This window comes from Streptosporangium vulgare (genome assembly GCF_042428775.1).
In the GTDB taxonomy this organism is placed as follows: domain Bacteria; phylum Actinomycetota; class Actinomycetes; order Streptosporangiales; family Streptosporangiaceae; genus Streptosporangium; species Streptosporangium vulgare.
This window is the reverse complement of record NZ_JBHMBS010000003.1, coordinates 165,770-223,440: the sequence shown is the minus strand read 5'-3', so window position 1 is coordinate 223,440 and position 57,671 is coordinate 165,770. Positions and strand designations below refer to the sequence as shown.

45 protein-coding genes and 1 other RNA gene are annotated in these 57,671 nt (G+C 71.2%); 17 read left to right on the top strand and 29 right to left on the bottom strand.

The window, feature by feature from the left end; genetic code table 11:
- Positions 1-78: 78 nt before the first annotated feature.
- The 3 genes from ACFFRH_RS07835 to pgfA (ACFFRH_RS07825) all read right to left on the bottom strand — a co-directional run bounded on the left by ACFFRH_RS07835 (position 79) and on the right by pgfA (ACFFRH_RS07825) (position 4,198).
- Complete coding sequence (locus ACFFRH_RS07835) at positions 79-1,812, bottom strand: hypothetical protein (RefSeq protein WP_386155298.1); 1,734 nt, start codon at positions 1,810-1,812, stop codon at positions 79-81.
- A gap of 138 nt (positions 1,813-1,950) precedes the next feature.
- A complete protein-coding gene (locus ACFFRH_RS07830) occupies positions 1,951-3,066 on the bottom strand; it encodes an NAD(P)H-dependent flavin oxidoreductase (protein WP_344745263.1) in 1,116 nt (371 codons plus the stop codon).
- 238 nt (positions 3,067-3,304) lie between these two features.
- A complete protein-coding gene (gene pgfA / locus ACFFRH_RS07825) occupies positions 3,305-4,198 on the bottom strand; it encodes a cell envelope lipid trafficking protein PgfA (RefSeq protein WP_386155296.1) in 894 nt (297 codons plus the stop codon).
- Between the two features lie 150 nt (positions 4,199-4,348).
- On the opposite strand from pgfA (ACFFRH_RS07825), the gene ACFFRH_RS07820 reads away from it, so the two are divergent.
- Positions 4,349-5,581, top strand: a complete 1,233-nt coding sequence (locus ACFFRH_RS07820; RefSeq protein ID WP_344745261.1) for an acyltransferase family protein — start codon at positions 4,349-4,351, stop codon at positions 5,579-5,581.
- On the opposite strand, the gene pgfA (ACFFRH_RS07815) is transcribed toward ACFFRH_RS07820, so the two are convergent.
- The 8 genes from pgfA (ACFFRH_RS07815) to ACFFRH_RS07780 all read right to left on the bottom strand — a co-directional run bounded on the left by pgfA (ACFFRH_RS07815) (position 5,523) and on the right by ACFFRH_RS07780 (position 19,184).
- On the bottom strand, positions 5,523-6,749 hold the full coding sequence (gene pgfA / locus ACFFRH_RS07815; RefSeq protein ID WP_344745260.1) for a cell envelope lipid trafficking protein PgfA: 1,227 nt from the start codon (positions 6,747-6,749) through the stop codon (positions 5,523-5,525). The two genes, ACFFRH_RS07820 and pgfA (ACFFRH_RS07815), sit on opposite strands and share 59 nt — an antisense overlap.
- A complete protein-coding gene (locus tag ACFFRH_RS07810) occupies positions 6,746-11,026 on the bottom strand; it encodes an alpha-(1->3)-arabinofuranosyltransferase domain-containing protein (RefSeq protein ID WP_386155293.1) in 4,281 nt (1,426 codons plus the stop codon). The genes pgfA (ACFFRH_RS07815) and ACFFRH_RS07810 overlap by 4 nt, the downstream gene beginning before the upstream one ends.
- Positions 11,027-12,301, bottom strand: coding sequence for a glycosyltransferase family 4 protein (locus ACFFRH_RS07805; RefSeq protein ID WP_386155291.1), 1,275 nt, complete (start codon positions 12,299-12,301; stop codon positions 11,027-11,029).
- 257 nt (positions 12,302-12,558) lie between these two features.
- On the bottom strand, positions 12,559-12,690 hold the full coding sequence (locus ACFFRH_RS07800; RefSeq protein ID WP_344745256.1) for a hypothetical protein: 132 nt from the start codon (positions 12,688-12,690) through the stop codon (positions 12,559-12,561).
- Between the two features lie 140 nt (positions 12,691-12,830).
- Positions 12,831-14,453: an MmpA family trehalose lipid delivery protein gene (locus ACFFRH_RS07795; protein ID WP_344745255.1), complete on the bottom strand. Its 1,623-nt coding sequence runs from the start codon at positions 14,451-14,453 to the stop codon at positions 12,831-12,833.
- A gap of 109 nt (positions 14,454-14,562) precedes the next feature.
- A complete protein-coding gene (locus ACFFRH_RS07790; protein WP_344745254.1) occupies positions 14,563-15,333 on the bottom strand; it encodes an FkbM family methyltransferase in 771 nt (256 codons plus the stop codon).
- Positions 15,334-15,524: 191 nt separating this feature from the next.
- Positions 15,525-17,753, bottom strand: a complete 2,229-nt coding sequence (locus tag ACFFRH_RS07785; protein ID WP_344745253.1) for an acyl-CoA dehydrogenase family protein — start codon at positions 17,751-17,753, stop codon at positions 15,525-15,527.
- Between the two features lie 165 nt (positions 17,754-17,918).
- Complete coding sequence (locus tag ACFFRH_RS07780; protein WP_344745252.1) at positions 17,919-19,184, bottom strand: hypothetical protein; 1,266 nt, start codon at positions 19,182-19,184, stop codon at positions 17,919-17,921.
- A gap of 134 nt (positions 19,185-19,318) precedes the next feature.
- Here ACFFRH_RS07780 and ACFFRH_RS07775 point away from each other — a divergent pair, with 134 nt between their 5' ends.
- Together ACFFRH_RS07775 and ACFFRH_RS07770 are read left to right on the top strand one after the other, a co-directional pair.
- A complete protein-coding gene (locus ACFFRH_RS07775) occupies positions 19,319-20,887 on the top strand; it encodes an AMP-binding protein (protein ID WP_344745251.1) in 1,569 nt (522 codons plus the stop codon).
- 19 nt (positions 20,888-20,906) lie between these two features.
- Positions 20,907-22,034, top strand: coding sequence for a S1C family serine protease (locus ACFFRH_RS07770; RefSeq protein ID WP_344745250.1), 1,128 nt, complete (start codon positions 20,907-20,909; stop codon positions 22,032-22,034).
- A 220-nt stretch (positions 22,035-22,254) separates the two neighbouring features.
- On the opposite strand, the gene ACFFRH_RS07765 is transcribed toward ACFFRH_RS07770, so the two are convergent.
- The gene (locus tag ACFFRH_RS07765; protein WP_344745249.1) at positions 22,255-23,325 is read right to left on the bottom strand and encodes a polysaccharide deacetylase family protein; all 1,071 of its coding nucleotides are present in this window, start codon (positions 23,323-23,325) and stop codon (positions 22,255-22,257) included.
- Between the two features lie 338 nt (positions 23,326-23,663).
- Here ACFFRH_RS07765 and ACFFRH_RS07760 point away from each other — a divergent pair, with 338 nt between their 5' ends.
- Together ACFFRH_RS07760 and glpK are read left to right on the top strand one after the other, a co-directional pair.
- Positions 23,664-24,494: an MIP/aquaporin family protein gene (locus ACFFRH_RS07760; RefSeq protein ID WP_344745248.1), complete on the top strand. Its 831-nt coding sequence runs from the start codon at positions 23,664-23,666 to the stop codon at positions 24,492-24,494.
- A 97-nt stretch (positions 24,495-24,591) separates the two neighbouring features.
- Complete coding sequence (gene glpK, locus ACFFRH_RS07755; RefSeq protein ID WP_344745247.1) at positions 24,592-26,109, top strand: glycerol kinase GlpK; 1,518 nt, start codon at positions 24,592-24,594, stop codon at positions 26,107-26,109.
- A gap of 168 nt (positions 26,110-26,277) precedes the next feature.
- Here the strand turns inward: glpK and ACFFRH_RS07750 are convergent, their stop codons facing one another.
- Positions 26,278-26,646: a roadblock/LC7 domain-containing protein gene (locus ACFFRH_RS07750; protein ID WP_344745246.1), complete on the bottom strand. Its 369-nt coding sequence runs from the start codon at positions 26,644-26,646 to the stop codon at positions 26,278-26,280.
- A 204-nt stretch (positions 26,647-26,850) separates the two neighbouring features.
- Entirely contained in the window at positions 26,851-27,762 is a 912-nt protein-coding gene (locus tag ACFFRH_RS07745; RefSeq protein ID WP_344745245.1) for a hypothetical protein, read from the bottom strand.
- 310 nt (positions 27,763-28,072) lie between these two features.
- Here ACFFRH_RS07745 and ACFFRH_RS07740 point away from each other — a divergent pair, with 310 nt between their 5' ends.
- The 3 genes from ACFFRH_RS07740 to ACFFRH_RS07730 all read left to right on the top strand — a co-directional run bounded on the left by ACFFRH_RS07740 (position 28,073) and on the right by ACFFRH_RS07730 (position 29,131).
- A complete protein-coding gene (locus ACFFRH_RS07740) occupies positions 28,073-28,438 on the top strand; it encodes a hypothetical protein (RefSeq protein ID WP_344745244.1) in 366 nt (121 codons plus the stop codon).
- A gap of 121 nt (positions 28,439-28,559) precedes the next feature.
- Positions 28,560-28,760 (top strand): Arc family DNA-binding protein, encoded by a 201-nt coding sequence (locus ACFFRH_RS07735; RefSeq protein WP_344745243.1) that lies wholly within the window; start codon positions 28,560-28,562, stop codon positions 28,758-28,760.
- Positions 28,757-29,131: a type II toxin-antitoxin system death-on-curing family toxin gene (locus ACFFRH_RS07730; protein ID WP_344745242.1), complete on the top strand. Its 375-nt coding sequence runs from the start codon at positions 28,757-28,759 to the stop codon at positions 29,129-29,131. Before ACFFRH_RS07735 ends, ACFFRH_RS07730 begins: the two co-directional genes overlap by 4 nt.
- 162 nt (positions 29,132-29,293) lie before the next feature.
- On the opposite strand, the gene ssrA is transcribed toward ACFFRH_RS07730, so the two are convergent.
- From ssrA to ftsE, 5 genes are all read right to left on the bottom strand, one after another.
- Positions 29,294-29,678, bottom strand: a transfer-messenger RNA (tmRNA) gene (gene ssrA, locus ACFFRH_RS07725).
- A 318-nt stretch (positions 29,679-29,996) separates the two neighbouring features.
- The gene (locus ACFFRH_RS07720) at positions 29,997-31,883 is read right to left on the bottom strand and encodes a penicillin-binding transpeptidase domain-containing protein (protein ID WP_344745241.1); all 1,887 of its coding nucleotides are present in this window, start codon (positions 31,881-31,883) and stop codon (positions 29,997-29,999) included.
- 2 nt (positions 31,884-31,885) lie between these two features.
- The gene (smpB, locus tag ACFFRH_RS07715) at positions 31,886-32,353 is read right to left on the bottom strand and encodes an SsrA-binding protein SmpB (protein ID WP_344745240.1); all 468 of its coding nucleotides are present in this window, start codon (positions 32,351-32,353) and stop codon (positions 31,886-31,888) included.
- Positions 32,354-32,474: 121 nt separating this feature from the next.
- Entirely contained in the window at positions 32,475-33,383 is a 909-nt protein-coding gene (gene ftsX, locus ACFFRH_RS07710) for a permease-like cell division protein FtsX (protein ID WP_344745239.1), read from the bottom strand.
- 31 nt (positions 33,384-33,414) lie between these two features.
- Positions 33,415-34,104, bottom strand: coding sequence for a cell division ATP-binding protein FtsE (gene ftsE, locus ACFFRH_RS07705; RefSeq protein WP_012888192.1), 690 nt, complete (start codon positions 34,102-34,104; stop codon positions 33,415-33,417).
- A gap of 236 nt (positions 34,105-34,340) precedes the next feature.
- Between ftsE and ACFFRH_RS07700 the strand changes: the two genes are divergently transcribed.
- On the top strand, positions 34,341-34,532 hold the full coding sequence (locus ACFFRH_RS07700) for a hypothetical protein (RefSeq protein WP_344745238.1): 192 nt from the start codon (positions 34,341-34,343) through the stop codon (positions 34,530-34,532).
- An 80-nt stretch (positions 34,533-34,612) separates the two neighbouring features.
- Here ACFFRH_RS07700 and prfB read toward each other — a convergent pair whose 3' ends face one another.
- Positions 34,613-35,731 carry a peptide chain release factor 2 gene (gene prfB / locus ACFFRH_RS07695; protein WP_344745237.1) on the bottom strand — a complete coding sequence of 373 codons (1,119 nt, stop codon included), beginning with the start codon at positions 35,729-35,731 and terminating at the stop codon, positions 34,613-34,615.
- Between the two features lie 99 nt (positions 35,732-35,830).
- Between prfB and ACFFRH_RS07690 the strand changes: the two genes are divergently transcribed.
- A complete protein-coding gene (locus ACFFRH_RS07690; RefSeq protein ID WP_512701127.1) occupies positions 35,831-36,892 on the top strand; it encodes a DUF8094 domain-containing protein in 1,062 nt (353 codons plus the stop codon).
- Between the two features lie 227 nt (positions 36,893-37,119).
- Here ACFFRH_RS07690 and ACFFRH_RS07685 read toward each other — a convergent pair whose 3' ends face one another.
- The 3 genes from ACFFRH_RS07685 to ACFFRH_RS07675 form a co-directional block, all read right to left on the bottom strand.
- On the bottom strand, positions 37,120-42,000 hold the full coding sequence (locus ACFFRH_RS07685; RefSeq protein ID WP_386155280.1) for an NAD-glutamate dehydrogenase: 4,881 nt from the start codon (positions 41,998-42,000) through the stop codon (positions 37,120-37,122).
- Positions 42,001-42,548: 548 nt separating this feature from the next.
- A complete protein-coding gene (locus ACFFRH_RS07680; RefSeq protein WP_386155278.1) occupies positions 42,549-42,728 on the bottom strand; it encodes a zf-HC2 domain-containing protein in 180 nt (59 codons plus the stop codon).
- A gap of 23 nt (positions 42,729-42,751) precedes the next feature.
- Complete coding sequence (locus tag ACFFRH_RS07675; RefSeq protein WP_344745233.1) at positions 42,752-43,291, bottom strand: sigma-70 family RNA polymerase sigma factor; 540 nt, start codon at positions 43,289-43,291, stop codon at positions 42,752-42,754.
- A 159-nt stretch (positions 43,292-43,450) separates the two neighbouring features.
- Here ACFFRH_RS07675 and ACFFRH_RS07670 point away from each other — a divergent pair, with 159 nt between their 5' ends.
- From ACFFRH_RS07670 to ACFFRH_RS07645, 6 genes are all read left to right on the top strand, one after another.
- Entirely contained in the window at positions 43,451-43,582 is a 132-nt protein-coding gene (locus tag ACFFRH_RS07670; RefSeq protein WP_344745232.1) for a hypothetical protein, read from the top strand.
- Between the two features lie 15 nt (positions 43,583-43,597).
- The gene (locus ACFFRH_RS07665) at positions 43,598-44,266 is read left to right on the top strand and encodes a DUF4142 domain-containing protein (RefSeq protein WP_344745231.1); all 669 of its coding nucleotides are present in this window, start codon (positions 43,598-43,600) and stop codon (positions 44,264-44,266) included.
- A 5-nt stretch (positions 44,267-44,271) separates the two neighbouring features.
- Positions 44,272-45,756 (top strand): DUF1996 domain-containing protein, encoded by a 1,485-nt coding sequence (locus tag ACFFRH_RS07660; RefSeq protein ID WP_344745287.1) that lies wholly within the window; start codon positions 44,272-44,274, stop codon positions 45,754-45,756.
- A 144-nt stretch (positions 45,757-45,900) separates the two neighbouring features.
- Entirely contained in the window at positions 45,901-46,740 is an 840-nt protein-coding gene (locus ACFFRH_RS07655) for a ferric reductase-like transmembrane domain-containing protein (RefSeq protein WP_386155275.1), read from the top strand.
- Complete coding sequence (locus ACFFRH_RS07650; protein WP_386155273.1) at positions 46,737-48,194, top strand: NADH-ubiquinone oxidoreductase-F iron-sulfur binding region domain-containing protein; 1,458 nt, start codon at positions 46,737-46,739, stop codon at positions 48,192-48,194. Before ACFFRH_RS07655 ends, ACFFRH_RS07650 begins: the two co-directional genes overlap by 4 nt.
- A 134-nt stretch (positions 48,195-48,328) precedes the next feature.
- Positions 48,329-49,861 carry an FAD-binding oxidoreductase gene (locus ACFFRH_RS07645; RefSeq protein ID WP_386155271.1) on the top strand — a complete coding sequence of 511 codons (1,533 nt, stop codon included), beginning with the start codon at positions 48,329-48,331 and terminating at the stop codon, positions 49,859-49,861.
- Between the two features lie 6 nt (positions 49,862-49,867).
- Here the strand turns inward: ACFFRH_RS07645 and ACFFRH_RS07640 are convergent, their stop codons facing one another.
- The 5 genes from ACFFRH_RS07640 to ACFFRH_RS07620 all read right to left on the bottom strand — a co-directional run bounded on the left by ACFFRH_RS07640 (position 49,868) and on the right by ACFFRH_RS07620 (position 55,521).
- Positions 49,868-51,961 (bottom strand): acetoacetate--CoA ligase, encoded by a 2,094-nt coding sequence (locus ACFFRH_RS07640; RefSeq protein ID WP_344746452.1) that lies wholly within the window; start codon positions 51,959-51,961, stop codon positions 49,868-49,870.
- 285 nt (positions 51,962-52,246) lie between these two features.
- Positions 52,247-52,981, bottom strand: a complete 735-nt coding sequence (locus tag ACFFRH_RS07635) for an HAD family hydrolase (RefSeq protein WP_344746464.1) — start codon at positions 52,979-52,981, stop codon at positions 52,247-52,249.
- 265 nt (positions 52,982-53,246) lie between these two features.
- The gene (locus ACFFRH_RS07630; protein WP_344746453.1) at positions 53,247-53,879 is read right to left on the bottom strand and encodes an HAD family hydrolase; all 633 of its coding nucleotides are present in this window, start codon (positions 53,877-53,879) and stop codon (positions 53,247-53,249) included.
- Between the two features lie 218 nt (positions 53,880-54,097).
- Complete coding sequence (locus ACFFRH_RS07625) at positions 54,098-54,604, bottom strand: DUF6912 family protein (RefSeq protein ID WP_344746465.1); 507 nt, start codon at positions 54,602-54,604, stop codon at positions 54,098-54,100.
- Positions 54,605-54,876: 272 nt separating this feature from the next.
- Positions 54,877-55,521 (bottom strand): HAD family hydrolase, encoded by a 645-nt coding sequence (locus ACFFRH_RS07620; RefSeq protein ID WP_344746454.1) that lies wholly within the window; start codon positions 55,519-55,521, stop codon positions 54,877-54,879.
- Positions 55,522-55,603: 82 nt separating this feature from the next.
- On the opposite strand from ACFFRH_RS07620, the gene ACFFRH_RS07615 reads away from it, so the two are divergent.
- Positions 55,604-56,806: an acyl-CoA dehydrogenase family protein gene (locus tag ACFFRH_RS07615; RefSeq protein ID WP_344746466.1), complete on the top strand. Its 1,203-nt coding sequence runs from the start codon at positions 55,604-55,606 to the stop codon at positions 56,804-56,806.
- Between the two features lie 447 nt (positions 56,807-57,253).
- On the opposite strand, the gene ACFFRH_RS07610 is transcribed toward ACFFRH_RS07615, so the two are convergent.
- The coding region (locus ACFFRH_RS07610) for a hypothetical protein (RefSeq protein WP_386155268.1) at positions 57,254-57,671 on the bottom strand (418 nt) is incomplete at its 5' end.

Here is a 57,671-nt window from a genome sequence, read left to right as displayed (position 1 = left end):
TCACCGATCGCCCATGACCACCGACCGGACTCCGGGCCTGCTCCTCCAACGCCCCTCCGGCGCTCCTCCGTCGCTCCCCTAGCGCGGGACCGGGCCGCCGAAGAGGCCGCCGATGACGCAGACCTGGGTGTCGGCCGAGAGGATCTCCATCCGCACGGAGGCGCCGGGGGCGGTGAAGGGGATGTGGATCCTGCCGGTTCCCTGTTCGAAGACGACCTCGGTCTCCTGCTCCCCGACGCGCACGTAGGCCGCCGTCCGGGCGGTGGAGCGGTAGTCCAGGCCGAGCACGACCATGCCGCCCTTGTGCGTGAGGGGGACCGAGATCATGCCGCCCCGCTGGGGGAAGCAGCCGCCGGGGGCGGCGACGTAAGGGCCGGTGAGGCGGGCGGGGACGAGACGGCGGCCGGTGCGGTCGAGCACGAGCGGGGCGGCGGCCGGCCGGGGGTTGCGCATGAGGGCGGCAAGCTCGGGCGGGGCCAGCGGGCTGAGGGTGAGGTTGCTGAGCCCCTCGTCCCCGTACCCGAAGCCGAACTGGTCGTAGGGGGTCTGCTGGGGGTAGACGTCGCTGCCCGGCGGGGCGGCGGCCAGCGTGGTCCGCACCGAGGCGAGGTAGGAGCGGATCTCGGCCCGCCCCGGCTCCGTCCCGGTCACGTATCTGTGCGCGGAGTAGACGGAGCAGGCGGCGACCCCGGCCGCCAGCAGCGCGCAGGCGGTCCTGACGGCGGCGCGGGCCGGGATCCGCCTGCGGTACGGGCGCGTCTCGCCCAGCAGCGGGAGCATCGCGAGCGCCAGGCAGAGGGCGATCACCGGGGTCACGTCCGCGAGGTAGCGGGCCTCCTCGCCCAGGGCGCGGTCCAGGGAGCGTCCGGCCAGGATCGGCACCATGAGGAGGGGCGGATAGACGGTGAGGATCAGCCACGCCTTCCACGCCCCGCGCCGGAAGAACAGGGTGACGGCGACGACCACCGCGACGAGCAGCCAGGCCGCGCCGATCATCAGCTGGGGCGGGACCGCGTAGAACTTGTACCACCAGGGTCCCGGGCCCCCGGCCGCGAGCACGGGGAGGGTGACGCCCAGCATCCGCGCCATCGCCCGGCCCGCCACCTCGGACGCGGGCGCCCCGACGGTCTGGCCGTGCAGGCGGTCGAGCTGCAGGAGGAACAGGATCGAGTAGGCGCCCGCCATGACCGCGTACGCGCCGAACACGACCGCCAGGGAACGCAGGCGCTCGCGGACCGGGAAGTACAGGACCGTTACCAGGACGAGCAGCAGGGGGATGGCGAAGACGGCCTTGAGGTGGAAGGAGCCGAGCCCGAACAGGAACCACAGTCCCGTCACGACCGCGTCCACGCCCCGCCCCGACCGCAGGAACGTCACGTGGGAGGCGACCGCCATCGCGATGGCGATCTGCAGCGGCAGGGCCTGGACCGCCGCCGCCCACCAGTAGAAGGCGGGCAGGGCGAGCGGCGTGAACAGGTAGAGGGAGAACGGCACCAGGATCGCCCAGCGGGCCCCGAACAGCACGCGCAGCATGCGGTACACGGCGAGCGAGGCGGCGAGCTGGAAGAGCAGCAGCGCCGCCGCGGTCACCGTCCAGTTGTACGCGCCGAGCGAGGTGACGACCTTGTTGGCGATCATCCCGACCGGCATCACGTGCGCGGAGTAGACCCCGAACAGGTAGTCGAGTCCGAACGGCTCGGCCGCGGCCCGGCCCACCATGTTGAGGTCGTCGCCGAAGAAGCCGCCCCGGTGCAGGACCACGCCCCGCCAGACCAGCTGGGCCGCGACGAGGACGAGCGCGACGCCGAACACCCGCCGGCTCCCCGGGAGGGGCCGGGAAACCCTCACCAGAGGATCGGGGGCGCGGTCGGTGACCTGGGGCGACGCCATCGTTCTCCAAACTCATCGGCTCTGATGAGTTCTTAGCCCATTCGTCCAGGTATGAGCTACCTACTCGTTGGTAATGCGGCCCAATCGTTCCATTGCCTCGACGTACTGCTCGATCATGCCGAAGACGACGTCCCTGGTGGACCTGACCTGGTTCATCGTGCCGATGATCTGCCCGGCGGGGAAGGTCGCCAGCTCGGTCGCGTCGGAGCGGCCGATCCGGCGGAGCGCCTCGGAGATCAGCATGAACTGCAGCGGCATCGGGAGCGTGCCGGGCGACTCCTGGGACTCCCAGGCGTCGGTCCACTCGTTCTTGAGCAGCCGCGCGGGCTTGCCGGTCCACGACCGCGAGCGCACGGTGTCGCGCGAGGTGGCCGCCAGGATGCGCTGCTTGACCACCTCGGAGGTGTCGGCCTCCTCCACGGCGAGCCAGATCGACCCCGTCCACACCCCTTCGGCGCCGAGCGCGAGCCCGGCCGCCATCTGGCGGCCGTCGCCGATGCCGCCCGCGGCGAGTACGGGGACGTCGACGGCGTCCACGACCTGCGGGATGAGGACCATCGTGGAGATCTCCCCGGTGTGCCCGCCCGCCTCGGTGCCCTGGGCCACCACGATGTCCACGCCGACCTCGACCTGCTTGATCGCGTGCCGGGGGGTGGAGGCGAGCGCGGCGACCTTCACCCCCTTGGCGTGGGCCTGCTCGACCACGTCGGCGGGGGGCGGGCCCAGCGCGTTGGCGAGCAGCGCGATCGGGTGCCGCAGGGCCACCTCGACCTGCGGGCGGGCGGTGGCGTCGGTCCAGCCGAGCAGCACCTTCCCCGCGTCCGCGTCGGCCGAGAGCGGCGGCACGCCGTGGGAGGCGAGCAGGCCGTCGACGAACTCCCGGTGCCCCTGGGGGATCATCCCCTGGAGCCGCCCCACGAGGTCCTCTGGGGAGTCGACGCCGAGGTCGGAGCCCGCGTACGAGGCGGGCATGACCACGTCGACGCCGTACGGCCTGCCGTCGACGTGGTCGTCGATCCACTTGAGCTCCATCTCGAGCTCCTCGGGGGTGAAGTAGAGGGCGCCGAGCACGCCCATCCCCCCCGCGCGACTGACCTCGGCGACGACGTCACGGCAGTGACTGAACGCGAAGATCGGCAACTCTATCCCGAGCATGTCGGTAACACGTGTCCGCATACCACGACTTTACGACCGGCCGGGAACAAACTGCAACGTGTTCTATTCCCGAATATTTCCGTTTGCCGCAACCCTAAGCTACTCGCGAGTAATGAAGCAGGGAAAAGGTGGAACACGTTCCAGTGGTATCGCGCCGGGGAACGCGAAAGAGGGAGGCCGCGGGCGTGTGCCCGCGGCCTCCCTCCGTGGTTCCGTCAGAGGCTCGGCCGACTCTCGGACGTCCCCAAGGCGACGCCTCTCAGACGTCCCTGCGGCGCCTCATGAGGAGGAAGCCGACGACGACCAGGATCAGGCCGCCCGCCAGGAGCGCCACCGGGATCGTGGTCTTGAGCAGCGTGATGGTGTTCCTGCCGTCGACCGCGTTCTTGACCAGGTCGTCCTGGGTCTGCTGGGTCATCTTCGCGGTGGCGACGAAGGCGAGCGAGCGCTCGACCCCGTCCTGGGTCTTGAGCACGTCGTGGCGCTGCTGCTCCTGCCGCACCGGCGAGCCGGTGACCGGCTCGATCCAGTAGGTGTTGACGCCGTCGTAGATCCGGTCCACCTGCACGTCGCCGGGGTCGTCCATGCCGAGGACGGAGGCCGGGGCGGTGATGGTGTCGATCTTGGTCGCCGGGACGGACTGCTCGAACCGGTAGACCGTGAGCCCCCCGACCTGCTCCTCGCCGACGAACTTGGCGTCGAACGCCTTGCCGGTGGTCGAGTTGAACACGCTGTACGTCTTCTTCTCGACGTCGAAGGGCCACTTGTAGATCTGGCCCTGGAGCCGCACGGGGGTCTTGTCGATGTTGACGTTGCAGCAGTTGACGCCCTCGCCGGTGTACTTGTTGAAGGCGCTGCGGCGCTCGGTGAAGTTGATGAGGGGGTTCTGGTTGGTGACGTCGTTGACCGCCATCGCCTCCTCCCAGACGACCCGGTCGCCCTCGGCCGCGGCGACGTCGCCCCTGGTGGTGACGGTGATGTCGAGGTCGCCCGTCATCACCTTCAGGTCCCCGGGACTGAAGTACTGGGCGTCGACGGCCTCCAGCTTGCTGATGCCGTACTGGTCGGCGGGGGCGGCGATGAGACTGGGCGCCACCTGGAACCGCACGAGCGGTGCGAGAACAATGAGGAATGCCCCGATTCCGATCAACACCAAACCGATGACGCGACGCATCGCTCCTCCAGGGGCCGTGCGCTGTATAGGTGTCCGGATCGCCCTATAACATGTTCCATTTCGCGATATGTTAGTGCCGGGAATCATCTACGTCACCAGGGATGCCAAAAAGTGACCGAAACAGGTTCTATGCCGGTTCACCGGGGTCCGGCGGCCGGGGACGTACGGGATCTCCCGGCGGTCGGCGGGCATCTCGACGCCATGGACGGCGTCCGCGCGGTCGCCTCCTTCGGCGTCCTGGTATACCACGTGGCGAGCACGACGGGCGCCTCCCTGCGGGAGGGGTTCCTGCCCGCCCTGCTCTCCCGGGGCGACATCGCGGTGCCGATCTTCTTCCTGCTCTCCGGCTTCCTCCTCTACCGGCCCTGGGCCAGGGAGGCCATGGAGGGCACGGAGGGCACGGAGGGCACGACTCCCCCTCGCGTCGGCGACTACCTGTGGAAGCGGGCGCTGCGCATCCTGCCCGCGTACTGGCTCGTGGTCGCCGTCGCGCTGTCGCTGTGGTCGTGGCCGCGGGCGGCCGACCCGGTCAGCTGGCTGCCCTTCCTGCTGCTGGTGCAGAACTACGTCCCCGACCCGTGGTGGGCCGGGGCGAGCCCGCCGGGGCTCGGGCAGATGTGGAGCCTCTCGGTCGAGATGACCTTCTACCTCGCCCTCCCGCTGATCGCCGTCGCGCTGCGCGCCCTGGCCCGGCGCGGCGCGGACCCGGTGGCGAGGGCCCGGCTGCTGCTCACCGGCGTCTGCGCGCTCGCCCTGGTCTCCCCCCTCTGGGCGATCTTCAGCCACCTCCCGGTGCACCGGCCCGAACTCGGGCTCTGGCTCCCCCGGTCGATGCTCTACTTCGCGACGGGCATGGCGCTGGCGGTCGTCTCGCTCTGGGCGCACGCCGAGACCGACCCGGACGCCCCGGTCCGGCGGCTGACCCGGGGGCTGCGCGAGTCGTGGGTGACCTGCTGGATCATCGCCGCCCTCGTCTACGCCGTCGCGGCCAGCCCCGTCGCGGGGGGCCGCCTCTTCGAGATCCAGGACCTGTGGACGGACATCTTCGAGATGACCCTCTACACGGTCTTCGTGCTGGCCCTGCTGGCCCCGGTGGCCCTGCAGACCTCCGAGCCCTCGCCGCTGCGCTCGCTGCTCGGCAACCGGGCGATGCGCTATCTCGGCCGCATCTCCTACGGCGTCTTCCTGTGGCAGTTCGTGGTGATCGTGGGCTGGTACGAGCTGACCGGCCAGCAGAGTTTCACCGGCGGCCTGCTGACGACGCTGGTGGTGTGCACCGCGTTCACCGTGCTGCTCGCCGACCTCAGCCACCGGCTGGTCGAGGCTCCGTCGCTGCGGCTCCACCGCCTCCGCCGCCGCTGACCCGCTCCCCGCCCTCATCCCCGTCGCCCTCCTTCTCACGGGGGCCGTCCTTCTCACGGGGGCCGTCCTTCTCACGAGGGCCGTCCACGTCCCCGCCGTCCTTCTCGGGAGAGCCGTCCGGGTTTCCGCCCTCCTGGCCGGAACCATCCGTACCGTCTGCGTCCTCGCCGTCCTCGCCGTCCTCGCTGAGGCCGTCCTCGCCGTCCTTGCCAAGACCGTCACCGTCCTCGGCGTTCGCGGGAGCGGGGACAGGGGCGCGGGCCTGCACCCGCAGGCCCGCCACCAGCAGCAGCGCGCCGAGTACGGCGCACGACAGCGGGACCACCCGGTTGACGAGCGTCGTCCAGCGGCCGAACTGCTCCGCCTCCCCGGCGTTCCACCGCTCGTCCCCGGCGCTGGTACGCATGTCGGCGGCGAGCGCGACCAGCCGCCCCCGGCCGTCGGGGGTGCGCAGGGTCTTGACCAGGTTCTCCCTGAACCCGATCACCATGCCGCTCTCCGGCTCCACCCAGAAGGTGCGGGTCCCTTCGAGGTAGGCGTTGACGGGGAACGCCCTCCCGCCGCCCAGGCCGAGGACCGACCCGGGCAGCTCCATGGGCTGCTGGACGAGCCGCTCGTTGACCAGGCGCTGCGCGTAGCGGTTGACCCGGACGCCGTACAGGGTCTCGATCCCCTCGAAGCGGGCGGCCACCGGGCGCCGGACGAGCGGGTCGTAGACCTGGTAGGCGATCGGCCGGGCGTCGAAGGGCCAGCGGAACACCAGCCCGCGCGGGGCGGGGTTCGCGTTCTCGTCGACGTAGTTCTCGCAGCAGTTGACCGCCAGCCCCGTGCGGCGGTCGAAGGCGGCGCGCCGCTCGTGGTAGTCGACGCGCTGTCCGTCGCGGGTGGCGAGGGAGACGAACTCGGTCCACACGGCGACGTCGGGCGTGGACCTGACCGTGTCCCCGTACCTGGCCACGACCGTCTCCAGGGGGACGCCCCGGTGCGTGCGCAGCGTGGCGGTGTCGAAGTAGGAGCCGGACTCGGTGGTCAGCTTGGTGATCCGGTCCTGCTCGGCGGGCAGCAGCAGGCCGCTGGGATAGACGTAGAGGCGGACCAGCGCGGCCATCGTGATCAGGAAGGCACCGGCGACCAGGAGCAGCACGCCGCGCGTCCTCTGGTCGTTCATCGTCGCTCCGCGGGTTGGAGGGGACCGTCCTGTCGGAGGGGACCGTCCTGCGCCCGTGCCCGGGCCGGCAGCCACGAGCGGGGCGGCGGCGGCACGCGCGCCGCGGCGAGCAGCAGGCCGAGCGCGACCAGGCACAGGTACTGCGCCGCCACCGCTCCGGCGTCCCCGCCGTAGCCGAGCGCGAGACCGGCCGCGCCGAGCGCCGCCGCCACCGGGAACGGCGTGAGCAGCACCCGGCCGATCCGGTACGGCGGGCCGCCCGCGCTGTGCCCGGCCCCGGCGACGCCCCGCAGCCACAGGGCGAGCGCCGCCACCAGACCGGTCAGCACGGCACCGGCCCAGCCCTCGGCCAGGAGGCCCAGCGCGGGGGCGAGCGGCCACAGCCAGGCCGCCCGCACCGTCGCGGGCGGCGACGCGGGAAGCCTCCCAGCCGGGCGGGGGCGGGCCAGGGCGAGCACGACGACCAGCGCGACCAGCGCCCAGCCCGCGATCAGCGACGTCCGGTAGAGGCCGTCGGGGGCGTACGTCATCACGACGGTCCCGCTCCCTGGGGGCAGCAGCCACGCCTGCCGCCAGCCGTCCAGCCGGGCCGGCTCCAGCACGCGCCCGCCGAGCGACGCCTGCCAGCCCCGGTTGAAGTTCTCGCCGAGCGCCAGGTAGGAGGGCTCCGTCGTGGAGACCCTGACCCGGCGCTCCCCGGCGTCCCACCTCTCGACGGCCACCGGCCGCAGGGTCACCGCCGCCGCGTCCCCGGCGCTCCCGGCCCTCCCGGTGCTCCCGGCGGCTCCGGTGCTCGTGGCGCCCCCATCGCTCCCGCTCCCGGTGCTACCGGTGCTCTTGGCGCTCCCGATCCCGCCTCCGGTGGCGCGCAGGACCATCGAATCCACCCGGAAGCCCTGGAGCGCGGCGGCGCGCACCCGCAGCGTGCCGCCCTGGGACCACACCGCCTCGCAGGCCCGGTAGCCGACCGGGCGGCCGTTGAGCAGGTCGCCCAGGGTCCCGCTGTGGATCTCGGTGGGCGTCTCGACCCCGTTCACGGTGAGCGTCGGGCCGAACCCGCAGGGCATCCTCACCGGCTGCGTGTCCAGGGCGGGCAGCGGCGCGACGCCCGGAACGGCCACCCCGAGCACCTCCATCCGCCAGGAGCCGAGGGCCGCGAAGGTGAGCTTCACCCGGCTCGCCCTCATCGGCGCGAAGCGGATCCACCCGTCCTTCGAGGCCCAGGCGTACCGGACGCCGCCGTCGGTCTCGATGGTGACCCGGACCGGCGGGGCGCCCAGCCTGGTGTCGGGGAAGTCGACGCGCAGCCGCGACAGGGTCACCTTCCTGCCCAGTTCGGCGGAGAGCGAGGGCGCCAGGTCCTTGTCCCCGGCGTACCAGATGGTCCTGCGGTCGTCGTCGAAGGCCGCGTAGGCGCCGGTGGCCGGGATGTCGCCCGCGGTGGAGGAGGCGGTGGCGCGCGGGAAGCTCCCGGTGGGCATGAGCAGGGCCTCCGCCACCCGCTGGTCGGTGAGCACGGCCCTGCCCTCCAGCACCCGCCTTCCGGTGGCGACGGGGACCGACCTGTCGAAGGCGTATCCGTCCTCGCCCACGAAGCGCAGCCTGTCCGAGCAGGTCCAGGCGTAGGAGCCGAGCATGCAGCCGGGGGCGGTGTCCGTCCGGCTGGTCACGACCGTCCGCCCCGGTTCCGAGGTGCCCGCCGAGGAGGCCGGCCCCTCGGCGGGCACCACGAGCGTGCGCCCGGGGCGGACCCCGGGGATGGACAGCTCGGTGATGCCGACCCGGGGGTTGGGGTCGCGGAGGACGCCGGTGACCCGGATCCGGAGCCGGGACGTCCTGCCCTGCGGGACGTTCAGCTTCTCCCACAGCGAGGTGAGGCCGAGCCTGGTGCGCACCCTGCCGGTGTCGGTCTCCACCATGACCTCGGAGACCGTCACCGCGTTCTCCGAGCGTTCGAAGACGGCCTGCATCGAGGGCACCGAGATCGGCTCGGTGAACCGGACCTCCAGCCACTGCTCGGTGGGCGGCTTCCAGCCGGTGGAGCGCCAGCCGGTGCGCAGGTCGAAGTCCACCGCGGCGTACGGCTGCTGCCCGCCGTCGCGGGTTCCGGGGGTCACGCCGAGCCTGGACTGCGAGGAGGAGGCGGTGACGCCCTTGATCCCGGTGAAGACGGCGACCGTCTTGGGGTCGGCCCACGCCGGATCGGTGAGGTCGTAGGCGGGCCCCCGGCCCTCGTAGGGCTCGTCGGGCGTCATCGTCTCGCCGTACGGCCTGCGCAGGTCGCTCACCACCAGCTCGCGCCGCCGCATGGTGTCGGTGAGGACGGTGTCGGCGGCGGGGATCGCGTCCGCGCCGGGGTCGTCGCCGAGGATCACCGGCCGGTCGTCGTCGAGGACGCCCTCCTCGGCCATGGTGAGCAGCGCCTCGGGGCCGCCGGAGACCCGCAGCGGCCGTTCCGCGGCGACCGTGCCGACCACGGGACGGGCCCCGGCGACCTCGTAGATCTCCAGGGACGTGTACGGCTGGTCGAGCCAGCCCGCGCCGGTCGAGGAGTCCTCGAAGCCGACCGTGGGCCCGAAGCCGCGCACCCGGTTCAGGCCGGGAGAACGGTCCAGCGCCTCGTGCACGCGGGCGGGCCACGCGTCGCCGAAGGCGACCCTGTCGAGGTCGTTGCGGATCAGCAGGTAGCGCACGCCCATCCGGCGCAGCGCCTGGGTGAGCCCCTCCGACCCCTGCCCGTTGGCGAAGCGGTCGTCGATCGCCTTGACGAGCCGGTTGGAGCCGGCCGTGCCCCACGGCACGATCGTGTTGCTCACCCAGCGGGCCTTCTTCAGCAGCGGCTGGAACGGCTCGTCGAGCGGCCGTCCCCAGGTGTACTCGCCGCGCCGGGCTCCCGGCAGGACCAGCACGGTGCCCTGGTCGGCCCGGTCGTCCAGCCAGGAGGCCGCCTGCCGCCAGTGCTCGGGGACGTCGGCGAACGCGCCGCTCGGCGCGATGCCCGCGGCGGCGACGGGGACGAGGGTGAGCCCGACCAGCCCGGCCCCCGCCACCGCGACGGGGAGGCGGACGACGGCCCTGCGCGCCCCCACGTACGAGACGAGCGCGGCGAGCCCGAGCACCAGCGGCAGCCGTACCAGCGCGTTGAACTTGTGCAGGTTGCGGAACGGCGCGAGCGGGCCGTCCAGCAGCGCCCTGAGGGGTTCGGCGAGCGGCCCGGCGTGTCCCGCGACGAGGATGGCGACGCCCACGAGCGTGGTGAGCAGCAGGAAGGCCCGCTCGGGCGTGCGCGCGAGGGTGAGCCCGGCCAGTCCCAGCCCGGCGACGAGCGCGGTGACCAGCACGAGCCAGGGGGTGGTGGCGTGCTCGTAGGCGGCGGGCAGGAAGGGACGGCCGTCCACCGGCAGGAAGGCCACCCAGCTGTTCATGCCGCGCAGCACGTTGGTCAGCGAGCCCACGACCGTGGTCGTCCACGCGTTCTCGGTGAAAGGCATGAAGGAGAAGACGTACCGGCCGAGCATCACCAGGGGGACGAGCCACCAGAACGACACCGCGGCGATCGCGGCGAGCCACCAGGCGATCAGCCGCCGCTTGCGCGGGCCGCGCGCCCGGGTCAGCAGGTAGATCATCGGTACGACGAGCACGGCCAGCTCGGCGGCGGCGTTGATGCCGCCCGCGCACAGGAACGCCAGCGCCGACAGGCAGGCGGCCCTGCGCGGGCTCGTCTCGCCCCGCGCTCCCCGGATGAGGAAGAGCAGTACCCAGGGCAGGACGGCGCTGGGGGCGAACTCCACCGAGTTGAACCCCATGAGCGCCTGCGCGTGCGGGGCGAGCGCGTAGGCGAGACCGGCCAGCACCCCGGCGAGCTGCCCGCCGATCCGCAGCGCCCTCGCCACCTGGGCGACGCCGACGAAGGCCACGCACAGGATCAGCGTCACCCAGAGCCGCTGCACCACCCACGGGGGCATGCCCGCGTTGATCAGCAGGGTGTAGAAGGGGCCCATCGGGAAGATGTAGCCGTACGCCTGGTTCTGCAGGTGTCCCAGATAGTCCTGGTCCCACATGTTCAGCGCCTGGGACAGGAAGCCGATCGGGTTGATCGGCATGTCCAGCTTCGTCTCGGCGATGAGCATGCCCGGCGCCATGTTGAAGGCGACGGCCGCGAGGAAGAGGCATCCCGCGAGCAACCTGAGCCTGCGGCGCAGCCCGGTGTCGGAGGCTCCGAACGTGGCGGGAGGCGCGGTCAGGCGGGTGATCCACGCCTCAGAGATCACGGACACTTATGGCGGGTCGGTCTCACCCGTGGCGAGACAGGGATCGGATACATGGAGGTGACGACCGTTTTTAGATAGTTCCGTGGTGATTAGTCCGGTCATCGTAGCGCCCGTTCTCCCCCAGGTGAACTCGGCGGCCCAGAGCCTGCACGCCTGCTGGATCTCCTCGCGCCTGGCCGGGTCCGACAGTTCCCGCAGCGCGCGGTCCACCACGTCGGCGAGCGCCTCCCCCTCCCTGACCAGCCAGCCCGTGACACCGTCGCGTACCGAGTCGCGCAGTCCCGCGACGTCGAAGGCGACCGTCGGGACGCCGAGCGCGGCGGCCTCGATCACGGTCAGCCCCCAGCCCTCGAACTCCGAGGCGGTGACGTTGACCCGCGCCGCCCCCAGGATCGCGTTCTTGGCGGCCTCGGGCAGGAAGCCGTGCAGGTGGACCCGGTCCTCCAGTCCTCGGCGGGCCGCGTGGGCGGCGAGCCGCTCCCGCTCGCCGCCGCGCCCGATCACGTGCACGTGGATGCCGGGCCAGGCCCCCGCGAGGTCACCGGCGAGGTCCACCACCCGCTCGACGCGCTTGTGGCCCACGAGCCTGCCGAGGTAGACCACGGCGGGATCTCCCGTCGTGTCCCCGACGTTCGCGACCGGGCGGGCCACCGGGCTGCCGTTCGGGATGACCTGGATCGGCGCGAGCCAGCCGAGCCGCTCGCGCAGCTCGTTCCTGGAGGACTCCGAGACCGTGACGGTCGCGCGGCGCCGGTAGACGAGCCGGGCGACCGGCCCCTCCACGAAGCAGCCGATCCGGGCCAGCCAGCGCGGGAAGAAGGCGTGGAACTGGCGGTCGTGCACGTGGTGCACCAGGGAGACGACCGCCGTACGCCGTCTCACGACCAGGGGGGCGAAGAAGGGGATGCCGTTCATGCAGTCGATGACGGCGTCGAAGCTCCGGCGCCGCCACAGCAGCCAGAGCGGGACCAGCAGGTAGACGAGGAAGGGGTTGCCCATCCGCCGCAGCGCGATGCCGTCGCGCTCCTCGGCCGCGGACTGCCCGGCCTCCCTGGAGGTGACGAAGGTGACCGACGCTCCCTGCCCGATCAGGTAGCGGCTGACCTGCCAGGCGTACTCCTCGGCGCCGCCCGCCACCGACTGCAGCGGCTCGCGGAAGTTCAGGACGGCGACGCGCACCCCGCGCATGGACTGCCGCTGCCGCGCCGTCGCGGCCACCAGGCCCGCGGCGGGCGGCGGGCCCGAGGCCCGGGGGGTCGCCCTGGCGCCCTGTCCGGCCACGACCACTCCTATCTCCTGCGTCTCCTGTGACTCCGTTGACTTCGTTGACTCCGTACGGCGCGCCCTCGCACGACGGGTCCGGATGTCGGGTGTCCGGGTGAACCGCCGCCGCACGACATGCGAGAACGGCGCCGGGGGGATTTCGCGCATGCGGCGGCCAGGCCCTGTCGCGTCGACGTGACCCGGAACGGGTTTCCCTCGCGTCGGGGATACCGGCGCTCAGGCGGCTGCCGGGGCCGGCAGGCGGCCCCGGGCCGTCACCTGGTGCCGTAGTTGTAGAGCGGTCTGTTGGGCGGCTCGGGGGTGGGCGCCGCGACGTTCGTGACGGCCACGGATGCTCCGACCGCCAGCACCGCCCCTACCGCCAGAGCGGCAATCACTCGCAACACTCGAGTTCTCCCTCCAACGCGTGGTCGTGCGGTCTGCCCGACAGTAGAACCTGATACAGGTCTTCAGCTAGTCAATCGGTAAAAATGTGATAAATAATGTTACCAGCTGGTAAATCGCGACATAGTTGCATCTCAGCGAATCAGAGGCGGAAGAGAAGCAGGTCCTGACCAGCGAAGACCAGCCTTGCGCCGGGGAGCCTGGCACGGAACAGGTTCTCGTTCGATCTCTGGATCAGCACGTGGCTGATCCCCTCCGCGGCGAGCGGCCCGGTCAGCGGGCCTGACCCCGCGAGGAGCGCGCCGACCCTGCGCGCCAGCGGGTCCTCGGTGGCGAGGGTGAGCGTGCGGCCGTCTCCCAGCCCGACCGGCAGGCCGTCGTTCCAGACGACCCTCCGCCGGAAGAGCTTGACCGCCGGGTCGAGCACCACCCGGCCCCCGTTCCAGCCGAACGCCCGGTAGGCCCCCCACGGCAGCGTCAGCAGCGCCCCCGGCGCGGGATCCGCGTCCGCGACCTCCCGCACCCTGGACCAGTCCGGCGGGTAGTCGGCCGCGCCCAGCCGGCCGAACGCCCCCAGCGCGAAGGTGGGCAGCACCAGCAGGGGCAGCACGAGCATGCCGGGACGGACCGCCGGGGACAGTCGCGCGGTCACCGCGGCCAGGCCGACCGCCTGCAGCAGGACGAAGGGGGCGAGGTAGAGCTGCCCGTCGCGGAGCGGCCCGAAGCCGGGCCACAGCCCGACCATCGCCTCCACCACCTCCGGCAGGAACGCTCCGGCGCACCCCACCGCGAGCCCCGCCGCCGACGCGACCGCCAGCCCGCCCCAGTACGCGGGCCGCCTGCCGTTCCCCCCGTCACCTTCACCGGAGTCCCGCCCGCGTCCCTCTTCCGGGTCTCCTCCCGTCTCAGGGTCCTGACCGCGATGGCCGCGGTGACCGCGCCCCGCGAACGGCCGCCCACCGCCGAGCAGGGCGTACCCCGCCACCGCCGCCACGGCCACCGCCAGCCGGACCAGGGCCGACCACCAGGTCTCCTGTCCCGGTACGGCGGCTCCCGAGTTCCACACGCCGCCGAGGGTGAGCAGGCTGCCAAGGGTGCCCAGCGGCCCGTCCGCGCGGGGCGCGAAGGCCCGCACCCCGGCGGGGTCGGTGACGGCGGCGCTGCCCAGCGCCGGGACCAGCCACGGCAGGCTCAGCACGGCGGCGACCAGCAGGGCGCGCGGGGCCCGGCGGCCCGCCACGGGCAGCACGGTCATCACCGAGACGAGCATCGCCTGGAAGCCGCCGACCGCCGCGGGGAGCAGGGCGAACGCCGTCCTCCGGACCCCCTCGCGGGTGACCGCGCGCACCGCCCACGGCAGGCCCGCGTACCCGAGCAGCAGCGCCCACTGGCCGAGCAGCAGCCGCTGGGCGAGGTAGACGTTCCAGGCGTAGAACGCCGCGGCGGCGAGCCGGGCGACCCGGCGCTCCCCGGGCACCAGCGCCGCGGCGCCCGTCGCGGCGAGCACGAAGATCCCCAGCAGGATCGCCTTCTGCACGAGCTGGGCGGGGAGGACCGACGAGAGCAGGGCCACCACGAGGTCGCTCGGCACCGCGCGGGGGAAGCCGCCGCCGTCCGGTGGAATCGGCGGGATCGGCGGGATCGGCGGGATCGGCGGGTCGGGCACGAACACCATGTCGTAGCGGAGCACGAAACCGGGACCGAGCGCGGGCCAGAGCGCGAGCGCCCCGAGGACCAGGCCCACCAGGGCGGGAGACAGGCGCACGGCCCACCGCCTCACGCGGCCGAGGCGGCTCACACCGGCCGCCCCCCGGCCCGGCGGGCGGGGCGGGGCCTCGCCCGCCGGGCCGGGGGGCGCGGGGTGAGGGCGCGCACTAGCGGGCTGCGGGACGGAACAGCACCATGTTCACGTACTCGCCGCCGGGCTTGAGAAGGCGGGAGATGAAGCTCCGCTCCACCTCGCCGACCGCCGCCGCCTGGTGGGCGGCGAGGTCGAAGCCGTCCAGCGGGACCCAGGTTCCGCCGGTGAGCACGGAACCGGTGTAGCCCCACTCGGCGAGCTGGTCGACGACGAGCCCGATGTCCTGGTGCCGGGTCTCCAGCTCGACGAGCAGGACGGGCCGGTCCCGGTGGACGGTCCGCTCGGCGCCGCGCAGGGCGGCGAGCTCGTGGCCCTCCACGTCGACCTTGATGAACCTGACGTCCTTCAGCTCCAGCTCGTCGATGGTGACGGTCGGGACGTCCACCGGGACACCGTCGCCCTCCCCGTGGACGAGCGAGGCCGTGGCCTCGGCTCCCCGCCCGCCGCCGGGGATCCACAGCCGCGCCGTTCCCGAGCGGTCCGAGGCGCCCGCCGCGATCACCCGGACGTCGGGAAAGGTCCGCGCGAGCATGGCGGCCAGGCGGGGGTTCGCCTCGATGGAGACGACGTCGCAGCCGAGCCGCCGCAGTTTCTCGGTCCACGGCCCGTACCAGACGCCCACGTCGACGGCGGTGCCGCCGCGCGGCGCGAACTCCTCGGCGCGGGCCAGCTCGGCGTCCAGCCGGGGGTAGACCCGGCGGATCACGGCGCCGAACCAGCGCAACGGGATCGCACCGGCGACGGCGCTCCGGACGACCACACCGGGCCGGAACCGCATCGACATGCGCGAAGCCTAACCGAAGGGTCAAAACCATCCACGTACGGACGTAACGGGTCCTGACCGGTGGTGCCCGCCCGCGGGATCACGGGCGGGCGGGAACGCACCTCGGAAGGGAAGCCGGGTCACCTGACCGTCGGCCGCCCACCCGCCGGGGAGCCGGCGGGCGGGAACGGCCCCTCACGAGGAGCGACGGGTCACTTGCCGGGCTCGGGGTCGCGAGGCAGCCCGAGCATCCGCTCGGCGATGATGTTGAGCTGCACCTCGGTGGTGCCGCCGTAGATCGTCATGGCCCGGGTGGAGAGCACCGCGCGGTTCCAGTAGCCCGCGTCGCCGAGCTTCATGTCGGCGGCGATGACGGCCGAGGAACCGAGCAGCGAGACCGCGCACTCCGAGACGTGCTGGGCGTGCGAGGTGGACAGGAGCTTGCGGACCGAGGCGTCGGCGCCGGGCTCCAGGCCGGTCAGCTGCTTCAGGGTCACCCGCAGGCCGAGCGCGGCGATCGAGTGGCCCTCGCAGACGACGCGCGCCAGCTCCTGGCGTTCGGCGGGGGTGAGCTCCCTGCCGAGGCGCCCGGCCAGGCCGAGCAGGTCGGGGACGGACGAGCCGGTGCCGCCGGAACCCGACGAGAGCGAGACCCGCTCGTTGGACAGCGTGTTCCTCGCGACCTTCCAGCCCTGGCCCACCTCGCCGACGACCAGGTCGTCCGGGACGAACACGTCGTCGAGGAAGACCTCGTTGAACAGGTTCTCCCCGGTCATCTCGGTGAGCGGCCTGACCGTGACGCCCGCGCCCTTCATGTCGACCAGGAAGTAGGTGATGCCCTCGTGCTTGGACCCCTCGGAGGAGTTGCGGGCGATGCAGATGCCCCACTCGGCGAAGTGCGCCACGGAGGTCCAGATCTTCTGGCCGTTGAGCCGCCAGCCGCCCTCGACCTTCTCGGCCTTCATCTGCACGTTCGCCAGGTCGGAGCCCGCCCCGGGCTCCGAGAAGAGCTGGCACCAGATCATCTCGCCGCTCAGCGTGGACGGCAGGAAGCGCTCCTGCTGCTCGGGCGTGCCGTACGAGACGAGCGAGGGCACCACCCAGGCACCGATGATCATCTGAGGCAGCTTGACCTTGGCGGCCTTGAGCTCCTGGAAGATGAGGACCTGCTCCAGCGGCTTGGCGTCGCGGCCCCAGGGCCTGGACAGGTGCGGCATGACGTATCCGGCGCTCGCCAGCGCCCGCTTCTGCTCCTTGCCCTCCAGCGCGGCGAACCCGGCGATCTCGGCCCGGATGCCCTCTCGCAGCTCGGCGGCCTCCTCGGGCAGCTCGATCTCCAGCTCCCGGCTCACGCCGTTCAGGGCGAGCTCCGCGACCGACTCGGCCCACTCCCCCGAGGAACCGAGCAGGGCGCGCAGGGTGAGCGCGCGGCGGTAGTACAGGTGGGCGTCGTGCTCGTAGGTGTAGCCGATGCCGCCGAAGATCTGGATGGCGTCCTTGGCGCAGAGCACGGCCGCGTCGGGGGCGACCACGCCCGCGATCGCGGCGGCGTACGCCACCTCGTCGGCCGAGACCTCGGTGTCGGTGCCGGTCCCGTCCGTGGCGCGGGCGGCGTCCCACACGGTCGCGCGGGCCTGCTCCAGGGCGACGAGCATCCGGGAGGCCTTGTGCTTGACGCCCTGGAACTGCCCGATCGGGCGGCCGAACTGCACGCGGACCTTGGCGTATCCGGCGGCGGCGGTCACGCACCACGACGCGACGCCCGCGGCCTCCGCGCCGAGCAGGATCGCGGCCAGGTTGAGGACCTCGGGCCCCTGCAGCCCGTCGAGGACCCGTCCGGCCGGTACGGTGACCGCGTCCAGCTCGACCTTGGCCACCCCCCGGGTGAGGTCGAGCGCCTTGACCGGGGTGACGGTCGCCGCGGAGGCGTCCACCGCGACCCACTCCTCGCCGCGGTCGGTACTCACCGGGAGCACCAGGATGTCGGCCGACGCGCCGCCCAGGACCAGGTCGGCGACGCCGCCGATCGTCAGGGTGCCGTCCTCGCCCCGGCTGCCGGTGACCGAGGCGCCCAGCGCGACCGCGCCGGTCAGCGTGCCGTCCGCGAGGCCGGGCAGCAGCTCGGCGTGGGTCTTGCCGTCGGAGGCGAGGATCACGGCGCTGGCGAGCACCGTGGGAACGTACGGGCCGGGAGCGACGCGCTCGCCGAGGGCCTCGACGGCGACGGCGGTCTCCAGCAGGCCGTAGCCGCTGCCGCCGTGCTCCTCGGGGACGTGCAGGCCGAGCAGCCCCTGGCCGGCGAGCGCCGCCCAGAAACCGGGGCGCTCCTCCCCCTCGGCCGCGACGGCGGCGCGCACGACCTCGGACGAAACGTTGCGCTCCGCCCACCTGGTCACCGACTCCCGGAGCGCCTCGTGCTCCTCGCTCAACCCGATCGCCATGACAGCCTCCAGACAGGATTCAATGCCAGAACCATATTCTAGAAGGTACTTCCATCACAACGCGCGAACGCTCATCAGCCGCGAACGCTCATCAGCGGGGAGGCCGCCCCGGGCCGCGGACGGCAGGCGGGCGGGCGCACGCCGGAAGACGTCGGCAGGAAGCCCTCAGAGGGCGCGGACGCTCGCCATCAGGGGAGCGATGTCGGCCCAGAGCCGCTTGCGCGTGTCGGGCACGGTCACGAAGAGTATGGAGGGCTTGCGGCGGCCGACGTCGATCACCGCGAGCGCGGCCTGGGAGGTGTGCTTCTCACCCTTGACCTCGTAGGTGACCCGGTAACCGAGCATCCACCCCTTGCCCCCGGCGGGCCGCTGCGAGGCGGTCCAGGCGACCTTGCCTCCCGCGGGGTGGTGGTTGCGGATCGTCCACCTCACCGCGTTCAGCGCCGCCCTGCGGTAGTCGGCGTCGCTCTTGAGGGCCTTGGCCGGGGTGGTGCCGGGAAGCGGCCCCGAGGCGATGACCGTGCGCGGCAACCGGGCCGCGCCGACCTGCTGACCGACGGAGAACGACGGCACGGCCTTGGTCACCCACGGCGCGCCCAGGCTGAGGTAGGTCAGCGCGGACCTGGTGTCGGTCACCGCGCCCAGCACCACGCTCGGGCTGCCCGGCAGAACCCGCAGGGCGGTCGCGCCCGGCAGCGCGGGCAGCGTGATCGGCGGGACGGTCGGCGAGGGCTTCGCCGTGGGCACCACGGCCCGGCCGACCCCGGCCGGATCGCCGGGCTCGTCACCGGAGAACAGCACGAAGATCAGGACCACGATGACACCGGTGAGGGCGGCGGCTCCCAGGCTGTAGGCGACCCGGATCGGGATGTCGCCGATCCGCATCAGCAGGCCGCCGGACTTCTTCGCCCCGTCCTTCGCCTCCGGGCCGCCCTGCGCGCCGCCGGGCTCTCCGAACACCTCGGGCCGCTGCGCCGCGCCGGGCCACCCCGCCGCGACGCCCTGTCCGTCACCGCGCCCGTCACCGGCTCCCGGCCCGTCGCCGCGCCCGTCACCGGCGCCCGCCAGAGGCCTGGCGCCCGGCCGGCCGGGCATTCCGGTCCTGTCGGGACGCCAGGGGCCCGCGGATCCGCCTACCTGCCTGACCGGGATCGTCCCGAGCCCACCCGACTCGCGCACCTGACCGGCGTCCGCCTCCGGCTCGTCCCGCCGGTCGCCGGACGCGGGGATGGGGCGGGGGAACGATCCAGGGGGCCTGGAGACCAGAGCGGTCTCCTCACCGTCGCCGATGGGGAACCTCCGGGGCACCCGGGGGCTGATGATCGAACCGTCCTCGGCGGGAATGGCGGGTATGGGAGCCGTGGGCGCTTCATATGAGGGGATGTATCTCTCGTGAGAGCGCCCGGAGGAGTTGCCGCCGACGTCCGCCATACGCGCCAGGTTATGTCACCCCGGAAAGATTCGACGCATCGTCGTTTATTACGCTTCGGCCACGAGGTGTGCATCAGCCCAGGTAACCGTCTTTCCCCTTCCATGAACAGAATGTCGTTCTGTATGGTCGCGCCATGAGGGCTACGAGGGGCTTCTACGAGATCGCGGCGGCCGATCCCGGACGCGTCGCCGTCGTCACGGACGCGACCGTGCTCACCGTCACGGACACTTCCACGGACCTTTCCACGGACGCGACCGCGACCAAGGAGGCGGCCGGGGACGCGAGCGTGGCCGCGACGGTGGGCACGACCTACGGTGAGCTGTACGAGCGGGTCAACCAGGTCTCGCACGGCCTTCTGGCGCGCGGCACCCGGCCGGGCGACACCGTCGTGACGGTCCTGCCCAACGGGGTCGACGCGATCACGATGATGCTGGCGACGTACCAGATCGGCGCCTATCACGTCCCGGTCAACTGGCACTACACGGCCGAGGAGATCGGCTACATCGTCACCGACTGCGCGGCGCGGGTGGTGGTGAGCTCCGGCCGGTACGGGCACGCGGTGCCGGGCGGGTTCGTGGAGACCGGCGACCTCGCCGAGGGGTGTCCGGCCACACCGCCCGAGGGGCGCCGGGCCGGGTCGATGATGCTCTACACCTCGGGGACCACCGGCAGGCCCAAGGGAGTGCGGCGGCGGCTGATCGAGCTGAGCCCCGAGGACCTCTACCCGATCCTGATGCGCAAGGGCTGGCGGCATTTCGGGCTGCCGCCCGACGGGGTGCACCTGCTCCTTTCGCAGCTCTACCACTCGGCGCCGTACGGGCAGGCGATGATGGCCCTGCAGTTCGGGCACACCCTCGTGGTGACCGAGCGGTTCGACGCCGGGGAGACGCTGGCGCTGGTCGAGCGGCACCGGGTGACCAACGCGTTCATGGTGCCGACCATGTTCCATCGGCTGCTCGCCCTGCCCGCCTCCATCAGGGAGAAGCACGATTTATCGTCATTAACGCACCTTTATCACGGCGCCGCGCCCTGCCCTCCCGCCACCAAACAGGCGATGATCGAGTGGCTCGGCCCCGTGCTCTGGGAGTACTACGGCTCGACCGAGGCCGCCGTGGCCACGATGGTCTCCTCCGCGGAGTGGCTGGAGCGGCCGGGCACCGTCGGCCGGGCGATCGACGGCCTCACGTTCACGATCCTCGGCGACGACGGTGCGGAGCTCCCGCCCGGCGAGCCCGGAATGGTCTACATCGGCGGCATCAACCACTTCGAGTACCACCGCGACCCGTCCAAGACCGCCTCCACGATGCGCGGCGCCCTCTACACGCCCGGCGACATCGGCTATCTGGACGAGGACGGCTACCTGTTCCTCTGTGACCGGCGCACAGACCTGATCATCTCCGGCGGGGTCAACGTCTACCCGGCCGAGATAGAGGCCGTGCTCCAGGAACACCCCTCGGTGGCGGACGTGGCGGTGATCGGCGTCCCCGACCCGGAGTGGGGCCAGCGCGTCGTCGCGCTGGTCCAGCCCGCGGCGGGCGCCGTCCCGGGCGCGGAGCTCACCGGCGAGCTGCTGGCCCACTGCGCCTCCCGGCTGGCCCGCCTCAAGCACCCCCGGGTGATCGAATACCGCGACCCGCTGCCGCGCACCCCCACGGGCAAGCTCAGCCGGAGCGACCTTCGCAATACGTATCTTCCTGCCTGAGCTGGGCAAATACCCTTACATGTGGGGATCAACGACAGGCGCCGCGCTGCTGGCGGCCGCCGTCATGACGCTCGCGGGCTGCGGTCAGGGCCTGCAACTGCAAACGGCCGGGACGGCGGGCTCGCCAGGCGCCCCCACACCCAGCGCACCGGCGAGCACCACCGCCGGAGCCTCCCCGAGGGGCTCACCCAGCACGCCCGGCCCCACCCCGGTCCCGGACGCCCTTGAGGACGCGTACGAGCGGACCATCGCCAAGGTGCTGCCGTCCATCGTGCAGATCACCACGGCGGACGGCCTCGGCTCGGGGATCGTGTACGACACCGCCGGGCACATCATCACCAACGCCCACGTGGTCGGGGCCGGGAAGAGCTTCAAGGTCACGCTCGCCAACGGCGGCACCTCGCGTACGGCGAGCCTGGTCAACTCGTTCGAGCTGGGCGACCTGGCGGTGATCATGGTGGACGACCCGACCGGGCTGAAACCCGCCGTCTTCGGCGACTCCTCCAAGCTGAAGGTCGGTGAGATCGTGCTGGCCATGGGAAACCCGCTGGGCCTGTCGGGCAGCGTCACCGACGGGATCATCTCGGCGCTGGGCCGCACGGTCACCGAGCCCGGGGGCGAGAGCTCGCCGGGCGCGACGATCAGCGGGGCCATCCAGACCTCCGCGCCCATCAACCCGGGCAACAGCGGCGGCGCCCTGGTCAACCTCAGGGGCGAGGTCGTCGGCGTGCCGACCCTGACCGCCGTCAACCCCGAACTCGGCAACGCCCAGGCCCCGGGCATCGGCTTCGCGATCCCGGCCAACACCGTCAAGGACGTCGCCACGCAGATCATCAGGGACGGCAGGGTCACCAACACCCGCAGGGCCGCGCTCGGCGTCGTCGTACGGACCGTGATCGACATGAACGGGCAACCCGCGGGCGTCAGCGTCGTACGAGTGCAGCGGAACAGCGGCGCGGAGCGGGCGGGGCTCAAGGCCGGGGACCTGATCGTCTCGGTCGACGGCATGCCCACCCCGTCGACCCAGGAGCTGGCGTCGGTCCTCGCCCAGCTCAAGCCCGGCCAGGACGCGAAGGTCGAGATCCTGCGCCCCGACGGCTCGACGACCCCCGTGGTCGTCCCCCTCGAAGAGCTCCCCGGCGGCTGACGCCGGTGTCTCTCTGACACCGGCGCCCCCTCGCGGCCCCTCACCTCGGGGGCCGCGATGGCCCCCGGAGCAGCAGGACCCGGCACCGATCCGGCCGACGGGAGCGGGGGGCCGGGCCGGTGCCGGGTCAGACAGCCGGGTCAGACAGCCGGATCAGGCACCCAGGACAGGCAGCCGGGTCAAGTGGCCAGGGCAGGCAGTCGGGTCGTTCGGCGCCGGGTCAGTAGGGCAGGACTCGGTCGGCGAAGGACTTGGCCACGAAGGGCGCCTTGAACTTGGGGAAGGCGACCGTCTTCACGTCGCCGTCGGAGGTGTAGCGCTCGTCGGCGTTCGCCTTCAGCCAGTCGAGCCAGGCCACGGAGCAGAACTTGGCGCAGTCGCCCTTCTTGTCCATCGAGCGGATGCGCGGGATGCCGAGCGGGTCGAACTTCTTGTTGAACGGGGACAGCGCCGGGGTGTAACCGGCGAGGAACACGCCGCCGTAGTCGTAGGAGACGTCCCCCGAGGAGCCCTTCAGCCCCCATTCCTTGCCGTCGGGCTGGTTGCCGTACGGCAGGGCGAGTGTGACCGGAGGCACCTTGATCAGGCCGGTGATGAGCCGGTGGCCCGCCGCCACCTCCGCGTTGACCGCCTTCTTCGGCTTGCCGCTCAGGCTGAGGTGGTCGCGGGTGTGGTTGCCGATGTCGAATCCCTTGTCGGTGAGCCAGAGGAGCATCTGCGCCCCCTCCTCCGGCGTCGCCTTGCCGAACATGTCGCGCGTGACGTAGAACGTTCCAACGCCGCGGAAGCCCGGGTGGCTCTTGGCGACGTCCTGGAGGATCGCGACGGCGGTGTTCGGCTTGGGCATGCCCATCCCGTCCAGTTCGAGCTGCGAGGGCGAGGAGTCGTCGAAGGTGAGGACGACGGGGTGCTTGCCCGCCGGGATGTCGATGCGCCCGGTGACGAACTCGGCCGCGGTGATCGCGACGTAGTCCTCCTTGGCGAGCCGCTCCAGCTCGGCACGGAACTGCTGGGGGGTGCGGTCGTCCTGCGTCGAGGGCTTGTCGACCACCCGGTGGTACATGAGGACGGGCACCTGCCCGAGTTCGTTCGCCTTGACCTTGGCCGCGGCCTGCACCTTGGCCTTCAGGAGGTTGGCCTGCGAGGCGGCGGCGGCCGACGCCTTGGCCGAGGCCGCCACCCTGGCCCGCTGCTCGTCGCCCGCGTCCGGTCCCGTCGATCCACATCCGGCCAGCACGGCTCCTGTCGCGACGACGACCACACCGGCCCTGCCCATTCTGAGACGGCCCATCGAATTCCTCCAAAGCGCACTGACGATACGCTTCTCATCCCCCTCTGACCTGCGGATCGACCTCCACGCCCGGCAAAGGTTCACGCTTCGGCGGCTCTCGGTGACGTCGCGTGACCCTTCGAAGGCGACAGGAACCGGCCCGTCCGGAGACGCCGGACGGTGACGGGATTCTCACCAGGCGGAGATACCGCAAGTGCGGGCATCACCCCATATTTCGGTCTCGTTACCGATGACTAAGATTGTTGACCAAAATTCAATAATTTCGTCACATTACCGTTGACTGCCATGAAATTCACGCTTACCGTCCGGGCATCCGAGCGGCGTCGTGAGGGGGAAAGATGGCGGAGCGCCTGAAGGGGCGGGGGCTTGTCGGCGAGCTGGCGGCCGAGTTCGCGGGCACCATGATCCTGATCCTGTTCGGGGTGGCGGTGGTGGCACAGGTCGTGGCGGCCGAGATCGGCGACCACGACAGCATCGCGTGGGCTTGGGGGCTCGGAGTGACCCTGGGCGTCTACGTCGCGGCACGCACCAGCGGAGCCCACCTCAACCCCGCCGTCACCATCGCGCTCGCCGCCTTCAAGGGGTTCTCCTGGCGCAAGGTCCTGCCGTACTCCCTGGCGCAGACCGCGGGAGCGTTCGTGGCGGCGCTCATCGTCCGCTTCAACTACAGCGAGGTGCTGCAGAAGGCCGACCCAGGGCTCACGATCAAGACCCAGGGCGTCTTCTCGACCCTGCCCGGCAACGGGAGCCTGCCGGTCGGCACCTGGGGCGCCTTCCGCGACCAGGTGATCGGCACCGCGATCCTGCTCCTGCTCATCCTCGCCGTCTCCGACGCGCGCAACTCGGCCCCCCTGGCCAACCTGGCCCCCTTCGTGATCGGCCTGATCGTGGTGGCCATCGGGATGGCCTGGGGCACCAACGCCGGGTACGCCATCAACCCCGCCCGCGACTTCGGGCCGCGACTCGCCTCGTACCTCACCGGGTACGAGACCGCCTGGCAGGATCAGTACGGCCGGCTCTACTTCTGGGTGCCGATCGTGGCGCCCGTGATCGGGGGTCTGATCGGGGCGTTCCTGTACCAGGTCCTGATCGCCAGGTTCCTTCCCCCCGAGGGCGCCGAGCCCGAGGTGGGGCGGGTGCCGTCCGACGAGGGGGCCGCCCCCGCCTGAACGGGGACGGGCGACGGCCCTCGTTCGGACGGGGCCGGGAACCGTTACGGGGAGAGCGGCAGATCTCCCGGAGAGTCTCACAGAGGAGGCACCATCCATGCCTGACTTCGTCGGAGCGATCGACCAGGGAACGACGAGCACCCGATTCATGATCTTCGATCACGGTGGCAACGAGATAGGCCGCCACCAGCTCGAACACGAGCAGATCCTGCCCCGGGCCGGGTGGGTCGAGCACAACCCGACGGAGATCTGGGAGCGCACGAGGGCGGCGATCGAGACCGCGATGAACAGGGCGGGCCTCACCGCCTCCGACCTGGCCGCGCTCGGCGTCACCAACCAGCGCGAGACCGCGGTGGTCTGGAACCGCAGGACCGGTCGCCCGTACCACAACGCGATCGTCTGGCAGGACACCCGCACCGACCGGATCGCCTCCGCCCTGGACCGCGACGGCAGGGGCGACGTCATCCGCCGCAAGGCGGGCCTGCCCCCGGCGACGTACTTCTCCGGCGGCAAGATCCAGTGGATCCTGGAGAACGTCGACGGGGTGCGCGAGGCGGCCGAGGCGGGAGAGGCGATCTTCGGCAACACCGACACGTGGCTGCTGTGGAACCTGACCGGCGGCACCGACGGCGGCGTGCACGTCACCGACCCGACCAACGCCAGCCGCACGATGCTGATGGACCTGGAGACCCTCGACTGGGACGACGAGCTGCTGTCGTTCTTCGGCATCCCCCGCCGGATGCTGCCGGCCATCGCCCCCTCCTCCCACCCCGGCCTGTACGGCACCACCCGGGCGAACGGCCCGCTGAGAGGGGAGGTCCCGCTCTCCGGCGACCTCGGCGACCAGCAGGCCGCCACCGTCGGGCAGGTCTGCTTCGGCGTCGGCGAGGCCAAGAACACCTACGGCACCGGAAACTTCCTGCTGCTCAACACCGGCACCGAGCTCGTACGCTCCCAGCACGGCCTGCTCACCACCGTCTGCTACCGCTTCGGCGAGGAGCCGCCGGTGTACGCGCTGGAGGGCTCCATCGCGGTGACCGGCTCCGCCGTGCAGTGGCTGCGCGACCAGCTCGGCATCATCTCGGGGGCGGCGCAGAGCGAGGCGCTCGCCCGGCAGGTCGAGGACAACGGCGGCGTCTACTTCGTCCCCGCCTTCTCCGGCCTCTTCGCCCCGTACTGGCGGTCCGACGCCCGGGGCGCCATCGTCGGCCTGTCGCGCTTCAACAACAACGCCCACCTCGCGCGGGCCACCCTGGAGTCCATCTGCTACCAGAGCCGCGACGTGGTCGAGGCGATGCGGCAGGACTCCGGCGTCGCCCTCGACGTGCTGCGCGTCGACGGCGGCGTCACCGCCAACGACCTGTGCATGCAGATCCAGGCCGACGTACTCGGCGTGCCCGTCTCCCGGCCCGTCGTGGCCGAGACGACCGCCCTGGGAGCCGCGTACGCGGCGGGGCTCGCCGTCGGCTTCTGGAAGTCGACCGACGAGCTCAAGCAGAACTGGCAGGAGGGCCGCCGCTGGGAGCCCCGGTGGTCGGACGAGCAGCGGGGCACCGGCTACGCGGGCTGGAAGAAGGCGGTCGAACGGACCCTCGACTGGGTCGACGTGTCCTGAACGACCGGGCCCGGCCCGGGGCACCGGTTCACGGTCACCGGCCTGGGTCACCGGTTCAGGTCACCGGCCTGGGTCACCGGCTCGGGCCACCGGTTGCGGTCACCGGCCGGGCCACCGGTTCAGGTCACCGACTCGGATCACCGGCCCGGGTCACCGGCGGAGTCCCGGTCAGGCACCGGCGAGCAGCGCGCCCAGCCGCTCGACCGTGGGCCGGGACTCCACGTGCAGCCGGGAGACGTCCAGCCCCTCGTCGGCGAGCACGACGAGCAGCGCCTCCTGGCGGACGGCGTAGACGACGATGTACCCGCTGCGGCAGCGGGTCACCACCTCACGGAGCTCTCCCATGCCCACCTCGTAGCCCGTGCGCTTGCCCAGGCCCAGCGTGGCGGCGGCCAGCGCCGCCAGCACCTCGGGCCTCGCCCCCTCGCTGTCGGCCGCGACGAGGAGTCCGTCCACGGACGCGACGGCCGTCTCCAGCACACCGGTCACCTGATCGCGCAGGATCTTCAGCTCGGCGAGCACCGCTTGCTTGGTCATCGGATACCTCCAGCGTGCAGACCCCGGGTTTCGACCCCGGGGAGGCAAAAGCGCGGCACGATGCCGCCTGACGGGTCTTTCGGAAGTCCGCCCGAACCTGACGCAAGTCCGAGCGAATCCCGCGAAAGCCCGATGGCCCCGGCGGGCGGGCGCGGAAGAGTGCCCGGCGAACGCGCGGCGAGGCCCTCGGATCCGCCGGGGCCGTCATTCACCGGCGGGACCGGCCTCTTCCGCCTCCTGCGGCAGGGAGCGCAGGGCGAGAAGGGGCCGGGCGAGGACCTGCCCTCCCCCGGTGGGGGCCAGCACCTCGTTGATCTTGCTGGTCCCCGGGCGGCGGCGCGGCAGGCGGGCGGCCGCGCTCTCGCCCGCGTCCTCCTCGGGCGCGGGAACGGGAGCACCTCCCGCCGCGGAGGCGGTCTCCCCGAGGTCGAGCACCTTCTCCTCGAGCATCCTGGCGATCTCGCTCATCACCGCGAACAGGCCCTTGCCCAGGACGAAGGCGATGTCGCGCGGCGTCCGGCGGCCGGTCGCCCGTTCCAGGACGGCGCGGCGGATGCGGTCGGCGCCGAGCAACGTGGGAGCGGGAACCACCGGGGGCACCGGCCTGACGCGCATGGACAGGCCGAGCCGCCGCCAGCGTTCCGCGTGCTCCATGCGGCGCGCGGTCTCCCGCGCCAGCCGATCGTGCCCGATGCCCGGCAGGACCGGCAGCAGCGGCAGCCGGTCACCGGGTCCCGCTGGCTCGGCGGCGCACGACTCGACACCGGAGAGGACGATGGCGAACACCGCGTCGAAGAGCGCGGCCAGGCACACCGCCTCCAGGGCCGCCTCGCCGATGACCCCTCGTCCGGCGAGCTCGGCGGCGAGCCGGCCTGCGGGGGCACCGGTCGCGTACGCGTCGGTCCAGTCCTTCTCCGACACCCGGCCCGACCGCAGCAGCAACGACTCCGGGCCGGGGGCGGCCGGGGTCGTGGCGGCCATCACGAGGCCGTCTCTGACCCACAGCGCCCCTCCCGGACCTCCCTCGACGCGGAGCACGCCGGAGAACCCCTCGCGGGAGAACCGGAGCAGGAACCTCCCGATCTCGCCCAGGGCCTCCGGCTCCCCGGCGGTCACGCCGTCATCCCGTTCCGGGAGGGGAAGCGGCCCACCGCTCCCCTGGACGGCATCGGCTGGATCACGGCCGACGACGGCACAAGGTCACCTCTAGTTCTGCCCACGCCCCGACCACGGACCGAAGCGCGAAATATGTCCCCGAATGAGCCGATCATCCGCCACTACACCATATTGCACTTCACTAACGGTAGTAGAGAAGTGTACTTTACGTATCTGTAGCCACAACCTGCCTCATCCGCGCGTCCGATAGATTCGCCTGATCCACTCGGCGAGGCGCCGGGGTGCGTGTGACCCCCTGGGAAAGAAGCTCATGAACATCGAAACCGCCCTCAAGGAAGCCATGACGATCGACGGCGCGGTCGGCGCGGCGCTGGTCGACTACGAAAGCGGCATGTGCCTCGGCACGATCGGCGGAAGCCGCGACCTCGATCTGGAGGTGGCCGCCGCGGGCAACACCGAGGTCGTCCGGGCCAAGGTCCGGACCCTGTCCGCGCTGAACATCAACGACTCCGTCGAGGACATGCTCATCACGCTGGCCAGGCAGTATCACATCATCAGGCTCCTGTCCGACAGCAGCAGCCACACCTTCCTCTATCTGGTGCTCGACCGCGACCGCTCCAACCTGGCCCTCGCCCGCCACCACCTCAGGCGCATCGAGAACGAGCTCACCATCTAGGCACCGTCCGGACGCGCGAGAACCACGAGGCGGCATCACGGCGAGAAGGCGAGTTCACCCGACAGCGGGACCGTCGAGGGTGACACCACTTTTTGATACCACTTCTGGGCACCATCGGGTCATGGACCTTCGCCCCCGCCTTCCCGACGAGACCCACCGGCGGCTGCGCGCCGTCGCCGACGAGAGCGGCAACAGCCTCAACACCGAACTCCTGATCGCCGTCGAGGAGCATCTGGAGCGCAGGCGGACCAGCGCGGTGCGAGCCATCGCCCGCAAGGCCGCCAAGCGCGACGCCGAACTCCTGGACAGGCTCTCCAAGTGACCGTCTACCTCACGAAGGCCGACGTTCTGGCCATCGCCGAGGAGATCCTGCCTTCGGTCGGCCTGCGGGACGGCGGCCAGTTGCACGCGGCGGTGCTCAGGCCACAGACCAGCGTGTTCGGGGACGACGCCTACCCCGACCCGTGGACCAAGGCGGCCGCGCTGACGCAGAGCCTGATCATCGGCCGCCCCCTGGTCGACGGGAACAAGCGGCTCGGCTGGACCTCGGCCGTCGTCTTCCTGGAACTGAACGGCGAGACTCTGAGCGGCACCGACGCGGACGCGGCCGAAGCCCTCGTGATCGCCGTCACCACGGGAGAGCTGGACGATGTGACCGAGATCGCCAAGCGGCTCCGCGAGCTGGAACGGTAGGTCCACGGTGGATTCACCGGCGATCCATGCCCTGCCGAGAAACGGATGCCGGAGCCCCCGCAGGGGGCCGCCGCAGGGAACGAACGAAGGGCGGCCGGGACGGCACGGGGCCGACCCGACCGCCCTTCGGCGATCTGTTCCGCGCGGTTCGACGCGGAACGGGGGTGGAGGTGGCGGGAATCGAACCCGCGTCCTTCAACTCCAAGACAGGGCTTCTCCGGGTGGAGCCTGCTGTGCTTTTCTCAGCCCCGGCAATCACGCAGGCAAGTTGCCGACGGGCTCAGCCACTGTAAGATTTCCCGATCTTCCCCGTGGCCGGGTCGATCGGTTGAGCCTCCTAGCGATGCCGGATCCGGGCCGGAGGCGCTCCCGGGCCGGCAGAAGTCACTCGCTGCTTAGGCGGCGAGTGCCAGGTTGCCCTGGCTGACTTCGGAGTGCGTCTTATTGGCACTTGTTGGTCGCGGTCACAGTGTTAACGAGGTTATGTCCGCAGTCCTCGACCCGCTTCACCTGACTTGCAAAGCCAAAGTCGAAACCAGTCACCCCCTGTTGAGTTTTCAACGCGACCCCGAGGGGCCGAGCTATCCGAAGATACCCCTTACAACACGGCCGACGCGAATCGAATTCCCGCCGGGCGCGCCGTGCCCCGAACGCCGAAACCCCGGGGACACCCGCGAGTCGCGAGCGTCCCCGGGGTCGACCGGCAGGGTCGAGCCGGTCCTGACGGCAGGGCTTCCCCCGAGATGAAGCCCTGATCTCATCACAGCGACCGGGTCCGCAACCCCCCAAGCGGAGCCCGGTCACTTAGAAGGACGCAAACAAGACACCCTATAGTTGCTCAGGGTGAAAAGAATATTTCAGAGAGTCACATTCCAGCGTGGAGCCCCTGGAAGAACCGCCCGGCGACGGCCGCTCCCGCCGTGGCGTCCGAGCTCTGCATCAGCACGGCGACCGCCACGTCCCCCTGCCACCCGACGAACCAGGCGAGCGGCTTGCGGTTCTGCGAGGCGGAGGCGGTGATGCCGTGGACGGGGTCGCCGAGGGCCGCCGCGGCCCGCGCGGAGCCCGCGGTCACCCCGCTGCGCATGAAGGCGCGGAGGGTCTCGACCGTCTTTTCGTCCAGCTTGACCGGGTCGGGCGCCTTGGAAGGCTTGGCGTCGGTCGTGGGGTCGGCCGTCTGGGGCTCGGTGACCAGGACCGGCGGGCGCCAGGTGCCGGAGGCGACGGCCCCCGCGACCAGCGCCATGGACAGCGGGCTGACCAGGACGTTCTGCCCGGTGATGGCCTTGGCCGTGGCCGCGTCGTTCTTCAGCGCCTTCATGGAGCCGCTGAAGGACTTCAGCGGGAGGGTCCAGGGCACCCCGATGCCGAACTTCGCGGCGTCGGCCGCCAGCTCCGAGCCGTCGATCCTGCGGGCCAGCGCGGCGAGCGCGGTCACGCAGCCGGTGGCGAAGTTGGCCTGCAGGGTCGGCGAACTCCCGGCGGGCACGCCCTCCTGGTGGAACGCGGCTCCCCCGACGGACCTGTCGACCGGGCAGGCCAGCTTCTGCTTGGGGTCGATCTTCGCCCTGAGCATGCCCTCGACGGTCATGATCGAGAAAGCGGTCCCGGCGGGGAACCTCCCGGCGAGGGCGTGCCTCTCCTGGTTGTACTGCTCGGTGCTCGAGACCGCCAGGATGTCGCCGGTGGAGGCCTGGACCGCGACCAGCATGCCGGGGGTCCCGCCCAGCAGCGCGCTGTCGGCCGCCTTCTGGTGGGAGCGGTCGAGCGTGGTCTGCACCGGCGAGGTGGCGCGGTCGGGCCGCCACTTCTTGAGCTCGGTCACCTTGAGCGTCTTGAGGTCGACGGTGATCACACGCGTGTCGGTCGAGCCGGTCAGATGCTCCTGGTACGCCTTCTGCAGACCGGCCCTGCCGACCGTGTCGCCGGCCCGCTGCGGGCCGCCGAGCTGCTGCTCGCTCTCCGGGGTGACGGCGGTGACGGTGCCGACGATCTGGGTGGGCGAGGCGGGGGCCACCGCCTGCTCCTGCGCGGACAGGGTGATGCCGGGGATCGCCTCCAGCTGGCCGCGCAGCTGCCCGAACTTCGTCCGGCCGAAGGTGACCAGCGGCACCTGGAGGTTGGGCGGCGCGGAGCGGATCCGGCTCAGCAGGCGGTCCTGCGGGAAACCGGTGATCTTGGAGAGCTTCTCGCAGAGCTTGTCCGCCTCGCCGCCCTTCAGGTTGGACGGCACCACGCTCGCCACGTGCAGGACGGCCTTCTCCTGCAGCGGGTCGCGGTTGCGGTCGAGGATCGGCTGGCGGCCCTCGGGGGTGACCTTCACCGCGAACCGCTCGCCCTCGCGCAGCTGGGGGTGCAGGACGCTGGGCGACCAGCGCACCCTCCACTGGCCGTCGACCAGGTGGAGCGGCAGCTTGCCCTCGTACTCCCACAGGGGGTTGTTCTCCCCCAGGTCGACCTCGGCGTCGAAGTCGGCCTCGACCTCGTCCGCCGCGCGCCGCATGCTCGTGACCTTGAAGCGGAAGGAGGCCGCGTCGAGCTGGAGCTTGGCGTCCTCCAGCGCCCGGCTGACCACCTTCCGGTCGCCGTCCGTGCGTCTGGCCGCGGCGGCGTAGTCGCCCGTCTGCCAGCCGATCAGGAAGTCGCGCACCGCCTCGTGGGCCGAGGGCTCCTCGAAGCAGGCGGACAGCATGGGAGCCGTCGCCGCCAGCGCGAGCGCGGCGGCGGCGGTTCGCCGGGCCCTGCCCCTCACGATCACCTGTTCCTGTGCCTGAGCGCGCGCGCCATCTCCCGCTTGGCCTGGTTCTCGGCCAGCGTCTGCCGCTTGTCCCAGTCTTTCTTTCCCTTGGCGAGGCCGATCTCTATCTTGGCCCTGCCGTCCTTGAAGTAGATGGCGAGCGGCACCAGGGTGAGGCCGCCCTCCTTGGTCTTGGAGACCAGCTTCTCGATCTCCTTGCGGTGGAGCAGGAGCTTGCGGGTTCGGCGCGCGGCGTGGTTGGTCCAGGTCCCCATGGTGTATTCGGGGATGTGGACGTTGATCAGCCAGGCCTCGCCGTCCTTGATGACGGCGTACCCGTCGAGGAGGGAGGCACGGCCGAGCCGCAGCGACTTGACCTCCGTGCCCTGGAGCACGAGACCAGCCTCGTAGGTGTCCTCGATGTGGTAGTCGTGCCAGGCACGCTTGTTCTGGGCGATTACCTTACGCCCGGTCTCACGTGGCATGCCTGGAGCCTACCGGTGACCGGAGCCATGGACCGCGCCCGCGAGCGCGGGCGGGACCTGGATCGGCGCGCGGACGCGCCACGCTCGCGGGACGGTCACGGCGGACGAGGGCACGGGATCGTCACACCCGCAGGTAGCGGCGGAGGGTGACGAAGGAGGCCAGCACACAGATGAGCACGCCGAAGACCATGGTGACACTGATCACCGAGGCGACCGTCTCCCAGGACAGCTGGCTGTTGGGAGAGAGGTAGAGCTGCACCCCGTCGAAGAGGAAGACCTTGCTGACGATCAGCAGCATCGCGGCCAGCACACCGCCGATCAGGCCGGCGATGACGCCCTCCATCACGAACGGGAGCTGGATGTAGAGGTTGGAGGCACCCACCAGCCGCATGATGCCGGTCTCCCGCCTGCGGTTGTACGCCGAGAGCCTGACGGTGTTGCCGATCAGCAGCGTGGCCGCGAAGACCAGGATGATCGCCACCACCAGGGCCGCCCAGCGGAGCTTCTCCAGCAGCCCGAAGAACTTCTCCAGGAGCTCCTTCTGGTTGACCACGTTGGAGACCCCTGGAGCGCCCTTGACCGCCTCGATCACCGGCCCGTACGCCTCGGGGTCCTTGAGCTTGACCCGCAGCGACTCGGGCATGTCCTCGACCTGGATGGCCGAGAGCAGCACGGTGTTGTTGGCGTTCTGGTCCCGGAAGTTCTTGTAGGCCTCGGCCGCGTTCTCCACGGTGACCGCCTCGACCTGGGACATGCCCTCGATGGTCGCCTTCAGCTCGGCCTGCTCCTGGGCGTTCACGCCGCCGCTGCCCTTGCACTGCGGGAAGGGATCGTTCTTCTTGCACAGGAAGACCGAGACCTCGACCTTGTCCGCCCAGAAGTCCTTCATGCTGTTGATCTGGGAGTTGATCATCAGACCGACGCCCAGCAACGCCATGCCGATCGCCACGGTCACGATGACCGCGATGGTCATCGTGAGGTTGCGGCGGAGGCCGATCCAGACCTCGGAGAAGATGAAGTTTGCCCGCATGCTCTTCCTGTCGCTCTATCCGGTCCTGGTGTCAGTACGCCTGGCCGTACACGCCTCGCGACTGGTCACGGACGATCTTTCCGTCCTCCAGTTCCACCACCCGCTTGCGCATGGAGTCGACGATGGCCGCGTCGTGCGTGGCCATGACGACCGTGGTGCCGGTCCGGTTGATCCGGTCGAGCACCTTCATGATGCCGATGCTCGTCGCGGGGTCGATGTTTCCGGTCGGCTCGTCGGCCAGCAGGATCATCGGCCGGTTGACGAACGCCCGGGCCATCGCGACCCGCTGCTGCTCGCCACCCGACAACTCGTCGGGCATCCGGTGTGCCTTGCCCTCGAGGCCGACCAGCTCGACGACCTCCGGGACCACCTTACGGATGAAACGCCGGGGCTTGCCGATGACCTCCAGAGCGAACGCGACGTTTTCGTACACGTTCTTGTTCGGGAGCAGCCGGAAGTCCTGGAAGACACATCCGATCCGGCGGCGCAGGTGCGGGATCTTGAAGTTGGACAGTCGGGCGAGGTCCTTGCCGGCCACGTGGATCGCGCCCGAGTTGGGGCGCTCCTCCTTCAGGACCAGCCGGAGAAAGGTCGACTTCCCGGACCCCGAAGGGCCGACGAGGAACACGAACTCGCCCTTGTCGACATCGACGCTGACGTGGTCCAGCGCGGGCCGGTTCTGGTTCGCGTAGACCTTGGTGACATTATCAAAATGGATCACGGGCGCATCACGGCATGCCAGTCTAGGGGTTAGGACGGTCACAGGAGTGGCAGAGGGCCACTTCCGCCTCTCGCCGGCCGGGGGGCGCCGGTCTTTTGCTCTCGATCGACGTTCCGGTTGGCCGGAGCCCAGTCTAGGGGGAAGACTGGCATGGAACGTCCATAACGGAAACAAAACGATTCGGTGCCTGGTAACGACCGCATAAAGTGGTTCTGACCTCGAAGAGGGAGGACGTCATGAGCTGTGAAGACCTGGTCTGCGCGGGGTGCGCTCACCCCGTGGCCGAAGGCCGCTGCCCCCGCTGCCGCGCGTACCGCGAGCGGATGCACCAGAACGGCTTCGGAGGCATGACCCCGGCGCTCGTGTCGCTGTTGCTGATCGCGCTCTTCTTCCTCACCCTGGCCCTGAAGCACCTCAGCGGCACCTGACCGCTCTCCCGGGGCTTCCCCGGGCTTCACGGGCGGGAACGGCCTCACGGGCGCTCAGAGGCGCCCGTGAGCGAGGACGCCTACTCGTCGGCGCCCGACTCCTGACGGCGGGTCCAGCGGATCTCGGCCTCGATGAAGCCGTCCAGGTCGCCGTCGAGCACCGCGCTCGGGTTGCCCTCCTCGGCGCCCGTCCGCAGGTCCTTGACGATCTGGTACGGGTGGAGCACGTAGTTACGGATCTGGGTGCCCCACGACGTGGTCGACTCGCCCCGGATCTCGTTCAGCGCGGCCTTCTCCTCCTGGCGCTTGCGCTCCAGCAGCTTGGCCTGCAGGACCGCCATCGCGGTCGCCTTGTTCTGCAGCTGCGAGCGCTCGTTCTGGCAGGAGACCACGATGCCGGTGGGCAGGTGGGTGAGGCGGACCGCGGAGTCGGTCGTGTTGACGCCCTGGCCGCCGGGGCCGGAGGAGCGGTAGACGTCGACGCGCAGGTCGTCCTCGTTGATGTCGATGTGGTCGGTCGTCTCCACGACCGGCACCACGTCGACGCCCGCGAAGGAGGTCTGGCGGCGCCCCTGGTTGTCGAACGGGCTGATGCGGACCAGGCGGTGGGTGCCGTGCTCGCCGCGCAGCGTGCCGTAGGCGTAGGGGGCCTTGACCGTGAAGGTCGTCGACTTGATCCCGGCCTCCTCCGCGTAGGAGGTCTCGTAGACGTCGGTCGGGTAGCCCTTGCGCTCGGCCCACCGCAGATACATCCGCTGGAGCATCTGGGCCCAGTCGGCGGCGTCCACGCCACCCGCCTGTGACTGGATCGTGACGACCGCCTCGCGGGCGTCGTACTCGCCGGACAGGAGGGTGCGGACCTCCAGGGCGCCGATGTCGCCCTTCAGGGACTCCAGCTCGCGGTCGGCCTCCTCCCGCGTGTCGTCGTCCGCCTCGTCGGCGGCCAGCTCGTACAGGATGGAGAGGTCGTCCAGCCGCTGCCCCAGCGACTCGATCCTGTTGACCTCGCCCTGGAGGTAGGAGAGCCTGCTGGTGACCTTCTGGGCGCGATCCTGGTCGTTCCACAGGTCGGGCGCGGCGGCCTGATCCTCCAGCTCCTCGATCTGCTTGCGCATCGCGCCGAGGTCGAGCACGTCCTGGATGCTGTTCAGCGTCCCGGTAAGCTCGTTGATCTGTTCTGCCGGATCGATGAGTGCCACGTCTGTAAAGGGTACGCGACCTCCGAACCCCATCGTGTACGGCGCGCTCCCCCACCATGGCTAGCATGGCCCGCATCGGGGAGCATCGGGAGGTTGGACGTGCGCGAACACGGGCGACGGGGTGTGCTCGCACTCGCGCTGGCGCTGATCACCGTGACCGCCGCGACCGCGGCGTGCTCCGGTTCCGGCGACGCCCCGCCCGAGCGGAGCCCCTCGCCCGGCGGTGTCACGCCGGCCACCTCCCCCGCGTCCGTCCCCACGCCGCCCCCGGTCACGCTCGCCGAGGCGGAGAAGGCGCTGGCGGGCGTCGTGGGCGCCGACGGGGTGCTGGGAGCGGCGGTGCCGCACCTGGACGCCGACCGCAGGCTCCTGCAGGAGCAGACCCGCGACGGGCAGGAGGCCCTCACCGCGGCGGCCTTCAACGGCTCCGCGGAGGCCCTCCCCCACTACACGTGGGGCACGCCCCGGCTGCTGGTCCCGCGCAACCAGCGGGGCCCGCTCTGGTTCGCCGCGGTCGTGGACCGCGAGGAGCCCTCGGGCCGGGTCCGCACCGCCGTGCTGACCCTGGTCCGCCATGACGGGGAGGACTGGCGGGTCAGCTCGACCTCGCTGCTCGACGAGGGCGTCCGGCCCCCGGAGCTCGCCACGGACGCCGAGGGGTACGCCACGGCGCTGGACGAGGAGGACGCGTCGCTGGCCATCAGCCCGCGGCTGATGGCCCCGCTGCACGCGACCTCGGCCGAGGAGGGCGAGCGGGGGTTCGCGGCGGGGCTGATCGAGGAGGGCCCGCACACCACCGGCTTCGCCGACGAGATCACGAGGAGGCGCGAGGACGAGAAGGCGGACGACTGCCTGGGCTACGACTCGATCTTCGCCGCGAGCGACTACCCGGTGCACGCGCTGCGCACCGCCGACGGCGGCGCGCTCGTCCTCTACTCCCTGATCAGGACGACGACCCGGACGATCAGGATCACTCCCTGCGGGTCGGACATCCCGGTCCCGCCCGAGGCCAGGAAGCTGGCGAAGGAGCGGTTCATCCTCAAGGAGCTGCGCATGGTGGAGACGCAGCTGTACGTGAGCACGGTCCCGCCCAAGGGCAGCGGCCGTCCGGCCAAGGTGATCGGCTATCTCGGCGGCCTCACCAAGGTCACCACGGGCTGACCCCCGCCGCTCCCCCTCGCCCCCGCGAGTCGCCCCCGCACGCGGGCCGTACCCGCCGCGCCGGAGCGAGGGAGCGCGCCGGGACACCGGGTCCGCCGGGGAACGGACCCGCCGCACCGGGGCACGTGCCGCGCGACCGGGCCCCGGGTGCGGGGCCCGGCGGGCGGGCCGGTCAGGTGGGCCGGCCGGGCAGGGGTCAGGCAGAGGCGAAGGGGAGGCCGGGCGGGTCAGTCGTCGGCGTGCGGGAGGTTGATGGTGGCCACCAGCGTGCGGATCGCGCGCAGCGCCACCGACAGCGTCGCGAGGTCGAAGTTGTCGCTCTCCCAGATCTCCGACAGGGTCTGCCGCGCCCGGGAGACCGCCGCCGAGTTGGCCTCGGTCCAGCGCGCCAGACGCTCCTCGGGCGACAGTCCGGGCGTGCTGTGCGTCAGGACGTCGTGGGTGAGCGCGGCGTGCGCGGCGTAGAGGTCGTCGCGGAGCGCGGCCCGCGCCATGGAGTTCCAGCGGCTGTCCCTGGGCAGCGCGACGACGCGCTCGCGCAGCCTGGAGAGCTGGAGCCGGTCGGCGAGGTCGAAGTAGACCTCGGCGACGTCGTGCACGGGACGGCCGGTGCGTGAGGCCACCTCGACCAGGTCGAACGTGGAGTAGGCGGGCACCATGGCGGCGACGCGCTCGGCCAGCTCGGACGGGACGCCCCGGGAGACGAAGGCGTCGCGCCGCTCCTCGAACGCGGACAGGTCGGACCCGGTCAGCAGCTTGGGCAGGTGCGGCAGCAGGCCGTTCATGCCCTTGGCGAAGAAGCCGGCGGTGGAGGCCAGGTCGATCGGCGGGCGCCGGTTGCCCAGCAGCCAGCGGGTGCCCCGCTCGACGAGCTTGCGGGCCTCCAGCTCCATCGCGATCTGGGTGGAGGTGTCGACCTTGTTGTCCAGCTCCTCGATCTGGCGCCAGAGGCTGGGCATGTCGAAGACCTCCCGCGTGACCAGGTAGGCGCGGGCGATGTCGGGGGTGGACGCGCCGCTCTCCTCGCCGAGGCGGAACATGAAGGTGGTCCCGCTGGAGTTGACCAGGTCGTTCACCACGCCGGTGGTGATGATCTCCCTGCGGAGCGGGTGGGTGTCCATGTAGGCGCGCAGCGCGGGATCGCGCAGCGCCGACGGGAAGTAGGACACCAGCCAGGACTCCAGGTAGGGGTCGTCGGGCAGGTCGGAGGCGAGGATCTCGGCGTCGGCCACCAGCTTGGTGTAGGCGAGCAGCACCGAGAACTCCGGCGCGGTCAGCCCGAGCCGTGCCTGGCGCCGCTCCGCGAGCATCTTGTCCGACGGCAGGAACTCCAGCCGCCGGTTGAGCAGCCCGGCCCGCTCCAGCCTGCGCAGCTGGCGCGAGTGGATGTGCAGCATCTCGGGAGCCTGCTCGCGGGCGGCGGCCAGCACCACGTTCTGGTCGTAGTTGTCGCGCAGGACCAGCCCGGCCACCTCGTCGGTCATGTCGAGGAAGAGCTGGTTGCGCTGCTTGTCGGTGAGCTCCCCGTCGCGGACGGCCCGGTCGAGCAGGATCTTGATGTTGACCTCGTGGTCGGAGGTGTCCACCCCGGCGGAGTTGTCGATGAAGTCGGTGTTGACCAGGCCGCCGTTGAGCGCGAACTCTATCCGGGCGAGCTGGGTGAAGCCCAGGTTGCCGCCCTCGCCGATCACCTTGCAGCGCAGCTCGGCGGCGGTGACCCGCAGGCCGTCGTTGGCCTTGTCGCCGACGTCGGCGTTGGACTCGCTCGACGCCCTCACGTAGGTGCCGATGCCGCCGTTCCACAGCAGGTCGACCGGGGCCCGCAGGATGGCGCTGATCAGGTCGGCGGGAGCCAGCGACGTCACGTCGCCGTCGATGCCGAGCGCGGCGCGCGCCTGCGCGGAGAGGGGGATCGACTTGGCCGTACGGGGCCAGACGCCGCCTCCCTTCGAGATGAGCGAGGCGTCGTAGTCCTCCCAGGAGCTGCGGGGCAGCGCGAACAGCCGGGCGCGTTCGGCGTAGCTCCTGGCGACGTCCGGCTGGGGGTCGACGAAGATGTGCCGGTGGTCGAACGCCGCGACCAGCCGGATGTGCTGGGAGAGCAGCATGCCGTTGCCGAACACGTCACCGGACATGTCGCCGACTCCGGCCACGGTGAAGTCGGTGGTCTGGATGTCGACGCCGGTCGTGCGGAAGTGGTACTTGACCGACTCCCAGGCGCCCCGGGCGGTGATGCCCATGGCCTTGTGGTCGTAGCCGATCGAGCCGCCGGAGGCGAAGGCGTCGCCCAGCCAGAAGCCGTACTCCTTGGCCACGGCGTTGGCGATGTCGGAGAACGTCGCGGTGCCCTTGTCGGCGGCGACCACCAGGTAGGTGTCGTCACCGTCGTGCCTGACCACGTCGGCGGGCGGGACCACCGCGCCGTCGACGAGGTTGTCGGTGAGGTCGAGCAGGCCGGAGATGAACATCCGGTAGCAGGCGATGCCCTCGACCAGGGTGTCCTCCCGCGACCCCGACTTCGGCGGATTTTTCACCACGAAGCCGCCCTTGGAACCGGTGGGAACGATGACGGTGTTTTTCACCATCTGCGCCTTCACCAGCCCGAGCACCTCCGTGCGGAAGTCCTCCATCCGGTCCGACCAGCGCAGCCCGCCCCGCGCGACCTTGCCGAAGCGCAGGTGCACACCCTCGACCCGGGGCGAGTAGACGAACACCTCGAACTTGGGCCGGGGCAGCGGCAGCACGCTGATCGACGGCGAGTCGAGCTTCAGGCTGACGTACGGCTTGCGCTCGCCGTCGACCCGCTGGAAGTAGTTGGTCCGCAGGGTGGCGCCGATCATCTCCAGGTAGGCCCGCAGGATCCGGTCCTCGTCCAGCGAGGCCACGTCGTCCAGGGCGGCGAGGATCTCCTCGTGCAGCGCGTCGGACAGGTCGGCGCGGACCTCGGCCGAGCGGCGGGGGTTGAGCCTGGCCTCGAACAGGCGCACCAGCAGCCGGGCGAGCCGCACGTTGCCCATCAGCACCCGCTCGATGTACTCCTGGCTGAAGGTGGTACCCGCCTGGCGCAGATACCTGGCGTAGACGCGCAGGATCTCGGCCTGCTCCCAGGTCAGCCCGGCGGCCAGGACGAGCCCGTTGAACCCGTCGCTCTCCACCCGCCCGGCCCACAGGGCGCCGAACGCGTCCTGGAAGAGCCGCTTGAACTCGTCCCTGTCGACCTCGGGCGAGGGCGTGTAGCGCAGGCCGAAGTCGTAGATCCAGGCGTCCTTGGTCGCCGGGTCGTTGTCGCGGTCGATCTCGTACGGCCGCTCGTCGACCACCTCCACGCCCATCCGCTGGAGCAGCGGCAGCACGCGCGACAGGGAGACGGGCGCGCCGAGGCGGTAGAGCTTGAAGCGGCGCTCGCCCTCCGAGGCGTCGTACGGCTCGTAGAGGTTCATCCCGATCTCGTCGGAGGAGGCGGCCAGCGCCTCCAGGCGGCGCAGGTCGGCGACCGCCATCCGGGCGGGGAAGTCGGCCTTGTACCCCTCGGGGAACGCCGGGGCGTAGCGGCGGGCGAGCTGGGGCGCCTCCTCCTCGGGGCTCAGCTCGGTGATCGCGGAGACCAGGTCGTCCTCCCAGGACCTGGTGGCGGCGGCGAGCCTCGCCTCCAGCTCCTCGACGTTCACCGCGTCGGCGCGCAGCGGCCTGCCGCGCTCGCCGCGCACCACCACGTGCAGCCGGGCGAGGGCCGACTCGCCGATCATCGCGCTGTAGTCGAAGGAGGTGCCGCCGAGCGCCTTGAGCAGGATCTCCTGCATCTTGATGCGGATCTTGGTGGTGTAGCGGTCGCGCGGGAGGTAGACCAGGCACGAGACGTAGCGCCCGTAGTCGTCCGGGCGCAGGAAGAGCTTGACCTGCTTGCGCTCGCGGAGCCTGAGCACGCCGAGGGCGATCGGCAGCAGCTGCTCCACGGAGGTCTGGAAGAGCTCGTCGCGGGGGAAGGTCTCCAGGATCTCGATGAGGTCCTTGCCGTCGTGGCTGTCGGCGGTCAGCCCGGCGAGTGTCAGCACGTCGGCCAGCTTCCGCCTGAGCACCGGGACACGGGAGATCGACTCGCTGTAGGCGACGTGGGTGAAGAGGCCGAGGAAGCGCCGCTCGCCGACGACCTCGCCCGAGGCGTCGAAGAGCTTGACGCCCACGTAGTCGAGATAGGCGGAGCGGTGGACGGTGGCCCGGGTGTTGGCCTTGGTGATGATCAGCATCTGCTGCTTCTCGCGGGCCTTGGCGCGCAGCTCCGGGGGGAGCGCGGCGAAGCTGCCGGAGTCGGCGCTGTCGTTGCGCAGGATGCCCAGCCCGGTCCCGGGGATCGGGTGCAGCCTGTCGCCCTGCTCGCCCTCCTCCAGGCGGTACTCGCGGTAGCCGAGGAAGGTGAAGTGCCCGTCGGCCAGCCAGCGCAGCAGCTCCAGGCTGTCCTCCACCCCGGCGGGATCGAGGGGGGGCGGGTTGGCCGAGACGTCCTCGGCGGTCCGCAGGGCGAGGGCCCGCATCTTGACGAAGTCCTCGACGGCGCCGCGCACGTCCTCCAGGACGCGCTGCAGGTCGGTCTCGATCGCCTTGAGCGCGGCCTCGCCGGCCTGCCTGTCGATCTCGAAGTGCATCCAGGACTCGGCCAGCACCTGCCCGGTGACGTCCTCCTCACCGGACCCGAGCAGCTTGCCCGTCATGTCCCTGCGCACCCGCATCTGCGGGTGGATGACCAGGTGGGTGCCGATGTCGTGCCGGTCGAGCTCCATCGTCACCGAGTCGACGAGGAAGGGCATGTCGTCGGTGACGATCTCCACGACGGAGAACCCCGGGTCCCGGCCGTGCTCCTCGCTGGCGGGGGTGTAGGCCCGCACCAGGGCGCGGCCCTGGGGGCGCTGCCCCGCGAGCCGCCGCTGGGCCATCGCCGGGCCGCACACGTCCGCCAGGTCGCGGCCGAGCAGGTCTTCCGGCGCGACATGCCGGTAGTAGAGCCGCAGGAAGGCGAGCGCCTCCTCCACGCTCACGTGATCGCCGCCCGGTGTGCGCGCGTACGTCTCCGCGGCACTCCTCAGCAGCTCGTCCTTGGCCTCGTCGAGCGGCATGTCGCTCTCACTCCTTTGTGAGGGATTGTGCATAGTTGAATGGGAATCCATGGTCAAAGTGATGATTCCCGGGGAGATGGTGCCCAGCGGAGCGGAAGTGATGTCGCACGCGCCCGCCGGAATGCGACGCCCTCGCCCGGCCACCGACTCCGCTCCCGGGAAATCCGGGCGCGAGACACCCACCGCTGAGCGGTCGTCTCGTCACGGATGATCGGTATGTCGGCCAGGCGCCACGGCTCGTCATGGGAGCCGCGGTCTCTCGCCGCTGCCGGCGGGGAACGGAAGGGCTCCTGGTCGGAGACGGCGGGTTCTCCCTGCGAGGTGGCGGTAGGGCAATCATCCCACAGGGTCGCCTCGGAACGGCTACGGCGCCGCCGGGCGAGTCTGGGCACGCTCCCGGCGCCTCGCCGGGCGGCCGGGGCCGTCCGGCCCACGCCTCGCCCATCGGGCATGGCCCGCGGCACGACACCTCCAGTGGCCGTCTGTCCCGATCCTCGTTGACCGGGACGCACCACCGCTCCTGATATCACCCCAAAACCGGCTAAACGTCAATGTGGCATCCGGTCGTCGTCCAGGGCGTTGGAGCGGTCCCGCTTCACGCCATCGAGAAATCCGGGAACCTCGCTGAGTTCCCGGAGCTCGACCTGACACTCCTCGCACGTCATGAGATGACTTTGGAACGCCTCGTGGTCCTCCTCGTCGAGAACCCCGAGCGCGTACGCCGCCACGTCATGATGCGGGGAGGGGACCATCAGCTCGCGACACCTCTCTCCTTCAGGACCTTTCGGAGAGCCCGGATCCCGTAGTAGAGCCGGGACTTGACCGTACCCGGCGGGATCCCGAGGATTTCCGCCGCTTCGTTAATCGTACGGTCCCGTAGGTAAGTGTGCTCGATGACTTCGCGGTGTTCTGGGGACAGTTCTCGCAACGCCTCGGCGACGATCATCGCCTCCAGCGCGCGATCGGCCCCGTCGGGAACGGGCACGGCGTTCGCGTCGGCGGGTTCGACCTCCTGTGGTCTCGTGCCTCTCCTGCGACGACCGTCGATGACGATACGTCGGGCGACGGTCAGGAGCCAGGCCCACAACAGGCCGGGCTCTCGTTGCAACCTTCCTGCATTGCGCCAGGCTCGGACGAGCGTCTCCTGGACGACGTCCTCAGCCCATTGCAGATCGTTACCGGTGGCCTTACGCACGTGGCGGAGCAGGGGTACACCGAACTCCCGGTACAGATCTTCTACCAAGAGGACATCGGTGTCCGCGCTCTCGAACCGACTGTCGAGTTGACGCACGGGCACATCTTTACACCTTCGTTATGAGTCCCGTCTGCAACTCTGGCAACTCCAATCATTTCTAACTATCTCATCACTTCTTCTGAACCACCCCGGGCGGCGCCGCGTACCTCCCACCAAGTGCGCCCGCATCGGCGGGCCTCGGGGAAAGGAAACGACATGGCAGTGCGGCACATCCCGTGGCCGGTCGGAGCTGTCCTCCTCCTCACGCACCCGGCCCCCCACGGGCCGGGCGGCACGTTCGCCACCGCGCCGGGCGCCGAGAAGGCCCTGGTAGCGGCCAGTCTCTGAGAGCGGAACCGGGCCATGTTCAGATCACTGTTCCGCCGCTTCAAGAACGGCGAACCCCTGCTGTTCGGAGTCTTCATCGCGGTCGCCGCCGTGGCGGTCGTCCTGATCACCCCGCCCGGCGGCGGAGCGGCCGCGCAGGGCTGGGTCCAGACCCCGCAGGGGCCGCTGGGCGCGGCCGACCGCGATCTGCTGGTCAAGGTCCGGCTGGCCGGTCTCTGGGAGATTCCCAGCGGCCAGCAGGCCCAGCAGAAGGCCGCGAGCAAGCGGGTGAAGGAGGTCGGCATGCACCTGATGACCGACCACCTCAAGCTCGACAAGGAGGTTCGCGCCCTCGCGGCGCAGCTGAACGTGCCGCTGCCCGACCAGCCCAACGCCGACCAGCAGGGCTGGATGGCGCAGCTGGCGGCGGTGAAGCCGGGCGCCGAGTACGACCTCCTGTTCGCCCAGCTGCTGCGGGCGGCCCACGGAAAGGTCTTCGTGGTGGTCGCCGGCGTACGATCCGGCACCCGAAACGACCTGGTCAGGACATTCGCCCAGCGGGCGGTCGAGGTGGTCATGAAGCACATGACCCTGCTGGAGAGCACGGGGCTGGTCGACTACTCGGACCTGCCCGAGCCTCCGATGCCCTCCCCTGCGCCGCCCGTCTCCGCTCTCGACACACCTGTGAGGAGAGAAAACGCTTGAGAATCATGAAACGCTCGCTCGTCTCCCTGTCCGCGCTGGCCCTGGCCGCCGGCACGCTCACCACCGTCACGTTCACGGTGGCGGCCACGGCCCCCGCCTACGGTGACCACTGCGACCCCGCCGAGCAGGGCCAGAACCAGCAGAACCAGCAGAACCAGCGCAGCCAGCAGGACCAGCCCGCACAGGACCAGAACCAGGACCAGCAGAACCAGCAGGGCCAGGACCAGAACCAGCAGGACCAGCAGAACCAGAACCAGGAACAGGCACCCCCCGCGCAGGACGCTCCCGCGCAGGACCAGAACCAGCAGAACCAGCAGGACCAGCAGGGCCAGAACCAGGACCAGCAGAACCAGCTGGACCAGCCCGCCGACGCGCCTCTCGCGGGCGGAAGCCTCATCCAGGCGTCTCCCACGGAGCCGCCCGCCCCCGACGAGTCGGCCGACCAGCAGCAGGCCCCGGCCCAGGAGAACGCCGACAACGGCAACGCCCGCCGCAGGCCCACCCAGGCTCCCTCGCAGAGCCCCACCGACGCCCCGCCGACCGACGCCCCGAACGACCCGCCCGCGGAGACGCCGGCCCCCACCGAGAGCCCCGCTCCCCCGCAGGACGACGAGGAGGCCGAGTGCGCCGACCTCGGGCCGTTCCCCGAGGACTTCATCGACATCCGGCAGGTCCCGCGCAACTTCCAGGACGTCCGCACGCGGCGCGGCGGCTCCGGCGGCGTCTTCACCTCCCGGTGCGGCACGAACAGGAACGGCCACCGCAACTCCGACAACTTCATCGTGGCCCCCGGCGTGACCAACGGCGCCCACCACATCCACGACTACGTCGGCAACCTGTCGACCGACGGGTTCTCCACTGACCAGTCCCTCGCCGCCGCGGGCACCACGTGCGCGCTCAACGACCGCTCGACCTACTTCTGGCCGGTCCTTCGCGACCGTACGAGCGACGCCAACGCCAATGACCCGGACGGCAACGTCGGCACCATCATGCAGGCCCGCCAGGTGAGCCTGCAGTTCCGCGGGAACCCGGTCTCCAGGGTGAGCCCGATGCCGCGCTTCATCAGGATGATCACCGGTGACGCCAAGGCCGCCACCAACGGCGGCGCGAACGCCCTCGCCAAGTGGACCTGCACCGGGTTCACCAACCGGATCACCACCAAGTACCCGCTCTGCCCCCGCGGCAGCCAGCTCGTCCGGATCCTGGACTTCCCCAGCTGCTGGGACGGCCAGAACAACGACAGCGCGAACCACCGCACGCACGTGCTGTTCCCCGACGCGAACGGCGCCTGCCCGTCCGGCACCCGGGCCATCCCGCAGCTGCGGATGACCCTGGTCTACGCCACACCGCGCACGGCGTCCTTCGCGCTGGACGCCTTCCCCGAGCAACGGCACAACCCCGTCACCGACCACGCCGACTTCGCCAACCTGATGCCCGACCGGCTCATGAGGTTCGCGGTCGACTGCATCAACAGGAACCGTCGCTGCTGACGGTCATCCTCCCGGGACCGCCGCCCCCCGTCTCCGCGCCTCTTCCACACCCCGCGGAGACGGGGGGCGGCATCTCGCGATATCAGAGTCCATCACCCTCGGACGCAGAAGCCGTCCGAGCCGCTTCGCAGACAGGAGCCATAGGTGGGTAACAGACGGACTCCGAGACACACCCGGGCCGAAGCCGGGATCAGTCTCGACCAGAGGCCCGCCAGGATCGGTCTCGGCGTCGCGATCACGGTCTCCGTGGTCGGCCTCCTCATGCTCGGGCGGACAGCGCCCGGCATCGAGGTGGCAGCCGCCATCCGTGGCATCTTCTCGTTCTTCTCGGGCGTGATCGCCCTCGTGTCGCTCACCGCGACCGTCGCACTCGGCCTGCTCTCCGCCGACCGGATCGTGCTGCCGGTCCTGGGCAGGATCCGGTCGCAGCTCGTCCACCGGGCCGCCGCCATGCTCGGCATGGGCTTCCTCGCCATCCACGTCATCATGAAGATCCTCGAAAGCCGGACCTCCCTCGCGTCCGTCGTGGTCCCGCTGGGCGCGAGCGGCCAGAGCCTGTACGTCGGCTTCGGCGCCGTCGCCTCCGACCTGATGATCCTCGTCTTCCTCACCGGGGTCGCCCGGGCCAGGTTCGCGGAGAACAGCAGGCCGTGGCTCTGGCGCCTGCTGCACGGCTCCGCCTACCTGGCGTGGCCGATGGCGGTCCTGCACGGGCTCACCGCGGGCCGCGCGCCCGCCGAGTGGGTGACCTGGAGTTACGTGGTCTGCCTGGTCGCGGTGGGAGCCGCCCTGCTGATCAGGGTGATCTCCGAGCTGCAGCCCAAGCCGATCGTCGTGCGCGAGGAGATGCCGGTGGAGGTGCCCGTCGCCGCCGACCTGACCCCGCCCACGAGCATCACGCCGCCCACGAGCATCGTCGGCCGCATCCCGCGCGTGGTGCGCGAGGACCCGCCGCAGCTTCGCCGTATCGGAGATGTCGGATGATTCCCTACCGCGTACCCCCCGTCCGCCAGTTGGGGCCCGCCCGGCTGACCGCCGGGCTGGAGGACTGCCGCAGGATGGACCTCGCGGAACACCGCGACATGCACGGCACGGCGCCGAGCATGTCCGGCGAGGAACTGGCCGCGCTCGCCGACGAGGTGGACATGCGCGGCCGGGGCGGCGCGGCGTTCCCCTTCGCCCGCAAGGTCCGCGCGGTGATGGACAAGAAGGCGGACAAGGTCGTCCTGGTCAACGCGGCCGAGGGCGAGCCCGCGAGCAGCAAGGACACGATGCTGCTCACCAGGACCCCCCACCTCGTCATCGAGGGCGCGCTGCTCGCGGCCGGCGCGATCGGCGCCAAGCAGGTCGTGATCGCGACCGTCGAGGGCGGCATGGGCCAGGCGTCCGTGGCCGCCGCGGTCGAGGAGCGGGGCATCAGCGCCCAGGTCCGGGTGGTCGGCATCGTCGAGAGGTTCATCTCCGGCGAGGGCGGCGCGCTGGTCCGTTCGGTGAACGGCCTGGTCGGGGAGCCGCCGGGCCGCAAGGTCAGGGCCGTGGAGAGCGGCGTGAACGGGCTGCCCACCCTGCTGTCCAACGCCGAGACGTACGCCCAGCTCGCGGTCCTCGCGACCCTGGGCGCGGAGCGGTACGCCGACGTCGGCACGGCGCGCGAGCCCGGGACGGTCCTGCTCACCGTGGGAGGCTCCGCCAAGGCCCCGGCCGTGGTCGAGGTCGCGACCGGCACCCCGCTGTACGCCGTCCTGGACGCCTGCCAGGCCTCCACCGGCGACGGGGTGCTGGTCGGCGGCTACCACGGCGCGTGGCTGCACGCGGACGCGGCGGCCGTGGCGACCGTCTCCCGGCAGGGCATCGCGGAGGCGGGCGGCCAGCTCGGCGCCGGGATCATCGTGCCGCTCGGCGGGGAGACCTGCCCGCTGGGCGAGACGGTCCGGGTCGCGAAGTACCTGGCCGCCCAGTCGTCCGGGCAGTGCGGACCCTGCCGTCTCGGCCTCCCGGACGTCGCGCAGTCGATGGCCGAGCTCGTGAACGGGTCGGCCTCCGCCCTGGACGAGCTGCGGAGCAGGGCCGCGAGCGTCAAGGGCAGGGGCGCGTGCTTCCACCCCGACGGGACGTCCAGGTTCGTGCTGTCGGCGCTGGACGCCTTCCCCGAGGACATCGAGGAACACCTGCTGCGCGGCAGCTGCGGGCGCCAGGTGCTCGGCGTGCTCCCCCTGCCCCCGCAGGAGAACGAGCCCGAGGTGAAACTCACCGTGGACTGGACCCGCTGCCAGGGCCACGGCCTGTGCGCCCAGCTCGCCCCCGACCTCGTCCACCTCGACGAGCACGGCTACCCGGTGTTCGGCCGCGACACCGTACCCGCCCAGTTCCGGCGGATGGCCCGCAGGGCCGTCGAGATGTGCCCGGCCCTCGCGCTGCGCGTGGCGCAGGGGACATGAGCCGTTTTCCCGTTGTTTGCCTACTGATCTGCCTGTTTCCTCATTGATCCAGAGGTGATGCGAATGTGACCAACCAGAAGGGCAGTGCGGTCGTCCAATCGAGCAGGTAACACTGAACCTCGGGGAGTAACGACATGCGGACCCCTCCGGACAGGCGGGCATTCCTTCGGACCGGCGGCCTCGCCGCCCTCGCACTGGGCGCCCAGGGCACCCCCGCCCTGGGCGCCACCGGCATCACCGGCCGCGACGCCACCGGCGCCACCGGCACGACCGGGCGGGGCAGCGTGAGCGCGCCACGGCCCGCCGACTGGCGGGCCCTCGCCGGCGGGCTGGAGGGAAAGCTCGTCCGGCCGGGCGACGCCGCGTACGACGGCGCCAGGAAGCTGTTCAACCCCGCCTTCGACGCGGTCCGGCCGTCGGGGGTGGCCTACTGCGCCAACCCCTCCGACGTCGCCGAGTGCGTCGGCTTCGCGCGCCGGCTGAACCTGCCGCTGGCCGTACGGTCAGGCGGCCACTCCTACGCGGGCTGGTCCACCGGGACCGGCCTGGTCCTCGACGTCTCCCGGATGAGCAAGGTGAGCCACGCCTCGGGACGGGCGACCGTCGGGGCGGGGGCCAAGCTGATCGACGTCTACGACAGGCTCGCCGCGAGCGGGGTCAGCATCCCCGCCGGGACCTGCGCCACGGTCGGGGTGAGCGGGCTCGCGCTGGGCGGCGGGATCGGCGTGGTCTCCAGGAAGTACGGCCTGACCTGCGACGTGATGGAGTCGGTACAGATCGTCACGGCCGACGGGCGGCTGCTGACCTGCGACGCGAACCACAACGCCGACCTGTACTGGGCCTCGCGGGGCGGCGGCGGGGGCAACCTCGGCGTGGCGGTCTCCTTCGGGTTCAGGACCCACCCCACCCGCGAGGTCACGGTGTTCTTCCTGCACTGGCCGTGGTCGAGGGCGGTCAGGGTCCTGCGCGCCTGGCAGGCGTGGGGCCCCTCGGCTCCCGACGCCATGTGGTCGGGCATGCACCTGAGCCGCGACGGCGGGACGGACGTGGAGGTCGTCGGCCTCTACCTCGGCGGCAGGGCCGGTTGCGAGCGGCTGCTCGACAGGCTGGCCGACGCGGCCGGGTCGCCGTCGTCGAGCTTCGTCCGGCAGACCTCCTACCGCCAGGCCATGCTGACCATGGCGGGCTGCGGCTCGCTCTCGGTCTCCCAGTGCCACCTGGGCGGCTCCCTGCCGGGGCAGACCCGGGGCGGGCGGCTGTCCAGGGACACCTTCAAGGCCAAGTCGCACATGGCCTACCGCCCGCTCTCCGAGGCCGGGGCGAAGGCCCTGGTCGCCCAGGTCGCCAGGCCCGGCGAGCACACCGTGCTGCTGGACGCCCTCGGCGGTGCCGTCTCCAGGGTCCGCCCCGAGGCCACGGCCTTCCCGCACCGGACCGCCCTCTACAGCGTGCAGTACTACGCCCACCGCTCCGGGGCGGCCGGCTGGGCCAGGACCGCGCACGCGGCGATGCGGCCCCACTTCGGCGACCACGCGTACGTCAACTACATCGACCCCGAGCTCGGCGGCTGGCGCGCGGCCTACTACGGGGGCAACGCCGCCAGGCTCGCCCAGATCAAGGCGGCCCGCGACCCGGGCCGCCTGTTCCGCCTTCCCCAGGGAATCTGACCTCGCTCAGTGCCGGGGGGCGTCGGCCTCCGGAGCGGAACGGGTTTCCGGGGCGGAATGGGTTTCCGAGGCGGGGTGGTTTTCCGGAGCCGGGTGGGTTTCCGGGGCGGGGTGACTTTCCGAGGCGGGGTGGTTTTCCGGGACGAAGTGGGAGAGGACCTCGGGGTTGGCCATGGCGTCGAGGTTGGCGGCCATCGTAGGGGCGACCCCGAGGAGGATCTTGCGGATGGGGACCTCCAGCTTCTTGCCGCTGAGGGTGCGGGGGATGCCCGGGACCTCGATGATCTCGTTCGGCACGTGGCGTGGGGAGAGCCCCTCCCGCAGTTCCCGGCGCAGGCGCGCGACGAGGTCGTCGTCCAGGGTCGCCGCCTCGGCCATGGTGACGTACAGCAGCAGGCGGCCCTCCTGCCCGAGCTGGCCGGTGTCGATCACCAGGCTGTCGGTGATCTCCTCGAAGCGCTCCACCACGCGGTAGAACTCGCTGGTGCCCATCCGGACACCGCCCCGGTTCAGGGTCGAGTCGGAGCGGCCGTAGATCACGCAGCCGCCGTCGGGAAGGATCTTGATCCAGTCGCCGTGCCGCCAGACGCCGGGATACTCGGAGAAGTAGCTGTCGCGGTAGCGGGACCCGTCGGGGTCGTTCCAGAACATCACCGGCATCGACGGCATCGGCAGGGTCAGCACCAGCTCGCCCACCTCGCCGACCACCGACGTGCCCGACGGGTCGAAGGACTCGACCTTCGCCCCCAGGCAACGGCACGGGATCACCCCCGCCCGGACCGGGAGCAGCGGCACGGCGCCCACGAAACCGGTGCACACGTCGGTGCCGCCGGAGAACGAGCCGAGCTGGACCTCCGGCAGCGCGTCGTGCACCCAGGCGAACCCCTCGGGCGGCAGCGGCGAGCCGGTGGACCCGAGCCCCCGCAGCCGGTCGAGGCCGGACGGCTCCAGACCGGCCTTCATGGACGCGGTCACGTACGGAGCCCCCGTACCGAAGTAGGTGACCCCCTCCTCGGCGGCCAGCCGCCAGAGCGCGCCGGTCTCCGGGTAGGTCGCCGCCCCGTCGTAGAGCACCACCGCCGAGCCGACCAGCAGGCCGCCGACGAGGTAGTTCCACATCATCCAGCCGGTGGTGGTGTACCAGAAGAAGACGTCGTCCTCGCCCAGGTCCTGGTGGAAGGAGAGCGCCTTGAGGTGTTCGAGCACCACGCCGCCGTGACCGTGCACGATCGGCTTGGGCAGCCCGGTCGTCCCCGAGGAGTAGACGATCCAGAGCGGGTGCCCGAACGGCACCGGCTCGAAGGCGAGCGGTCCCGCGACGGCGCGCACCTCCGCCCAGCTCACCGTACGGACCCCGTCACCGGTCGCGTCCGCCTCCCGGGTCTCCGCCGCGCCTGAGGTGTCCGCGCCGAGCGCGTCCTGGGACGGGACGCGCACCCGCGCCACCAGGGTCGGCAGCTTGGCCGCGATGTCCCGGACGACCTCGCTCCGGTCGAAGTGCCTGCCGTTGTAGTCGTAGCCGTCGACCGCGACGAGCACCTTCGGCTCGATCTGGGTGAACCGGTCGATCACGCTGGGCGCGCCGAAGTCGGGCGAGCAGGAGGACCAGATCGCCCCCAGGGAGGCGGTCGCCAGGAAGGCGATCAGCGCCTCGGGGACGTTCGGCACGTAGGCCGCGACCCGGTCACCGCGCCCGACGCCCAGCGCGGCCAGCCCGGTGCGGACCCGCGCCACCTCCTCGGCCAGCTCCCCCAGGGTGAGCGTCCGGCGCCCGCCCGCCTCGTCACGGGAGACCACCGCGAGCCGCCCGGGGTCGGAGGCGGCCCGGCGCAGCGCGTTGGCCGCGTAGTTCAGCGTCGCCCCGGCGAACCACTCGGTGCCGGGCATCCCTCCCGACATGACGGGCCCGTCACCGCGCTCCCCCACCACCCCGAAGTAGTCCCAGATCGACGTCCAGAACTCCTCCGGGGCGTCGACCGACCACCGCCACAGGGACTCGTAGTCACCGGCCCGGCCCAGCCACTCCGCGTAACGGGTGACCTTGGCGTTCCTCACGATCTCCGGGGACGGTTCCCAGAGCGGCGCACCTTCCTCAACCATGGCCCCATCCTCTCGGCGCCCCACCCGAATGTCATCCCCCGTGGCCACACACCCTCCGGCCGCACCGTGTGGGACGGCCACGTACGAACCCCCGCGCGGGGAACGGGTGGCGGCCCGCGACGGACACGAACCTGGGCCGGACATGTGGGACAGGCCGGTGGCGGCGGCGAGCCCCGCTCGACACGGTTCACCTCGTACAGCTCACCCGTACGGTTCATCTCGTACGGGTCTCCTCGTGCGGGTCTCCTCGTGCGGGTCTCCTCGTGCGGCGTCGAGGGCCAGGGGTCAGCGGCCCGCGGGGAAGTGTCCGGCGCGGCGGGCCGGGGAGGTGAGTCCGGCGACGGCGGCGACGACCTCGGAGGGGTTGGAGAGGTCGGGCAGGACCACGTCGGCTCCCGCCTCGTGCAGCTCGGCCGGGAGGGAGCGTCCCGAGGCGACCCCGATGATCGCGGCCCCGGCGATCCTGGCGGCCTGGACGTCCCTGGCCGAGTCGCCGATCAGCACGGTGTTGCGTCCGTCGAAGGTCGCCCCGTACTTCCGCTTGGCGCGGCCCTGCGCGACCTGCAGGAGGGTGGCCTTGGGGTAGACCTCCTCGCCGTAGCCGCCGATCTCGAAGTCGATGTGCCTGTCGAGGCTGAACGCGGTCAGCTTGTGCACCGCGTTGCTCTTGATCGTGCCGGTGAGCACCGACTGGACCACGCCGTCGAGCCTCGCCACGGCCTTCAGCGCGTCGCGGGCCCCGGGCATCATCCGGCCGTCCTTGGCCAGGCGCCTGCGCCGCGCCCCGAAGGACCCGGCCAGCGCGTCGAGGAACCGGGGAAGGTGGTCGTCTCCGGCGACGATCCCGTTGATGGCGAGCATCTCGAAGACGATCTCCGAGTCGGGGCGCCCGTTGGCCTGGGTCAACTTGACCAGGGGCCTTCCGGTGACATCGCGGAAGGCCTCCGCGTATGCCTCCCGGGTGACGATCGACACGTCGACCAGCGTGAGGTCGATGTTCCAGAGGACGAGGCGGTTGATCGGGGGCCTCCCGGAATGGGTGCGGATGCCCAGGGTAAAGCCCTGAGCGCACGGCGACCGCCTTTGATACCGAAAGGATCCGGTTTGAGATGACTTTCGGGCCGACGGGCTGTTCACCGGTGACCTGCCGGAGTCGCCTCCAGGCGAACACGGCGAAGATCTCGGGCCGGCGTCCTGCTCGACGGTGACCTGCCGGCCCCGCCCCCGTCGCCGTGGACCGTTCGCCCCGGTGAGCCGCCGTTCCCGCGAGGTCGCGTGACGGCCGTCAGGCGTGGTCGAGCGCGTTCTCCAGGGTGTCGACGACCGGGACGCCGCAGGCCATCAGGTCGGCCCGGCTGGTCATGCCACCGGTGTAGAGGACCGCGCGTGCCCCGACATGCTGGGCCGCGTGCGCGTCGTCCAGGCTGTCGCCGATCACCAGGACGTCGGCCGGGTCGACGCCGAGCGCGGCGAGGTGGGCCACCATCGACTCGGCCTTGTGCCCGCCGGAGGCGCTGCGCAGGCCGTCGATCCGGGTGAAGTGGTGGTCGATGCCGAATTCCGCGATCTTGGGAACCAGCCGCTCGTGCGCCCACATGGACAGCAGCGACTGCTTGCCGCCCGCGCGCTCCCAGCTCTGCAGGGTGGAGAGGGCGTCCGCGGCCAGCCCGCACTCCAGCATCAGCTGGTGGTAGCTCTCGTGGAAACCGAGGTCGAGCCTCTCCCACTCGCCGTCCTCAAGAGCACGGCCGAGCATGCGCTCGTAGGCGGCCCAGATCGGGCGCGTGTAGACCGCACGGAAGCGGTCGGCGTCGTAGGAACCCAGCCCGTACGGCTCGAACACCGCGTTCGTCGCACCAACGACGGCGTCGATGTCGTGAAACAGCGTGCCGTTCCAATCCCAAACAATGTGTCTCATATTGCCGTCCAGGATAGCGAAAATCCCCGCCGGAGCGGCGGCGCGACAGGGGAACCGGCCCGTGCGGCACGGGGGTCCCGCCCCGCGCCTCGGGGGTGCGGGCGCCGGGCTCGGGACGTGGCGCGGAGATCCCGTCCCAGGTCCCGGGGGGTGCGCCCTCCGAGCCCGGGACGCGCTGCGGAGTCCCGGGGGCGCGGGTTCCGGACGCGGCGCGGAGGTCAGCCGACCAGGTCGGGGATCTCCTGGGTGGCGTACCACAGGAGCTCGTTGGCCTCGGCGCCGTCCACGGTGAAGCGGGCGTCGTCGTCGCCGCGGTCGGCCGCGGGCAGCGCGGCGAGAGCGGCCTCGACGTCCTTCACCGCCGACGGGTCGTCCACGTGGACCGCGGCGATCAGCGCCAGCGGGACCGCCGCGGCGAGCCGTACCCGGGCGCGCTCCTCCAGGTCGGCGCTCGCGCTCACGCCACCCTCCGGTACGTCGACGGCGACGACCACCCGCCGCGCGACGACCTCCACCCCGTCGGCGCGGTCCGCGGCCAGCATCCGCAGGGAATCCCTGGCCGCCTCGGTCAGGGCGACGTACTCCAGTTCCTCGGTGTCACCCGAGACGTACCACTCGACCAACGCGGGGGTCACCGCGTAGCCGGTCAGCGGGGCCGGGCCGATCTCCCCCACGGTGGCCACGCGGGCCAGCGCCGGGAGCGTACACGGCAGGTAGACGCGCATCCATGCCTCGATCTGTCTCTCCGACATCGGCGCCGCTCCGGCGCCGATTCACGCATCGAGTGTGCCAGTACCCGCGACCCCCGGTGATACCGCCCGCGCGGAGCGACACGATCCGGGGCGGCCCCCACCGCCCCCCCACCGCCCCCTGGTGGTGCTCGGTGGTCGAAGCGGGAGAGCGGGGAGGCGAGCGGACGGCCCGGCCCGGGGACCGCTCACGCCAACGGCGCGGAGGCGGCCGGAGCGGGGAGAGGCGAGCGGGCGGGCGGGCCGGGTCAGCGGAGTGTGACCTGGAAGAGGATCTCCAGTTCGGCGATGGTCAGATCGGGGTCGCGGTGGTGCACGCCGACGATGCCGAGCCGCCGGGCGGCCTCGATGTTGGCCTCGATGTCGTCGACGAACACGCACTCCTCCCCGGCCAGGCCGATCCTGCCGAGCGCGTGCTCGAAGATCCTCGGCTCGGGCTTGCGCATGCCGATCTCTCCCGAGATGACGACCTCGTCGAAGTAGTCCTCCCAGCCCTCGCGGGGATACTCGTTCGCCCAGGAGTTGGAGAGCAGGCAGGTGCGCAGCCCCGCGGCACGGGCCTCACGGAGCATCTCGTACATCGGCTCGACCCTGTGGAAGCCGGAGAACATCCTGTTCAGCAGCCCCTCGGCGACCGGCGGCACGCCGTCCGTCCTGACCAGCCTGGCCGCCAGGTCGCGCTCGAAGTCCAGGCCGGATATCTCCCCGCGCTCCAGGGCGTGGATCGTGTTCTCGCCGCTCTCCGAGTTCTCGTACGCGCGCACGATGAGCTCGCGCATCACCTGCCGGTAGTGGGCCTCGTCGAGCTGCTCGGCGACGATCCACTCGGCGATCGCCTCGGCGAGGCCGACGGTGAGCACGCCACCCCAGTCGATCAGCACGCCCTTCAGCATCTGTCCTCCTCGATGAAAGGGGTTCCAGGGTAGGCGTGGACCGATGGACGGCAGAAGAAGGGGTGGTGCCAAACTGGCGGCCATGGACTTCGCGCTCAGCGACACGGCGCAGGAATACCTCGCCAATCTGACCGATTTCATGGCCACCCACGTCTACCCGGCGGAGCCGGTCTACCACGCGTGGCGCCGGACCAGAGGGCACGACAGCCACGAGCTGCCACCGGTGGTGGAGGAGCTCAAGTCCGAGGCGCGCTCGCGCGGCCTGTGGAATCTGTTCCTGCCCGCCGAGTCGGGGATGTCGGTGCTCGACTACGCCGGCCTGGCCGAGGTCACCGGCCGTTCCATCGACCTCGCCCCCGAGGCGCTCAACTGCGCGGCCCCCGACACCGGGAACATGGAGGTCCTGCACATGTTCGGCTCGCCCGAGCAGCGGGACCGGTGGCTCAAGCCCCTGCTCGCCGGCGAGATCCGTTCGGCGTTCGCGATGACCGAGCCCGCGGTGGCCTCCAGCGACGCCACCAACATCGCCACCTCCATCAGGCTCGACGGCTCCGAGTACGTCGTCAACGGCCGCAAGTGGTTCATCACCGGGGTGGCCGACCCGCGCTGCGAGATTTTGATCGTGATGGGCAAGACCGACCCCGACGGGCCACCGCACCGCCAGCAGTCGATGATCCTGGTCCCGATGGACACGCCGGGCGTCGAGGTCGTACGCCACCTGCCGCTCTTCGGCTACCAGGAGCAGCACGGCCATTCGGAAATCGTCTTCACCGACGTCCGGGTGCCCGCCGCGAACCTCATCGCGGAGGAGGGCGACGGCTTCCGCATCGCGCAGGCCCGTCTCGGCCCCGGTCGCATCCACCACTGCATGCGCGCCGTCGGGATGGCCGAGCGCGCCCTGGAACTGATGTGCACCCGCGCGGCCAACCGGGTGGCCTTCGGCCAGACGCTGGCGCAGCAGGGTGTGGTGCAGCAGCAGATCGCCGAGTCGCGGCTCGCCATCGAGCAGGCCAGGCTGCTCACCCTGAAGGCCGCCTGGATGATCGACACGGTCGGCGTGAAGGCGGCCGCCTCGGAGATATCCGCCATCAAGGTGGTCGCGCCGCGGATGGCGTGCGACGTCATCGATCGCGCCATCCAGGTCCACGGCGGCATGGGACTGTCCGACGACGTCCCGCTCGCGGCGATGTACGCGCAGGCTCGCGCGATGCGCATCTTCGACGGCCCGGACGAGGTTCACATCCGCACCGTGGCCCGCCGCGAGCTCAAGCCGTACCTCTCCTAAACCCCCTCCAAACGGACACTAGGGGTCAGATCGCCCGGAGATTCATCCCCTAACATCCGATTCAGCGAGCGTTACGTGTTTCGCGGCCACAATACGAGGAAGATTACGAGAATGGCACTCGGGCCATATAACCGCACGTAGAAGGCATGATCGACCTCCTGCGGGCTCCATTTGCACCTTCCCTCGGTTCCCATGAGGAGGGATCATGGCAGTAGCTCAGACGAGCCGGTCACGCGCCCGTACGGCGCAGAGACCGACCACACCCGCAACGTCCACCACGCATGCCCAGGCAAGCAGGAAACAGGACGGCAACTCGCTAACGCTCAAACTTCCGATGCTGACCGTGCAGCTGCGGCCGCCGCACATGCCGCACGTCAGCAGGCAGGAGGCGGGACAGGCCGTCGACACGGCCAAGTCGTTCCTTCCTCCGGCCGAGCGCATCGTCTACTACGGAGGACTCGGCGCGCTCGCGGTGGCGGGATTGCTCGAATGGCCGGTGGCGGCGGCCATCGGGGTCGGGACGTTGATCGCACAGCGTGCGCGCGGAAAGGGCTGGCCGTCGAGTCCGGTCTCCAGACCCGCGATCTCCGCGTCCCGGGCAACGGGTTCGACATCCAGGTCCAGGACGGGAGGCTCCACGTCCCGGACCACGCCCGCATCCCGTACGGCGGCATCCGCGTCACGCACCGCCTCCAAGGCCGCGAGCACCGTGTCCCGCGGTGCGTCACGCACCGCGGGCGCCGCGACCCGGGCTGCGGGTACCGCGGCGCGCACCGCGGGCGCCGCCACCCGCGCGGCCGGTACCGCCGCCTCGCGGGCGACCGGTGCCACGCCACGCACCAGGAGCTCCACAACCCGGGCGACC

What these genes read in the sequence shown, in the direction of transcription:
- ACFFRH_RS07790 (WP_344745254.1), bottom strand. Translation starts at nt 15,333, where the DNA reads ATGTCGATGCGGTTCCGGCCCGGTGTGGTCGTCCGGAGCGCCGTCGCC.
- ACFFRH_RS07830 (WP_344745263.1), bottom strand. Translation starts at nt 3,066, where the DNA reads ATGCGGACACGTGTTACCGACATGCTCGGGATAGAGTTGCCGATCTTC.
- ACFFRH_RS07625 (WP_344746465.1), bottom strand. Translation starts at nt 54,604, where the DNA reads ATGCGCGTCTACCTGCCGTGTACGCTCCCGGCGCTGGCCCGCGTGGCC.
- ACFFRH_RS07700 (WP_344745238.1), top strand. Translation starts at nt 34,341, where the DNA reads ATGAGCTGTGAAGACCTGGTCTGCGCGGGGTGCGCTCACCCCGTGGCC.
- glpK (WP_344745247.1), top strand. Translation starts at nt 24,592, where the DNA reads ATGCCTGACTTCGTCGGAGCGATCGACCAGGGAACGACGAGCACCCGA.
- ACFFRH_RS07765 (WP_344745249.1), bottom strand. Translation starts at nt 23,325, where the DNA reads ATGGGCCGTCTCAGAATGGGCAGGGCCGGTGTGGTCGTCGTCGCGACA.
- ACFFRH_RS07785 (WP_344745253.1), bottom strand. Translation starts at nt 17,753, where the DNA reads ATGGCGATCGGGTTGAGCGAGGAGCACGAGGCGCTCCGGGAGTCGGTG.
- ACFFRH_RS07640 (WP_344746452.1), bottom strand. Translation starts at nt 51,961, where the DNA reads ATGGTTGAGGAAGGTGCGCCGCTCTGGGAACCGTCCCCGGAGATCGTG.
- ACFFRH_RS07645 (WP_386155271.1), top strand. Translation starts at nt 48,329, where the DNA reads ATGCGGACCCCTCCGGACAGGCGGGCATTCCTTCGGACCGGCGGCCTC.
- ACFFRH_RS07650 (WP_386155273.1), top strand. Translation starts at nt 46,737, where the DNA reads ATGATTCCCTACCGCGTACCCCCCGTCCGCCAGTTGGGGCCCGCCCGG.
- ACFFRH_RS07760 (WP_344745248.1), top strand. Translation starts at nt 23,664, where the DNA reads ATGGCGGAGCGCCTGAAGGGGCGGGGGCTTGTCGGCGAGCTGGCGGCC.
- ACFFRH_RS07665 (WP_344745231.1), top strand. Translation starts at nt 43,598, where the DNA reads ATGTTCAGATCACTGTTCCGCCGCTTCAAGAACGGCGAACCCCTGCTG.
- ACFFRH_RS07670 (WP_344745232.1), top strand. Translation starts at nt 43,451, where the DNA reads ATGGCAGTGCGGCACATCCCGTGGCCGGTCGGAGCTGTCCTCCTCCTC.
- ACFFRH_RS07820 (WP_344745261.1), top strand. Translation starts at nt 4,349, where the DNA reads ATGCCGGTTCACCGGGGTCCGGCGGCCGGGGACGTACGGGATCTCCCG.
- pgfA (WP_344745260.1), bottom strand. Translation starts at nt 6,749, where the DNA reads ATGAACGACCAGAGGACGCGCGGCGTGCTGCTCCTGGTCGCCGGTGCC.
- ACFFRH_RS07615 (WP_344746466.1), top strand. Translation starts at nt 55,604, where the DNA reads ATGGACTTCGCGCTCAGCGACACGGCGCAGGAATACCTCGCCAATCTG.
- ACFFRH_RS07685 (WP_386155280.1), bottom strand. Translation starts at nt 42,000, where the DNA reads ATGCCGCTCGACGAGGCCAAGGACGAGCTGCTGAGGAGTGCCGCGGAG.
- smpB (WP_344745240.1), bottom strand. Translation starts at nt 32,353, where the DNA reads ATGCCACGTGAGACCGGGCGTAAGGTAATCGCCCAGAACAAGCGTGCC.
- ACFFRH_RS07660 (WP_344745287.1), top strand. Translation starts at nt 44,272, where the DNA reads ATGAAACGCTCGCTCGTCTCCCTGTCCGCGCTGGCCCTGGCCGCCGGC.
- ftsX (WP_344745239.1), bottom strand. Translation starts at nt 33,383, where the DNA reads ATGCGGGCAAACTTCATCTTCTCCGAGGTCTGGATCGGCCTCCGCCGC.
- ACFFRH_RS07630 (WP_344746453.1), bottom strand. Translation starts at nt 53,879, where the DNA reads ATGAGACACATTGTTTGGGATTGGAACGGCACGCTGTTTCACGACATC.
- ACFFRH_RS07740 (WP_344745244.1), top strand. Translation starts at nt 28,073, where the DNA reads ATGAACATCGAAACCGCCCTCAAGGAAGCCATGACGATCGACGGCGCG.
- ACFFRH_RS07735 (WP_344745243.1), top strand. Translation starts at nt 28,560, where the DNA reads ATGGACCTTCGCCCCCGCCTTCCCGACGAGACCCACCGGCGGCTGCGC.
- ACFFRH_RS07770 (WP_344745250.1), top strand. Translation starts at nt 20,907, where the DNA reads ATGTGGGGATCAACGACAGGCGCCGCGCTGCTGGCGGCCGCCGTCATG.
- ACFFRH_RS07750 (WP_344745246.1), bottom strand. Translation starts at nt 26,646, where the DNA reads ATGACCAAGCAAGCGGTGCTCGCCGAGCTGAAGATCCTGCGCGATCAG.
- ACFFRH_RS07775 (WP_344745251.1), top strand. Translation starts at nt 19,319, where the DNA reads ATGAGGGCTACGAGGGGCTTCTACGAGATCGCGGCGGCCGATCCCGGA.
- ACFFRH_RS07620 (WP_344746454.1), bottom strand. Translation starts at nt 55,521, where the DNA reads ATGCTGAAGGGCGTGCTGATCGACTGGGGTGGCGTGCTCACCGTCGGC.
- ACFFRH_RS07780 (WP_344745252.1), bottom strand. Translation starts at nt 19,184, where the DNA reads ATGGCGGACGTCGGCGGCAACTCCTCCGGGCGCTCTCACGAGAGATAC.